The organism is Vibrio sp. CB1-5, from assembly GCF_059412285.1.
The window spans coordinates 1-57,223 of sequence record NZ_JBJHPB010000004.1; the positions used below are offsets into that span (position 1 = coordinate 1).

Below are 57,223 nucleotides of genomic sequence, written 5' to 3' on the forward strand. Positions count from 1 at the left end.
CGGTCGCTTATGAAAAAAGAACCCCGCTAAAAAGCGGGGTTCGTCAGCAATCTGAGCCCGCTTAATGCGGGCTTATTTAATGACGTGTCATAAACTATAGGCGTATCCCCTGTAAAGTGTCTTTATTTAATCCAAAAAATTGAGAAACTAAAAAACGGTGGCGTTCTATCCGGTTAGCCTGTTAGGAAGTTGCGCTACTGTTTTTGCCGAAGGTGAATTAGAAAAGGGTAAGCCATGGTTAAAGTGAGCGTCGCTATCATTGCAACAACAGCAAGTCCTGTCACAACACCTCCATAGACACTCGCCATGCTAGTGTGATTCTCATACGTTGCAATTTGAGCGGCCAAACTGATGATAACCGCTATCGAACCTGGCCCGTATAGTGAAGGAATGGTCAAGAAGTACGAGGGCGCCAATAGGGATCTCTTTTGCTACCACATACAGAAGGTCTTTGGTTGAGATTTGTCCCAAAGATAACTCGCGAATAGATACGGTTACGGATTGATTCCCCGCGGCTCCGGAAAGGTTGGCGACAAGTGGTAACACCGCCGCTAAGACAGCGATTTGCTCTATGATGGGTTCGTATATAGCAATGATTGAAATCGCAGCATAACTTAACGCAACTGAAGGCATTAAAAAGGTGAGTCGACGTAGGTTACGTTTAAGCACTAGCATGGTGCGGGATTCATCTCCCCCGAATACACCAGATTGTTCAAGCATCTGCTGCTTAGAACGTAAATATAGAGCTTCATTAAGATGTTTCTAGCCGACAATGCCAATTTGAAAACCTTGTTCGTCAACGACAGGTATGATGGGGTGCAGCGTTTTATCTAGTGTGCTTTTAATCGTATTTTAAGTCCGCCTAAATAACTGCCTTCTGTGTCGTGTAAGTATACATAGCGCCACTCTAGTCGATCCAAACCGTGTTCTTCATTACTTAATCTAGCGCTCAAGCTGTCGACGGTGGCATCTGAAGGTAGTTTAAGAGTTTCACTCCTGCAAATTCCTCCTGCGTTGTCTTGTCGGTATTTTAAGGCCGCCCGTTCTTCATCTTCCCATATTGTTGGCAGCGCCTGTTTGAGCTGTTTTGTTAGTTCAGTGGGTAGTTCGTTTAGTAGTAATCGACGGTCAGCGGAATGCAGATATTGAAACAACTTAAGGCTCGTGGTGTCAGGTAACTGGCTGAACAGCCATAAAAGCTCAGGATCTGACAAGTGCTCGAGTAAGCTAGCTGCAAGGTTTGGGTTTACTTCGTTTAGTAGAGTCCATGTAGCGATACGTTGTGGGTAAGAGAGGTTTCTTAATACTGAAGGCAGTTCGGAACTCTCCGCCCCGAGTATTGCTTTGTTAAGCTGTTTCGCCTTTCTAGGAGTAAGGCATGCTAGTATTTCCAAATACAACTTTTCCCCACTTTCTGACGAAAAAGCTAAGTTAATTGATGTCATATATGAAACCTTTGACAATGAGTGCGAATATGGTTGCAGCGTTGTCTAATAGGGTATTTTTAGTTGTCGTTTTTTGGTTGCAAGTCGCATGAAAATTGCGATAAATGCAATGATCATCAAAACCAAACTGCCCATCAAAAACCATTTTGTAATGAATTCTTGGTATTGAGAGACGAATGGGTGTCGCATGACCCACTTTCCTAGCAGCAACAAACTGAAGACCCACATAATCGAACTGGTGAAGCTGACGACAAGCGTCCTTATAAAACTGAGTTGTGCAACGCCCATCAGCATTGGGGTCAATACGCGAACGAAGGGAACAAAACGAGAAATGAACAGGGATAAAAATCCAAATTGGTTTAACAGATTTTTGGCTTTGGGTAGCGATTCCGCTGGAAGTGTTTGTTCAGCTTTACGCATGAATTGAGTATTGTGCAGCCAACGCCCTTGAAGGTACGCAACAATACTGCCTAAAAATGCAGCGCTGGTCAGCAGCAGTAGGGCGCTTGAAAAATCAATCGCACCCAAACCCACCATACCCCCAATAAACAACACTAAACCGTCTCCTGGCAGCGGTAAAAAAACAAAACTCGACTCGAGAAAAAGCACGACGCCCAGTAAAAGCAATAAAACGTGCAGTGAGTTCAATTCAAGCAAAGCATCAAAATCTTGCATCCAAATCGCCGATATAATCTCTTGCATGGGAACTCCAAGTTAACATGGGTTCTTGCTGACAATACAAGTACCCTGAAAGTGTTTTAATCAAACACCAGAATGATGTAGGCGGACTGAGATAAGCCCCAGTGAGTAAGTTATCGCCGAACAATTTGAAAAATAGAACGGCAACAATGCCAAGTGGCAGTTCGTTTCAAATTAGATGTTTAAGCTTTTACCTATCAGGCGATAGGCGCAAAGCTATGCGTTTAATCATGTTGCTAACTTAAAGTGAATAGGTGATTTAGCCCATGAATTAGAGAAATTCTTTGTTGCTATCAGACGACTAACAGTCGCCTAATAGCGTTCTAAGTAAGTAAAAGCTAAGGTATGTGTTGAAGGGGTTCAGTTTCTTCCTGTTTATAGTGGATTGGTTTTAAACCCACACGAGTTGGCAATAGCGTACCGATGGAGATAGAGGACCATGTTCCACTGAAAATACCGACGCACAATGCAATGGCAAACCCTTCTAGCGCACTCCCTCCTAATAACCACAATGAAGAGACTGTGACTAAGGTGGTGCCTGATGTGACTAGTGTTCGTGATAAGGTTGACACTATGGACTGGTCGAGAAGGGCATCGGTTTCACCGTCTGGCTTCGCACGAAATACCTCACGGATTCTGTCTGAAATGATGATCGAGTCATTTAGGGAGTAGCCCATGACTGCCAATAACGCAGCTAAAACGGTCAGGTTGAATTCGATGTGAGTCATCGCAAATAGTCCTAGCACAATGACAATGTCATAAACCAACGCCGCAACAGAACCTAGCGCTAATCGCCACTCAAATCGGTAGCTCAAATACAGTAAGGTCAGAACGAAACAAGCCAAAATTGCCAAGCCGCCTTGTTCGACCATTTCCAATCCAACCTGAGGGCCAATCACGCTACTGTTGGCAATATGAAAACTGCTGTCTAGGGGTAATAGTGCTTGGTTTAATGATTCGTGCAAATCTATGTCTGTATCATTGAAACGTAGCTGCCAATACCCCTCGCTGCCTGCAGCAGTTAGTTGTACGTCTTGGCTCAATGCAGAGTCGAGATGAGATTTGAGCACAACTTGAGATACGCTCGGGTTTGTTTGAATATCGGCGACTACACCTCCCGTAAAATCGAGACCCCAATTGAATCCCCTTGCGACGATAGTAGTAATGGAAAGTGTCAATAGAATCAGAGATATTATCGTCATCAATTGACGTATTTTGGTGACGTTAATTGATTTGGTCATTACAGCTTCACCTCGTGTGAGGTGTCTCTTCCCCACAAATAGTTGATAAGAATTCGAGACGCAAATACGCCGGTAAACAAGCTAGTTAATAGTCCTAACCCCAGTGTGATAGCAAAGCCTTGAATCGGACCGTTACCGATTGCATATAAAGCAATGGCGACGATCATGGTGGTGAGGTTGGCATCAAAAATCGAAGAGAATGCACTATCGAAACCTCTGTCTATGGCTTGAGCAAAGTTTCTGCCTTCTCGCATTTTGTCTTTGATGCGCTCAAAGATAAGTACGTTGGTGTCGACTGCCATCCCCACGGTGAGTACTAACCCTGCGATGCCGGGAAGCGTGAGCACTGCTCCTGGAATGAGCGCTAACAGACCAAACAGGCACACTAAGTTGATCGTCAGTGCCGTGTTCGCAACCCAACCAAGGCGTCGATACCAACAGGCGATGAACAGCAAAGTAAAACCCAGCCCCAAGGCGAGTGCCGCAAACCCATTTTTGACGTTTTCAGCGCCTAGCGTTGGCCCTATTGTTCTTTCTTCAACGATTGTGACTGGAGCTGTCAGCGAGCCAGCTCTCAATAGAAGAGCAAGTTCTTGCGCATCTTGCATCGAGCCTACGCCAGTGATTCGAAAGCGATTACCCAGCGTAGACTGAATTGTTGCAACACTGATGACTTCGCTTTGTTCAATGGAATGCCCTGTCTCTGACTGGCTGTATTCGCTGTACAGAGTCGCCATTGGATTGCCGATATTACTGCGTGAGTGATTAGTCATCAGTCGTCCACCCGTGCTATTAAGCGTAATATTAACTTCAGGTGTGCCCATTTCTCCTAGGCTGGCACGAGCATCAATAATATGTTCGCCTCCTAAGATGCTGTTTCTATGAAGAAGGACAGGCCGACCATCTTGGTCATTGACGACTTTCGTTCGTGCGCTGGCATTCGGTTCCACATGATAGAACGCTAATGATGCCGTGGCGCCGATAATGTTTTTTGCTGAAGTTGGATCTTGGACGCCCGGTAGTTCGATACGAATTCGATTTTCACCTTGGCGCTGAACGACGGCTTCCGTGATCCCTAACTCTTCGATACGGCCTCGCATGGTTTGAAGGTTTTGTGTCACGGTGAGAGTTCGAATTGAACGCCTTTCCTCCTCATTCATTGAGATTACTAAGCGCTCCCCCGATTGACTCAGAGTCCAATTAGGATGCTGTGTTCTTAAGTGAGCTCGAATATCCCCCAATTGTGCTTCGTTATATTGAGTAATACTCACTTCACCGCTTTCTACACTAGCGCGTACACGAAATTCCTGGCGAAGATCGTCGATCACCGATTGTGCGTGAGCATTTAAAACGGGGGTGAGGTCGACGTCTAAGAGAAACTGAACGCCACCACGAAGATCTAACCCTAATTTGATCGGCTGAAAACCAAGCGAGGTTAGCCAAGAAGGCGCGGCAGGTTCGAGTGTGAGGGCAACGGTCTCCGATGGTTGAATAAACTCAGACATTAATGTTTGTGCTGGAGCTTGCTGCCCACTTGAAGAAAAGGTCACGACAAACATATCGTTTGCTTCATGAACGCTGTGAACATCGATATCGTTATCCACTAAATAGCGATAGATGTTATCTGGACGTGCCGAGTGCGTATGGTTTGAAATGTGTAAAGCTTCACGTTCGCCAAATGCAGAAGGTAGGGCGCTGAGCAGCATCAGTGCGACAGACAGTGCAAGAACGATGACTTTCCATTTAGCTGAATAATTTATGGGTGCGGTTGAACGCTTTAACTTCATGTTGGTTACATCTTATTGATTAGTAAATAAATAGCGCCGAGTCTATTTGTTAAATAAACACCGTAATTCTTTACGTAAGAGTTGAACCTAAGGGTTTCGAAAGGATATCGATGGCGCTTTAGATTCTATCGATAAACCTAACTGTTGGTTGTCGAGCCATATTAGTTTCTTTATTGCTTTTCACTATGGTTTTGAGAAATTCATATTTGGTTTGTCACAAAATTTGTATATGAATTTCTATAATTCCTATCGACGAACTGAGTTGATCCAAAAGGTTAAATAGTAACTTGAAGTTTGAACAGTGAGTTCGCTCTGAACGCGGCATCAAATTTACGCCAATTAACGAGTGTCAACCAGTTGTATGCTGAGGGTGTGATCCGTCACTCATACAATAGAAATACCTGATTTCAGACAGTAAGTGCGACAATCATAAAAGTTCCACTCAAAAATTAAAAATCTTTATTTTTTAATGACTAAAGCTTGAATCCACCCTTTTTACTTCCATAAGACTCACACCTTTCACTAGAGTTACATCAACTCGTCATACGAGTAGCAAGGAAGAAGAAGAATACGAGATAGCTACTAAACGTTAATATAAGGGCTAGATACTTCATTGAATAATCTCTGTGATAAAAGATAGGTTTGTTATATCAGACCTCACGTTGAAGTTGGACGAATTTGAGAAATTCTCTTTTGGATTGAGCTCAAAGGCAAAACTGAATTTCTCTAATTCGTCGCCAGAACACCAATTAATGTGAAAAATAACACTCAACAAATCAAACAAATCAAACAAACTATATTGAGTGGAACATGATGAAAAGATACGTCACAAAAACCGTTACTACCCTATCTCTTGCTGGACTAATGACCGCATCTGCTGTTGCAAGTGTCACTATGGAAAAGCGCCAAGTTCCAACACCAGCTGGCGTCTCCAGTAGTTTTGCCGCCATTGTGGATCAGAAAGTGTATTCAATGGGCATTCCGACGCCCTCTACAACAGAAGAATGGCTTACTGCCCGTGAAATGTTTGATGCGCCACAAGCTAAAGTCGCTATTGAAGCGGCAGAAAGACTTGGTGTTAACTACGAAAGAAAATCTTTTGCTGGCGTTGATACCTACTTTGTAACCCCTAAAAATATTGACTCTCAATATCAAGATCGCTGGCTAGTGCACATTCATGGTGGTGCATTTGTATTCGGTGGCGACGATGCAGCTTTACGCGAAGCCATTTGGATGGCTGACGGACTAAATGCTAAGGTCATTTCTGTCAATTACCGTCAACCACCAGAGCACCCTTTCCCTGCAGCTATCGATGATGCGGTTGCGGTATGGAAGGAACTCATGAAAACTCAACCTGCAGAAAAGACCGCTATCTTTGGTACTAGTGCTGGAGGAAACCTCACACTAGCAACAACACTCAAACTCAAAGAGCTCGAGCTACCACTGCCAGGCGCTCTGTTTGCTGGCACACCGGCCACTGACCTAAAAGAGACGTCGGATTCATGGATTACGTTACAAGGCCTAGATCCATTAGGCTCTCGTGATGGACTTATTGAGGCGGCCTTTGATGTCTACGCCGGTGAAACGCCCCTAGATAACCCACTGCTATCGCCAGTCTATGGTGATGTCCATGACTTTCCACCTACTATCTTAATTTCAGGTACACGAGATCTACTGCTCAGTGACACAGTCCGAATGCACCGTACTTTGCGAGCTAACAATGTCGATGCAGAACTCCACATCTATGACGGTCAATCACATGGTGACTACATTCAGGGATTAATCCATGACTTCCCTGAGTCAGATGATGCGATGGCAGAGCTCTCGCGCTTTTTCGAAAATCACCTAAAGTAACTTAATAGCCTTGCGCTAACTGGAGCAGACCTTCCTGCTCCAGTTTTTGGGTTTTGAACGTCACTAGCAGGAACACGTTATGTCCCTTTCAACACGACTAGTTTGGATCTTGATATTACTGTTGCTTATTGGGAGTAATCAGGCTTTTGCACACAAGCCCCCTGAACTTGCCAACACAGCTTCGCCAAAAGCCACTGTTGAAAGCTTTCTCTCCGCGTCCAACGAATTAATTAACTACTGGCAACAGGAAAAGTTAAGAACCAACGAGGCTGATCGTGCTCTGGCTCAAGTCATACGTACAATGGACTTGTCTATGGTGCCTAATCGAACACGACAAGTTGTTGTCATGGAGCGGATCTTATTACTAAGAGAGGTGCTAGACAGATTTAACGAAGATGTTTTCGATCAACTTCCTGACGATACTAGTAATGAATACTGGCGCTTCGAAAATACCGATATCTCATTGATTAAAATCGATTCTGGAGAGCGTGCGGGCCAATATGTATTTTCACCTATCACGATACAACAGTTACCACGTTGGTATCGAATCATGGAGCCTATCGCCTACGCTTTGCCTGATAGGCCAAACTATTATCAAAGCTTCATACACTCACCAGGCCCTTTGCTTTCAAAGGCATTCATAGAGCGTTTACCTTACTCTGCTCATCAACTTTACGGCCCGATCCCCTTGTGGCAATGGGTCGCTGTGTTCTCTGTACTCATTATTTGTTTCACCGCACTGAAGTTAAGTATCTATCTCGGTAGGAAGTGGAACCAACATTGGGAGCAAAAGAACATTAAGTGGAAGGTGGGAAAACTGATTTCACTCGTCAGCTGTGGCTTCATTCTATTTATTACCCGCCAAGTTATTGATCAAGGTATATGGTTAACAGGTGGGTTCTATCAGTTTCTAACAACGTGTTTCTTTTTAGCCCAGTTCTACTTCACCTCATGGCTAATCATGGCACTGTTTAAATACTTTGCCGCCCTCTATGCATACAACAAACATAATGGGAAGAATGTTGATTCATCCCTAATTACCGTCTTATCGCGTATATTTGGTGGACTCACCATTGTCATATTGGGTATTTACGTCATCGAGTATATGGGATTTTCTATCTCACCACTTTTAGCGGGTATTGGTGTGGGTGGTTTGGCTGTCGCTTTAGCTATTCGACCTGTACTTGAAAATGTCATTAACGGTCTAACGCTCTACGCTGATGGTGGAATAAAGATTGGTGAGTTATGTCGCTACGGTGACAAATTAGGAACCATAGAAAGCATCGGCCTACGCTCGACTCGCATACGCACATTAGAGCGCTCCCTAATTACCATCCCCAACTCAGAATTTGCCAACATGGAGATTGATAACTTAGAACGACGCGATAAACGGCGTATGGAGCATACATTACGAGTGCGCCCCGAGCTCAGTCAGTCACAGCTTAAAGTTCTTATTGTTAGTATTCGACGACTGCTTCTTCAGCATCCAGAAACAGAAGAAGAACCAATACGTGTGAGATTCTGTGGCGTAGGTGAATTTGCCCTACTTATCAACCTAGTGTGCTACATCCGCTGCAGAGACAACGAAGAGTTCTTATCGATACAAGAAGATATTCTCTTCCTAGTTACGCAGCAAATTGACGCGGTTGGGGCTCAGCTCGCTTTCTCCAACCAATATCAGCTTGCTGGTAAACTCGCGGCAACAGATAGTGAACTCAAGGAGAAAGCGGAACAGACAATCAGTCAGTGGCATGACGCCAACAATTACCCCTTCCCTGACTTCAGTTACGAGTATAAATACGAAATAAAGAATAGTACTGTGTTTCCTGCCAAAACTGCAGCAACCAGAAAAGATGGAGCATAAATTTGATGCATCGATGAATTTTGATCCGCACCAGCAGTTTTGGACACCGAGTTAAGTGAGTACAATCACTAACGAGGTGAATCATGACAAGCAAGAAAAAACGTATTATCCACTCCCCTGAATTTAAAGCAGAGGCTCTGAAGCTAGCAGAGAAAGTCGGGGTAGCTGCGACAGCGAAGCAACTATCGTTACACGAATCCCAGATCTATGGTTGGCGTAAGGCAGCTAAGAGCGACACCAGTACCAGTCAGCGAGAAAAAGAGCTAGCCGCAGAAGTAGCCAAACTCAAAAGGCAATTGGCTGAACAGGCTGAGGAGCTAGATATTGTAAAAAAGGCCGCCACCTACTTCGCGAAAAACCTAAAGTAGAATGTTACGAATTCATGCTCGAACACCTGTTGAGTTTCAGCGTGGCCCGTATGGCTAAGGTGTTCGGCGTTTCACGAAGTGGGTTTTATTACTGGATTAAGCATCGCCACAAGGCCATCCAGCGAGAGGTAACTCGCCAAGAACTTGATACGAAGGTCAAAGAGGCTTTTGATAATAGCAAAGGCCGTGATGGCTCAAGGCGCATCCAGAAAGAGCTGTCTGAAAACGGTGACAACCGCAATGTTAAAACCATAGCCGCCAGTATGAAACGACAAGATTTAACACCGAAAGCGGCACGTAAGTTTAAGTGCACGACGGACAGCAAACATACTATGCCAGTTGCTCCGAACCTGCTAGCTCAAGATTTTAACGCGGAGGCTCCGAATCAAAAGTGGGCGGGAGATATCACCTATGTGGCTACAAGCGAAGGCTGGCTGTATTTGGCGGTAATTAATGACCTTTATTCAAGGCAAGTTGTCGGTTGGTCTATGAATACACGAATGACGGCGACTCTGGTCTGTGATGCATTATCAATGGCCTTGTTCCGTCGTAATTTTCCTGAGCAAGTTATCGTTCATAGTGACCGAGGTAGCCAGTACTGCTCAAAAGATTATAGAGACATGATAACTGCTTACAATCTAAAGCAAAGTATGAGTAGGAAAGGAAATTGCTGGGACAATGCTTGTGTTGAAAGCTTTTTCCATTCAATGAAAGTTGAAGCGATCCAGTATGAACCGATCATGACGCGAGACGAGATGCGCCAAACAATCTTTGAATACATAGAGGTTGATTATAATCGTACAAGAAGGCACAGTGCTCTTGGGTATCTAAGCCCAGTTAACTTTGAACAGCAAAATGTCGCTTAATGCAGTGTCCAGTCTTGCTGAAGCAGATCAAACACAAGGATGTAAAGACAGATGACAATGATAGAGTAAATAACTTCTTCTTGTTGTTTGATCAGGTTGCACCAAGCAAAACCCAGCTAATTCCTGCCTCTGAGGTAAACTAACTCAGCTCAGGGCTTTTTCATAGCGAATCATGGTTTTCCAATTATAGCGAGACACTCGCACCCACAAGCTACTCTGGTTGCCTCACACTATCAAAATAGGTTTGCATGGTTTGATGGAGTAACTGATTTAACGGATAACCTCGTTTAGTTTGTAAATAGCCGCCGCATATATTGGCATGCTGCATCTCTTTAGGAATTGCTGGAAGAGGGTAAGAAGCAAGTCCATCTTGCAGCTCCAGCATATAGCTACTGCCAAACAATATTGCATCGGAATTGGCAATTTTATTTAGCAGAACTTTAACACTATGAGTTGTCATTGAAATGTTGGCCTGATACCCCTTAGCCCGATATAGATCTTCGATCGGGGCACGCTTGGTATTAATACCATCAAACACAATTCGCACCACAGGCAGCTCATGAATCGCCTCCCAATCACTGGTAGTCGACAAAGTCGGGTGATTTTCTCTAGCGATGAGACTCAGTTTAATACGGTGCAGGTGATGTAGGTAAATTTCCTGGGGTAATGGGTAAGCATCAAACTGGATCAAATAATCAATGTTGCCCTTGAGTACTTCGCCAAGTGAATCATCTTGCCAATAGATAAAGTGAAAACGCGCTTTTGGCAATGCTTCACGTAACGCTTCAAAAATGCCAACACCATACGTTTCAATGAAATAGATTTGCATAGCGATCGTTACATCGCCCTCAAATTCAAGAGAGTCAAAGTTCTGAAAAGACTCGACCACTTTTTCAATAGGTGAGTACATAGAATCGGCCGCTTCGGCGAGCTTTTCTGCCAATTCAGATGGTTCTACACCATGAGCTTTACGGATAAAGAGTTGGTCACCAAACACTTCTCTTAACTTGGCAAGACCACGGCTTACGCTGGTTTGTGATATTCCTAACTGGCTGGCAGCTGTGTGAGTGTTTTTTGTCTCAACCACAGCTTTCAATAACTTCAATAAATTGAGGTCTAAATTCTTGATATCTTTCATCCGTTCTGCAATCCCTTACCAACCTACTCCATTCACTATGATTGAAATAAATGAAGGGATCAATTAAATATCAACAGAATGTTAATAACTCGATGAGTTAGCTGATTAAGACGCCTCAATGGCAAGAGGGGCACGTTGGCTGAACAACGTCTTTAAAGTAGCCCTGTATTGTTTGGTGCAACAATTGATTAAGAGGAAAGCCACGTTTTGAATGCAAGTAGCCGCCATTCACTCTGACCGTTTTGAACTCTTCAGGTGTAGAGGGTAATGAGTAGCATATCAAACTTGGATCATCATCGATCATAAAGCTACTCCCAAAGCACACTGCATCTGACTTTCGAAGCTTATCAAGCAGCACAGGTATACTATGCGTCGCTAAGGTCACGTTAGCTTCATAACCCTTCGACCGATAGAGGTCTTCTACAGGAGCTCGCATAGAATTCAAGCCATCGATGATAATGCGAGTCACAGGAAGGTGATTGATTTCAGCCCAATCATTCGTGTAGCTCAACACAGGGTGATCTTTACGAGCAATGAGACTGAGTTTGATATCTTTTAATGTATGTAAATAGACTTCTTGTGGCAGAGGCATCTCTTCAAAATGAAGTACATAGTCAACATTACCACTAAGTAGATCCAAGAGAGTGTTCTCTTGCCAATAGAGCATTTTGAATTTCGCCTTTGGTAGCACAAGTTTCAGTGCGTCAAACATACCCGCACCAAACTGGTCTAACAAAAAAACGCTCATCGCCACCTTAACTTCACCAGTAAACTCGGAAGGCTCAAAGTCGTGATAGGACTCAAGCACTTTAACAATAGGTGTCAACATATCGCTTGATGCTTCCGCTAGCTTTTCAGCCAACTCTGACGGTTCTACACCGTGAGGTTTACGTACAAAGAGTTGCTCACCAAATGTCTCTTTTAGCTTTGTCACCCCTCGACTAACGGTAGTCTGAGAAATCCCTAACTGACTTGCCGCATAATGTGTATTTTGCGTTTCAACGACAGCTTTCAATATTTTAAGAAGATTGAGATCTATTTTATCAAGCTCTACCATTTAGGACCTTTTGCTGATTTTGTTGCATTACCGTTGGATTCTTACATTAATGCAACAACCATACTACCGAACGAGAAATATACGCAGCGATTATAATTCAACCAACCTTTATTACAACTAATTTGGTATTAAAGATTGATAGGTAACGACAAGACCTTATAGTAAGCATGGTTAAATAGCGAAATCTGGCTCACTTATGTAAATTGGCAACACTCAATAAGCCAGATTTAAGCTACTGACATTTAATATCATTGTATCAAAATATAACAATTACTATAAAACTGAACATCTCGTAGACGTTCTAGGAGGCAACTGAGTATTTCCTTTAGTACTCAATGCATAAAAATTATAAACAACCACTTTTTCGTCTCCATGGTGGGTTAGGAGCCAAGTTCTCTTTGAATTATTCTCAGATCTATTTACCAGATACAACCCTGTATCTAGTTCATGGTTACTTCGTGTCACTGCCACCATTTGTTGCTCGTTAGCTCTCGATTTAACAATCATAGAGTTATCACTGATTATAAACTGCTGTTTTCTACCATTATTATTACACTCAACAACCCCTGAAAATTCAGAATCAAATGCGAGCGCGGACGATGATATAAGAGACAGCATTACTATTAATCTCTTCATTCAACCTCTACTAGCAATATGCTTCAATTATCACTTCTCAGCCAAATTGCAAACCTGACGAACAAACCAACGAATATCCTCAATTTCGCACTCTGTATAGTCAATGAAGATAATGTCTCTTGATTTGTTTTCCATCACCGGTTTACCTAAAGTAATATGCTCAACACACATCACACCTCGACTTGGAATGACATACAACTCACATGCTGTATCTTCACTGTCTTCCTGACCCTCAACACTGTAACCATCTCGTAAAGACAAATTTATTAACGTTAAACGTTTTTTATCTTTAAATTCAACTGATCTGAGTTCCTGTTTAGAAGGTGGCAAAATAAAGTCAAAATCAACATTAGAATTGTATAGTTCAAAGGTCATTAAAGCCATAACCTTATTAAAAGCAAACATATCTCTCTCCAAAATGCGTAGTTAATAGAGAATTCATTCCACAAAAAAATTAATAATTCACTAGCCGTAAAACCTATCAAAAACCTGACGATTTAATATATATCCATCTTGTTCGTAATGATAAGATAACAACATAAACTTGCCATCCTTTATACAACGTTTTCGGTCGTTAGAAATCTTGTAGGACCTGCTGCAAAATCGCTCAACATATTCAAATTGTTCAGGTAATCCTAGACCATCAAACTCTTCTTTTTTCGAGTATAAGTTATCTAGCCACATAGTTTGCTCTAACTTTGTCACTTCCCTAACAATGCGCTCTTGCTTTTTGGTTGGTGAAAAATACGTATAAGAAGCTATTCCAAACACCAACGCTATTGAGCCAATAAAGAATATACCTTTCACTATTCTAATTACTCCTATATAAAACTTATTTTTGATAGGGCAACACCTTCGACTGCCCTAATTATTCAATGTGTCATTTCACTGCCAAGCGAGAAGTTCATTAATTTCTAAAACGATTTCCTGAACACCAAGCGTAAAAAACTGAACTCCCATACAAATTAGTAAAAATCCCATAATCCGAGTAAAGGCATCAATCCCATTTTGTCCTAAAGCTCTAAGCAGTGGATATGCCATTGTTAAAGTAAACGTTGCTATCAGCGTTACAACACCCAGCCCGGCTACTACACCTGTATAAACGCTGACTATGCTATCGTGGTCTTCGTAACTAGCGATTTGCGCTGCCAAACTGATAACCATCGCCATCGAACCTGGCCCACAAAGTGACGGTATCGTTAAAGGGACCAATGCGATTGAGTCTTGCCCTGGACTATTCCCATCACTCTTTGCGCTTGGAAACAACATATTGAAACCAATAACCAAGATAATGATGCCACCGCCGAGTCGGAGACTTGGGATAGAAATACTAAATAACTCGAGAACTGATGCTCCAATAAAAAAAGTAATGCATAAGGCAATGAATAAGTAAACGCCGGCAGTCTTCGCCTGCGTTACCATATAATTTCGGTCTCGTCCCTTGCTTAGCCCCAAAAGAATGGTTGCCGCTGACGGTGGATTCATAATTGGCAAAAGACCCAAGACCGTTAACGTCATGTATGTAATAAAAGTTTCAATTTGCATATAAGCACCAGTTATTTCGTTGTCTATAATAAAAACATCTGAGCAAGATAAAGTACGCTGAAGAATGATATAGCATCCGTTAGCGTAGTTAGTATTGGGCTAGATAACATAGCTGGATCTAGGTTGAACCGCTTCAATATAAGGGGTAGGGAGCCACCAATCATGACAGCAAAAGTAGAGGAAAAGGAATACGCTAAACCAATAAAAAGTGGTAATCCAATAACTTCCCCACTTTGAGTTAGATAAGTGAGTAACGCAAGAACGCTGCCGATCAATATGCCATTTACAACACCTATTGGTATTTCTTTAGCAACAACATATAAAACATCCTTGGCAGAAATCTGACCTGTTGACAGCTCTCTAATGGATACGGCTACCGCTTGATTGCCAGCTGCCCCAGACAAATTGGCGACAAGTGGTAATATTGCAGCTAAAACCGCGATTTTTTCAATGATTGGCTCATAAGCTGCGATAATCGACACGGCAGCATAACTCAGCACTACTGATGGCAATAGAAAGGCCAGCCTACGTAAATTCCGCTTGATGGTAGGCATCGTTCGAAATTCATCTCCCCCTAATACACCAGACTGCTCAAGTAACTGTTGTTTTGACCGTTCATACAGTGCTTCATTAAGGTGTTTAAAGCCCACAACCCCTATTTGAAAACCAAAGTCATCGATAACAGGAATAACCGCATGCAAAGTAGTATCTAGAGTACTTTTGATCGCCGTTAAATCTGACTCAGGAGAAATCACTGGGATAGAAGGGTCAAGACTGTTTTTGAGCACGGAACCACCTGGAAGGGAAATAACATCGCGGATCTTTAAACCTCCTACATAGTTCCCTTCCTGGTCGTGCAAATAGACATAACGCCATTCCAATCGCTCTAAGTTCTGCTCTTCCGCGTTTAAAATCTCTCCTAAGGTTTCGATCGTGGCACTATCGGGCATCTTTAGGATTTCACTCTTACAAATTCCACCCGCCGAGTCCGAAGCATAATTTAAGGCCGCTCGTTCTTCATTCTTCCACGCTTGAGGTAACGAACGTTTTAGCTGTTGTTGGAGATCGTACGGCAATTCATTGATCAAAATACGGCGATCACCAGAGCGTAGGTGATGAAACATACTAAGCGTCGTCTCTACCGGTAACTGGCTAATTAGGCTTACCAACTCATTATCAGAAAAATGGTCAAGGAGATTTGCGGCCAGTGAGGCGTCGATGCCCGCTAATAGTGTCCAAACCGCAACTCGCTCACCATTGGTAAGTTTATTCACTACAGAAGAAAGCTGTATAGATTCTGCTTTGTTTAGATAACCGCATAGTTTCTTACTATTCTTAGTCGAAATACAATCAAGCACTGAATAGTACAGCTTTTCTGCTTCCTCGGTAGGAAAAGGTAAGCTTATTAATGTCATTATTATAATCCAATATACTCATGTAACAGCCCATTAGATCACATTTCTAATAATTCAGTAAAAATATAACTAAAGGCAAGCGTTCAATAATGGCAGAATTAAAATTTATCGTTAATGGCCAAGTTATCTACCCATACTATTTCAATAGATAGTAAATGAGGAGTTACTCAGCCTTATTAACGATACTTATCTAGTCAAACATCAAAATAATATAGGCGAAAAACAGTATTAAGTGTGTTGCACCATTAAGTGAGTTAGTTCGACCACTACTAAAGCTGACGCTGGTCATCAGTAACGTCGCACCAAGTAACACTGTTTCAGCAGGAGCTAAGCCTAACCTAATAGGCTCATTCATCACGCCAGAGATGAGTAATACAGCAGGTACAGTCAGTGCGATTGTCGCTAGCACTGATCCAAAGAACAAGTTCATCGCTCTCTGCAGTTGATTGGTCACCGCTGCCTTAACGGCTCCGACAGCTTCAGGAGCAAGGATAATCAAGGCTACAATCAAGCCCCCCAATGCCGCGGGAGCACCCATCACAGTAATACCATCGTTAATTGGCATCGCGAGACTTTTTGCCAGCAAGATAACAACAAGAAGATAGCTCACTAACATGATGGTATGAAAAACATTGCTATGTAACGGACCGTGATGCTCGTGCTCATCTTCATGATCAGCATCAATAAAATAATTGGAATGACTGCGTGTTTGAACGAATAGGAATACCGCATATAAAGCAATGGAGGCAAGTACCAAAGTCCAAGTCAAGCTTATCGACATATTTCCTAAGGCGTCCATACTGGTATAGTTAGGTAGCACTAAACAAAGTAATGAAAGTGGAATAATAGCAACCAAGTACGCTTTAATGCCATCAAGGTTGTAAGTTTGAGTATGGTATTTCATACCGCCTATCAGTAGCGTAATACCCACAAAACCGTTGAGAACTGCCATGACTACAGCAAACATGGTATCTCTTGCGAGATAAGGATTTGATTCGCCTGTGAGCATTACTGAGGAGACCATTATCACTTCAAGCAAGACAACCGACAACGTTAGAATCAACGTTCCATAAGGGTCACCAAGTTTTATAGCTAATGCATCCGAATGACGTACCACTGAAAAGATGGCAACCATCACTACATAAAACAGTATACCCGTTGTAATTACGTAGCTTAAAGGTGCTAATCCGCCGGACAGTAATCCATCACCAACCAGCTTAAAAAATAGAACTGCGAGAATACCTATTAAAAGTTTATATTCTTGTTTTATTAAGTTAAGCATTAAGTAAAGCCCAATTTACTTTGACAAAAACTCGTTATTATCCATTAACGAAAATAAGTCATTTAGCTCTACACTCCTTCGCAGAAAATCAGATTAAATATTATGGGATACATGACACAAAAGCGATGAATTAGAGAAATTCACATTTGCAGTTCAACAATGAACTTCGGTAATTCATTGTCACCGCTTCATTTAGTATTAAGGGCGATGCTCTACCTCTACATCATGACAGCTAAGCCTAACTCGACAGCCTTGATGTTTCCTTATGCCACTCATGCCCCTCTGAAGAGGAGCATGGTTATACTAGGTCTTAGTTGGGAGATTCGCAGCGGAAGCTATTAGCACTTCTCGGGTCACCTTTACCATCCCACATCGCTACCTCCGGGTATGCACACACCTTACGGTTCCCATCAATCCCTTTTTCAGGATCAACCCAATGTGCAACCACTTCTCTCGGTGCTACATTAGTATCAGCCCATTGATTACCTTCACCCATCCAATCAACCAACCAAGGACCGACGCCTCCGGCACAATGATCTACCCCTGGTAACAGAAACAGAGCAACATCATTGGCAGCTGTCGGATCGTGCTTGATGACATCTTTGTAATAACTTACGGTGCTTGCTGGAGATATCGCAACGTCCTGTAAGCCGTTCCACATGATGAGTTTTCCGCCATTATCTCTAAACGCTCTTAGGTCAGGGTTAATCGCATCCAAATATTTTCCTAAGTGATTTCCGTCTTGACGCAGGTTGTCGAAATCATAACTCGCACTGTTGTACTCACCATCGAAAATGAAGTTCTTCATGATCCCGTGACCAAAAGCGTAACCGAAGTTTGGTGTCACCGGTGCCTTCAAGTCAGGATCAATACGTACACCAGACTGGAACTCATCCATGTCGTTAACTTTAAGCCCTCCTGCAAGCCACTTATGAATCATGTCGGCATTCGCACCAAAGTAAAAACCCTCTGCTAATGGATTGCCTTTACTGTCATAAAATCCGTTGTATACCAGTTCAAACACTTCTATCTGGTCTGAAGATAAACATTCCCCACCTTCTTCGTCACATTGCAGTGCTTGAAAGTCAACCTCACACTTCCATGGCTCAATCAGACCACTGTTGTCTAGCCCATCTGCATTTTTGCACTGCTCTGCGACCAAGCTGTTCACCAGTTCAATTTCTTTCGTTCCAATAATAGCTTTATCAAGCTGACCTGAATTTGGGAACATTTTTTGAGCAATGGCGGAGTGGTGCCCTCCTAAACGCACTGACCAGTCATAGGCTGGCGAACCAGCAACGATAACATCATAGTCCGTCGGGTAGCGCTGAGCGGCAATAAGCCCTTGCCCACCACCACGAGAACACCCGAAAAATAGGTTTCTCTCACTTTCCTGCTCATAGTATCTTTCAATGACGACTTTTGCCGTTTGTGTTGTCAGGTGTACGGCACGCCCACCAAAGTTTTCTAGTCTTTCTTCTCTGTATGGGTTTTGTGCCGCCCAACTAGACTCAAGGGCATGTGCTCTATGTCCTGTATCCGTTCCCGCAGTCGCATAACCGGGTCCCAGTGCCACCTCATCAATATAATCCACAACAGAACCGACGAAACCTCCACCTCCACTTTGGGCAAACATTCCATTCCAGTCATGAGGAAGTCTTACTTGGAAGTTAATCTCTTTTTCAATGACACCACTAACGACACAGTGCGTCTCATTACGTTCTGCACTGGTATAGCGTACATTGCTTTGTGCTGGCATTGCATTAATACTGCACTCCCCTAATACGTAATCGCTCGTTGTGCTTTGAATAGTTTCTTTATTTTCAATACCTGCTATTACTGAAGCGGAAATTAGACTCATAATGAGTGGCGAAATTTGGGTTAGTCTTCTGGACATAAAAACACTCTCCTTAAGGAGTAATCAGGATCTTTTCTAGTAATTTTCTAGGCTACTAACCTGGAATACGACTAATTATTTACTAACCCTATTGAGCGCAACAGGAATTAGAGAAATTCAATTCTGATTTAAAAGCGCCTTCCTAGTGAGAGGGTGAATTGATTCCAATTCAAAAACCCATACTCCATCATAAAACTCCACTCTTCTGCGTAACCAAAGTCATATACCATAGTCAAAGCCATATTGATCGTTTCTGCACTTTGAAGATTGACATTGTAATTTACAGACTCCATTAGACGTTCCAAATCTGTACCCTTGAAGCTATAAGAGCCCTTCATATTCTGGTCAACTCTTTGATAAGTTATTCCTACTAACCCTGCAAGTTGTCCACCTGGTACACTATATCGCTGACCAATTTTAAACGCTCCAATCGTTGTGTAGATATTGTTATCCGTCGCCGTAGTTCTCGCCACTGTATAAGCACCAACAGCAGTCATGATAAATGGATGCCAATCAAATGGATCTATTTGTCCAGCCAACACGGCACCTAGACCTACATTGGTCGCTTCATATTCTATAGGAATAGTAATGGAACCTGCTGCCTGAAGCATTCCCTCTAATAATGGCCTGCCTGGTATCTCTACATTTTCTGTATTAGCGACAATATCTTTATGACCCTTGGTATACCCCAAAAGGCCATATACATTTAGAAATGGGAATAGCCATGCATCTGCCCTTAATTGCAGGCTCTGGTCTCTTCCATCTATTCTTACATCGCCCTTGGGAATGTATATATTTGAACCTCCAAGTAAGCCTCCATTGGCCCCCAGAGAAAAGTCCGAGGTTGCCTCATATGGCATTGTTTGATCGTTGAAATATAATCCGATTCCAATAGGAGCAGGCAGCTTATACCCGAGTGCTTCTACTCGATCACCCCATATAGGTAAATGGCTCCAATGTCCCGCTGTTGTACTCGTTTCAACCACTCGTTCAATCGAGTCCTGCGCATTCACTGTGAAAATGGTAGCGAAGAAGAATGCTACTGCAATAGTCTTTACTTGTTTCATGATTATCGGTTACTTGTTATTTACTTCTGTTCTACTAACTCAAACGGGGATATTCTCGTCAGTGTTGAGGTGAATGTGACAGAGAGCCCTGAATCCAATATTAGGTATTGTTTGTAGCCCTTAGATGCAAGAATTCCACTGCCGTCGGTACTGCCATTACCACCTACATCTCCAACTTTCGCAGTTGCTTCTGCCCCTAGATTTAAAGTCCATTTTCCGCGCCTAAACTCTTCAAACTTACTCGCATCAGAAAAGAAAATGACTGTTCTCGAGCTTCTTATCCCCCAGCCAGCACCAATGTCTACACGACGTGTTTTGAGATAAGTCTTTTCACCTGTCACATTGTCAACGGCGACGCCATAACCACTACCTGCGCCAAAAACCGGTACTTTTGTGACGGTACCCGTCAATACAATGTAACCAATGGCATTATCTGCTTGCTTTTCGATGTCGATATTCTTGGCATAGAGTTCTACCAGTGTGTGTTCTATAAGTTTTTCAAATTCATCAATTTGGCTTTGTTCAGTGCTTCCAGGCACCGTAGAACAACCTGTGGTTATCAATAGGCTGCTTAATATCATTGTCAGTGGTAACTGTATTCTTCTCATTTCTAGCTTCTACTGAATTCGGGGCAAGGATTGCTATAATTTCCTACTTGTAGTCAAGTGCATGTCATTTAGCTCAGTAACTTCAAACGTTCTGGAATCCCACTTTTAAATTTTTCATAGATATTATTTGTCGCTCTCTCGATCTCTATTGAGAATTGATCCAACCAGTATATATCCGCTAATAAGTGAATATCCTCGACGAGAACGTCAAGCTCTGACAAAGTCATCAATTCAACCGGCACATCCCAAGTCTCTGAAGTATCGACCAAAATAACTCTTGAAGAGGCAGAGTATTGTCGCTTATATCTTTCGTATAAATCTGAGTATCTATCAGAGTAAAATACAACAATAGAACACTCTCCTTCACCGATATCACATATCCTATATGGTCGGTCATTCAAACATATGGTTCGCTTCATTATTAACACACACCTTCATTACAATATTTAATGGAATCAGTAGTCAGCATTGTCTACTCACCTAGTTACATAAACTCGTCAGCTTTCAATAATGCATCAGTCGCTGAACAGTCACTATGTTTTAGAGAAATTCGTTTTTGACATTTCTTGTGGACTATAAGACACAAGAAATGAATTTCTCTCATTCGTCGTCATAGAGCTTGAGGAACGATAAGTTGAAGCCATCAAAATCAGATGTACAGTAAGTGCTTAGCCACTATTAATTGTCCATCATTAATAAGAGAGTAATCATGAGAAAAGTAGCCGTCATTTCGCCGCCAATTTAGAAATAAACCGCTTGATATAGCGAACCAAGAAGTTTGAGTAGCCGCGATTGATGCTCCTGAACGCCTGTAATGAAGCTCTGACCATTGAAGTCGAGTGTGTTGATACCTTTGAGCTTTAAGAATACCTAGCGTGCTGTCAGTTTTGCTCTTGTCTTGTTTTTTACCACGTTCAGAAAGAACTCTTCGGTATTGGCGAGTTGCTCATGGATCTTGTGTTCCAAGCTAGCGCAGACGAGAAACCTAAGCGTTATAACCATTGGCAGTGCCTCTACTCGTGGAGGCTTTTTCAAGAAGATTATTTGTTAAGAACTCTGGACTTTTTAGGTCATTATAAGGTGTAGCAGCGATAAAGTAGTGATATCCCGTTGGCTTCCTCTTCTACTCCTTTCTATGAATGTCGCACTTATTATCTGAAATAGGGGGTATAATCACACATCGCTTACCATCTGAGCTACTGACGATGCTTCAAACCATCAAGCTACTACTAAAATCATTAACCCAAGTTAACCCGCACCTCAAACAAGATGTCGACACGGTTATTAAGGCCATTGGAGGACTTAACAACCTAGTCGAAACCGGTGCATGCGCGACTAGACTCCGACTGACTTTGAAAGACACATCCATCGTCGACCACAAGGCACTTAAGCATCACGGAGCGTATGGTGTTGTTGTACTTGATGATCACTACATACAGATTATTTACGGAGTAAAAGCCAATACCTACTCCCAAGAGATGGAAGAAAGGCGCGTTAAACATGCCTCCGAAAGCCAATGAGGATTGTTCGTTCGGGTGAATATGGTTCACTATCTCGAAGTACAAATATCGATGCTTTATTACATGCTTGATAGCAATAAAAAGACGCCTTTCGTATCAAACAACGTTGTCATCTGATACGAAAGGCGTAATTTTAACTTATCTGCTAGTCCGCTAACCCATTTCGCGTCTCTTTAATCGCCTCCATCAATTTCTCAGAAATCAACCCTTTCTTATTGGTATTAAAGTCAAACATCACGATGGTTGCGGTGCCAGTCGTCGTAACCTTACCAAGCTTGTGACTGACAATGCTGTACTCCATCGTGAATCTGTCTTCTTTGACATCGGTAATACGAGAACCCACGAGTAGAGTGTCGGGGTAGGTGACGGGGAGTTTATAGCGACAGTAAGTATCACCAAGTACGGGACCAACATTGGTGACGGCCATGTCTTCCATCAAACTGATGTGGCGAAAATAGTCGAGGCGAGCGGTTTCAAAATAACGAAAGTACACCGCGTTATTGACATGATTTAAGGCGTCCATTTCCCCCCAGGCGACGGGAATTTCTGTAATGACCGGAAAACCTTCAAGCAATGATTCCATTTGTTATTATCCTTTTTGTGTTTGGCTTTTACTCTATTTGCTTTTTAACAAGCTTGCAACAACCAAGGAGGGGTACATCAAGGATATTGACGGATATGGCTATTTCAACGGCAACTTACTCAAGCACTTACGACACAAACAGGTGGCTGATTTTTGCAAACTTGAGGTGTCACGTTTCTCTATCTCGAAACACCAGCAAGATGACTTTCCAGCTGAGATATCACAATAGGCGGGTTCACCACACTGCTGGCACTGGTGCGTGGATTGCTCCCCGGAGAGTTGCTCAACCTTGTCTTGGCGCTGCTCGTTATCCATAAAACGCCACTGCGAAAGTTCATCTATGGTTCGATGGCATCCGCTGCAGATCCCACCTTCATTTTTACAGGCAGCGCGGCATGGAGTGACGATAACAACTTCTTGGGACATGAACAGTAATCTCGGTTGGGCTTAAAAAAATAAGGCTCCCATTATTCATTAGGGAGCCTTACATATCCAGTGTTAGTGGGCGTTTTTTAACGCTTATTTAACTTTCCAGTTTACTGTTTCACCGCCACGAATCGGCACAACGATGTCGCTACCAAATGGCATAGTTTCTGGTACGTTCCACTCTGCTTTTTCAAGCGTGACAGTGTCTGTGTTACGAGGTAGACCGTAGAAGTCTGGGCCATTGTGGCTTGCAAAACCTTCTAGGTTCTCTAGCTTGCCTTCTTGTTCAAAGACTTCTGCATAAAGCTCAACCGCAGCGTGCGCTGTGTATGAACCTGCACAACCACAAGCGGCTTCTTTCTTGCCTTTTGCGTGTGGCGCTGAGTCCGTACCAAGGAAGAACTTCTTGCTGCCACTCGTTGCTGCCTCGATAAGCGCTTGCTGGTGGGTACCACGCTTAAGAATTGGTAGGCAGTAGAAGTGTGGCTTGATGCCACCAACCAGCATGTGGTTACGGTTGTAAAGAAGGTGGTGAGCCGTGATGGTTGCTGCAACGTTGTCGTTCGCGTTTTTCACAAAGTTTGCAGCATCTGCTGTCGTGATGTGCTCTAGAACAATCCTTAGGTTCGGGAAGTCATTCACGATAGGAGCAAGAACTGTGTCTAGGAACTCTTTCTCACGGTCGAAGATATCGACGTCGTGAGTGGTCACTTCACCGTGAACAAGCAGTAACATACCAACTTCTTCCATCGCTTCTAGAACGTGGTAGATGTTCTTTGCAGATGTTACGCCAGAATCGGAGTTTGTGGTTGCACCCGCTGGGTACAGTTTTGCTGCCACAACGGCACCAGATGCTTTCGCTTTGCGGATTTCGTCTGGTGTGGTGTTGTCAGTTAGGTATAGCGCCATTAGAGGCTCAAACTGCTCGGAAGGTTGCTCAGCCATAATGCGCGCTTTGTATGCCAGCGCCATTTCTGTGTCTGTGACAGGTGGGATAGTGTTTGGCATGATCAGTGCGCGACCGTTGTAGCGGCTGATATCGCGAACAGTATCTTTAAGAACGTCGCCGTCACGAAGGTGTACGTGCCAGTCGTCTGGACGAGTAATAGTCAATGTAGTCATTTGGGCTCCCACCAAGTTAGATTCTTCTTGAAACGGAGCCTAAACGGTGGCGAAAAATGTGAATGCAATCGCTTACGTTTAGGCGACAGGATGATAGAGGAAAACGAGTAAGATTTCACTATGTTTCTGGGACTAAGGGAAAAAAGACGTTACCATTGAGCACAAAATAAGGAAGACAACAATAAAAGGGCTCAGTCGTGTCAAAATCTCCTCTGCTTTCCCAAATCAATATCTATCCTGTTAAATCCGTTGGCGGAATTTCTCTCTCTTCGTCTTGGGTTGAGAAACAAGGTCTTTGTTTTGACCGTCGATTTATGGTCGCTCTGTCAGATGGTGCTATGGTGACCGCTCGTAAATATCCCAACATGGTCAAAGTCTCCTCGAGTTTGCTGCCAACCGGGATCATTTTTACCTATCCGGGTATGGTGCCGCTCAAACTTGAATACAGCAGTTTCAAGTTACAAGAAACGCCTGCAACGGTTTGGAAAGATAACTTCGCCGCCTACACCACAACCGATGAGGCGGATGATTGGTTTAGTCAGGTGCTGGATCAACGTGTGGAACTTCTGTTTACCGGTGAGCAGTCGAATCGTGTACGCGAAAAGTTGGGCCACAATGTGAGTTTTGCCGACGGTTACCCGCTACTGATCATTAGCCAAGGCTCATTGGATGAACTCAATCGCCGAAGTAGCGAAACGCACTCTATGGAGCAATTTCGAACCAACTTAGTGGTGGGTTCTGATGAGCCATTTATCGAGGACTCGTGGAAGCGTATTAAAATTGGTGAAGTCGAGTTTGAAGCAGTCAAACCTTGCGAGCGCTGCATTTTGACTACGGTTGATGTGGAGAAAGGTGCATTCCGTGAAAGCAAAGAGCCGCTGAATACGTTCTCGCGTTTTCGCGCGAATGAAAGAGGTGGCGTTTTCTTTGGCCAGAACTTGGTCGCCAAAAATGAAGGTATGATCCGCACTGGTGATGAGATTGAAGTTCTTGAATACAAAGATAAAGAAGTATACGACGATCTTGACGCTCAAAAACAAGAGTTTGTTTGTGTTGAACGCGAACGCGTTGCTCGCAACTTTGAAACGTTTTGGCTAGAGCCTCAAAAAGGCGCAATGCCTGATTACAAAGCAGGGCAGCACCTTCCAATTGAAATTAACCTTGATGGTCAAGTTGTAAAGCGTTTATACACTCTATCATCGAGCCCATCTCGCCCAGGGCGTTTGGCAGTCTCAGTCAAACGTATCGATGGTGGCTGCGTGTCTAATTGGCTATTTGAACACTTCCAAGTGGGGGATACCCTCATTGCAGACAAACCAAATGGCAGCTTCCATATGGCGAATGCAGACCACGAGCCATTGTTACTCCTCTCAGCGGGTAGTGGTGTGACACCTATGATGTCGATGCTTCGTGATTTGTCAGACCGAGATGCCGTTAACAATGTGGTGTTCTTCCATCAATGCTCTACTGTTGATGATATTCCGTTTGCAGAGGAGCTTAAATCACTCGAGGCTAAGCACGAGAATCTCACCGTGATGCTGTCTTTGACTCAATCTAGTGATGATTGGCAAGGCTTAAAAGGGCGCTTTAGTTTATCCCACCTCAAACAAATTCCAGATCTTACCGCAAGGCAGGTGTTTGTGTGCGGCCCTGATGGTTTCATGCAAAAGGCTAAGAACCTGATGCTCAAAAAGGGGCTAGCGGAAGACCATTATCATCAAGAAGCCTTTGGTGTTGCGACAGCGACAGAAGACAGCGTTAAGGCGCTTCAAATCAGTATCGATGGTAACGTATTTGAAGGGGATAACCAGAAAACACTGCTGGAGCAGGCTGAAGATGCGGGAATGTCGATTGCGCATACTTGTCGTGCTGGTTTTTGTGGCGCATGCAAGGTGACGGTGGAGTCTGGCTTGGTTCATCAACCCGATGTACCTGCGATTCAAGAATCGGAAATTGCGGAAGGTAAGGTGTTAGCGTGTTGCTCAGTGCCAAGAACGGACGTGGAAATCGTGAGTTAATCGTGATTATAGGTGCCAGTGTCCAACTGGCACCGGCTTTGATTTACATGCTTATTTTGAAGCACTCACTATACGTTGATGCAACGAGTCTTTTAAAACGGCTCTATCATGTTTTAGCTGATGCATCTCGGTATCTTCGATAGGTGAACCGTTGAGTTCCAACACACGAATTTCTTTATCCAGAGCATTGTAGTTTTTAGTATCTGCAGCAAAGCCTTGATCGCTTTGTGTCAGTGCTAAAATGGTATCTTGATGTTCTGGAAATTCCTTAAGAAGAGAGTGATCTTCGCCTAACATAGCAACCCCTTTTTATTCGATGAACAATGGTTTCGATGAACAACAGTTTTAGCTTGGGCATGTGCACAAGTGGATTGATGCGCGCGAAGGCGTGTTATCACCTGTGCTCTTATAACAATGGCACAAGTTAGGGGTGATTAAAAGTTGACCGGTGGGAAGATTTGATTTCAGCGAAGTAAATCACAAGCTAGAAAAAAGCCAGCAATTTTTTTGCTGGCTTTTGGCATTTATAAGATGCGGATTAGTCGTAGATTGTCGGGATCGCTTCACGTTTGTGTTGTGTTGCTTTGTAAATAGCAACCAACTTGTCTGAAACGTCTTGAGAAACGGGTTTGCCCTCTAAGAAGTCATCAATTTGATCGTAGGTTAGGTTTAGCGCATCTTCGTCGGCTTTTTGTGGGTCGAGCTCTTCAAGATCTGCTGTTGGTGTTTTCTTAACAAGTAACGCTGGCGCACCTAGCGTTGCTGCTACTTCACGAACTTGGCGTTTGCTCAAACCAAATAGCGGTGCTAAGTCACAAGCGCCGTCACCAAACTTGGTGTAGAAACCTGTGATGTTTTCTGCTGAGTGGTCAGTGCCAAGCACTAAACCACCAACGTAACCAGCGATTTCGTACTGAGCTACCATACGTGCACGCGCTTTTACGTTACCTTTAACAAAATCGACTTTCGCCGCATCTGTTGGTAATAGGCCAGTGCCTTCTAGTGCAACGTGCGATGCAGCATGAAGACCATCTACACCCGCTTTAATATTAACTGAGACAGAATGAGTCGGCTCAATGAAAGAGAGCGCTAGCTGTGCTTCGTCTTCGTCTTTCTGTTCACCGTAAGGCAGGCGTACTGCGATAAATTGGTAGTCGTTACTGTCGCTCGCTTGGTTAAGCTCGTTTACCGCCAATTGTGCCAAACGGCCACAAGTTGTTGAGTCCACACCCCCACTGATACCAAGAACGATGGATTTGCATCCAGACTGCTGCAATTTACTCTTAATAAATGCAACACGGCGTTCAATTTCAAATTGTGGGTCGATAGACGGAAGCACGCGCATCTCGTCTCGAATAAGTTGTTCCATGTGGGATCCCTTTTCCTGCAAGCAAAAATGATTTCTTGTATGATACCTACGAACATCGCTGAAAAAAAGTTACAGTGGTGGCCAATCTATGCATAGATACGATTTATTGAGATACATATGACAAAAATAGCGATATTTGGCAGCGCCTTTAACCCACCGAGCCTTGGCCACAAGAGCGTGATTCAATCATTGAATCATTTTGACAAGGTGCTGCTAGTACCGAGTATCTCTCACGCTTGGGGAAAAAGTATGTTGGATTACAGCATTCGCTGCCAACTGGTCGATATGTTTATAGACGATCTAGCCCAAAGCAATGTCGAGCGCTCCGATATCGAAGAACACTTGTATCAGCCAAATAGTTCAGTGACCACATTTGCAGTGCTAGAAGCCTTAGAACAACGTTACCCTGATGCCGAGCTGACCTTTGTGCTGGGGCCTGACAACCTATTTAGCTTCGAAAAGTTTTATAACGCTCAGCAAATCGTTGAGCGTTGGTCATTACTTGCCTGTCCCGAGAAAGTGAAAGTCCGCTCTACCACTATTCGCTACAGTTTGTCCCAAGGTTTGAATGTAGATCACCTAACAACAGTAAGTGTTGCTAAACATTTGGTCGCCCATAAGCTATATTGACCATATAACTAAAATGGATAATTTATAAAAAATGAAAGCAACATGGATTTGTATTGCTTTAGCAGTGGCCGTCAGTAGCCCTCTTGCGTATGCATTTTGTGAGAGTAATTCGAGTAAGTCTGTCGTTATTAAAGCGACGGAAGAAGAGTCTTTTTGCTCGCTTATTACCAAGCCCTTCAGTTATATCGGAAACCAAGTTGTGACGCTTGGCGGTCTAATTGAGCCTGAAACCCCAACCAACTCTTTGCAAGACTCCTATTGGGATCAATGGCTGTTGAACCAAGAGTCTGAACCGGTGTTGACCGGAAATATCGACAATAGCTTTGTTGGGATTGGCTTTTGGGCGCCTGAAGAAATTGCTCGTCGTAAAGATGAAATGTCGATGCAAGAGTGGTTGATGGCGCAGGGACTTCACTTCGGTGTCGGATTTGGCGAGAAAGGCAAAGAGCCGAGACTGCGTCTTGATTATCGTTGGCACCAAGACTACCAAGGTGACATGATGATGCAGGTAGAAGTCCCGTTTTAGACTCTATTGGCTACCTGACATTATTGAATAAAAACAAAGCGAGCCTTGGCTCGCTTTGTTGTATTTAGGGCAGTAATCTACAGCTCGTTTCCGAGCAAACTTAGTGTTAGCTGTTGGAATTGTTCCATGTTTCCAGCAAACAGCTGTTCACAAATGGTCTCTGGTTTTTTTCCAGACAATTTAAGCTTTCGAGCTTCACGAACAAGAAGAACCAATGCCAGTTCACCTGTGACCTTATCTGAGCCCGGTGTCCAACGAGAGATGTTTTCGCTGGTGCTGTCGAGACTCAGTGTCGGTGACAGTGCCCCTGCTTCATGGCGCATGACTTGCAGCAGGTCGTTTTTCATCTCGTCACTTGGTGAAGCGATGATTTTTTCTAGAATCGCGCTGATAAGTGGTGTGGCTTCTACACGGCCCGCTTGGCTCGGAAATTTGTCACGCAATCGAATTGAAAACTTTAGAGTACTTAGTTTGGTTTGCGGTAATATGGTCAAGCTGGTTAGGCAGTCAAAAGGCAACCAGAAAAGCTCGCCGGCCTGGTATAGGTATTCGTTCTTACCCAACCTGACCATCACTTGGCCTTCTTCGACACGAAACAACTGGTTATGCAGTGTTTTTTTACGTGCGGTGATAGTGACAAAGTCGTAACTGGTAGATTGAAAGTCGATTGCGTGATTCATGTCGGTCTTTAGCTGTGGATCTGCGCGTAGGTTACCCCTTGATGAGGGGAATGCCAACTAAAGATCACACTTTTATATTGCTGTTAATGAACAAGATGCTAAAACTGTGGTCTGACCTTAACAAAAATAGACGTAATAGGGCTGCGGTCTTTAGTCACAGGGCGTAGAATATGGCAGCTTTTAATTTGATGTAACAAACATGACAACACAGACAGATCCTTATATTGATATTCGTCCTTACAATGATGACGAGATCCCAGCCGCGATTGATCGACTGATCAACGACGCTGAATTTATTGATGCTATTTTACAGCACCGTTTTTCTAATCATGCGCCTTGGTTTAAAGCGCTGATGAGCCCATTGGTCAAAGTGTACCTAAAATTTAAGTGGGCGAAGCTTGATAGCGTAGAAGCTATTCAGCTAGAAGTGAAAAAGTACCTAGAGCAGACGCTAAACGCAACAACACAAGGTGTGACTTATCAAGGTCTTGATAAGTTGGACAAAAACACCTCTTACTTATTTGTGTCGAATCACCGTGATATCGCGATGGATCCGGCGCTTGTTAACTATGGCTTGCACCAAAACAATCACAGAACCGTTCGTATTGCTATTGGTGACAACTTACTTAAAAAGCCTTGTGCGACAGAACTGATGCGCCTTAACAAGAGCTTTATTGTTAAGCGCTCGCTAAAAGGCCCGCGTGAGATGATGAGAGCCTTAGGGACGTTGTCTTCGTACATCAAGCACTCACTAGATACTGGTAACTCAATCTGGATTGCTCAGAAAGAAGGGCGCGCAAAAGATGGCAACGACTTCACTGACCCAGCAATTCTAAAGATGTTCCATGTTGAAGGTCGCAAGCAAAAAGTGGTGTTTGCGGAGTACATTCGCTCTTTGAAAATTGTACCTGTATCGGTTTCTTACGAGAATGACCCGTGTGATATTGCTAAGGCAAAAGAGCTGTACGAAAAAGCGACGCATGGCAACTATCAAAAAGGTGAGTTCGAAGATATTGAAAGCATCGTGCAAGGTATTATTGGTCGTAAAGACCGCGTAAACGTGGTGTTTGGTGATGTGATTGACCAAGACTTTGAAACACCAGAGGCATTGGCGCAAGAGATCGACCGCCAAATCCATGCAAACTACACCTTGTTCCCAATCAACAAGTTGGCTGCTGGTTTGGAAGATGACACCATTACTGAAGCGACACACACAACGCTACAAGAGAAGCTTGATGTGTTGCCAGAGGGCGCACACCAATACTTGCTAGATAGCTATGCCAACCCGGTTAAGAACATTTTGCTAGACAAGGCAGTGATGCCAGAAGTTGCAGAAGCGTAAAGACGTTTCGAACCTTACTGGAACAGTGAAAACACCACCTTTGGATGAATCCAATGGTGGTGTTTTTTTATGCTCAATATCATGGAGGTAGAATGAGCCAGCTTGTTCTTCGCTGTACTAGTAAGTTAGTTTTCAATAAGAGCACAGATAGCCAAAGTCATACGATAATGGCTACAACAGCGCAGGCGGTCTAGACTCAAGCATGATGTATATAGAAACCATCAAAATCAGTAACCTTCATGTACAGGAGCAGACATGATCTACCCAGAATCACTGCCTCACGGCGAACTGCATCACATCATCGACGACATCTATATGGTGACAGGTTCGGTGGAGATGAAAGCGCCTCATCCAAAATTTGGTCCGTTTAAAATGACGTTTAGTCGCAATATGATGGTGATTAAACAAGGTAGTGAGCTGATTTTAGTGAACTCTGTGCGATTGAACGAAAAAGGTATCGCACAACTTGATGAACTCGGTGATGTCACTCATGTAGTGCGTCTAGCCGCATTTCATGGCTTTGATGACCCGTTTTACAAAGAGACGTTTCAAGCCACGCTTTGGTCTGTAGAGGCTCCGTATGTACGCGGTTTCGCTAAGTCTGCTAAAGAGGAGTATTACCGAGCAGATCGGATATTAAAGCCAGGAAGTGAACTTCCCATTAAAGGTGCTTCCTATCATGAGTTTGCGACCAGTCATCCTAAAGAAGGCTTGATATTGCTCGAGCGAGGAGGCGGCATATTGCTGGCGGGAGACAGCATGCAGAATTGGCCAAAGCCTGATAAGTACTTTAACTGGTTTGCCAAAATTATGATGAAGCGAATGGGTTTCATTGCGCCGAGCAATTTTGGCCCAGGCTGGCTAGAGCTTGCGAAACCCGCAAAAGACGAGTTGATGGAGAAAGCAAGGCTTGATTACAGCGTGCTATTACCTGCACACGGTAACCCTATTATGACGAATGCGCAGCAAGGGTTCATCAAAGCCGCTGAGCAAGCCTATTCTTAGGCAGTGCATTTGGATAGATAAAACTAATCCAAAACCAAAATAAAATCTCGTAACTAACTTACTGAAAATGTTTGACCTTGCTCACAAAATGAGTAGAATTCGTGCTGTCTTTTGAAATGTTATTACACAAGGGTGAGAACAATGAACTCAGCACTTCTATCAACATTGGACACTGAAAAATCAAATAAAGTAGAGAGCGCATCTAAGTCGTCAACCTCTACTGCGGCTGAAATTGCAACTATCGTTGCAATGTACCTTGCTACTTCAGCTGTGATTTTGTTACTAAGCCTAACTTGGGTTTTGTAACCAGCTTTTCAAGGATTTGGATGGAGCGATACTCGCTATAGCAGCACATGTGAGTATCGCCTAAACTGCTTTAAACTCTCCTAGGGCTCTACCACCACATACTTGCCATTTCCTATGGACAAGAACCAATTCCCCCTCGAAACAAAGTACTGTTGGCCACGTTTATTGACTGCAGTTGCACCTTCGGGAAGCTGTCTGATGACTTTACCCGGTCGATAGCGACGCTTTGGCGGCTTTTCGACAAACACATACTTCTCTTTTCTCTGCTCGTAATAATGCCCATCGATGAGTGCATACGTTACACCTGCAATGGCCAATAAAATGGCATCTTTAGGTAGGCGATGCTTTGGATAGTGGTGAACGACATGCACTTCTTTCTTTTTATGTTTGTGTTTATGCTCTTTCCAAGGCTTGTCGATAAATTTGTGCCAAGGGTCTGCAAAAGCGGGGCTATTGCCAAGAACGGTGCAGATAACGAGTGCAGAAAACAAAGATTTGTAAGTCATAAATGGCTCAATTGGAAACTTTGAGCCATTGTTTCGTGTCGCGGATGTTTGTGGGTTAGCACTTTGTCATGAACGAGTCGTGATTTGATGGGGGCTAAATGAAGTTTGTGGATTGATTACTTTGGCAAAGGTATTGCCAATGATAACTATGAGTGACTCACAAAAACTAGCATGAGAACGGTGCAAGCCCAAATCTAATCTTGTTTATCGGTTTTTAGGCCACTAGTTTACTAGCAAATGGTGTTGAAGAATATGTAGGAAAAGGGAAGTTTATGGAAGGATTTCGTATTAGAACCATGACGTTAGATGAAGTTTTCACCGCGGTTGAGTGGGCAGCACAAGAAGGATGGAACCCAGGACTAAACGACGCACAGCACTATCACATGGCGGATCCTAATGGTTTTTTGGTTGGTGAACTCGATGGGGAACCCATTGGTTGTATCTCGGTAGTAAAGTACGACGCAAACTTTGGTTTTTTGGGTTTCTACATCGTTAAACCTGAGTACCGTGGAAGAGGCTATGGCATCCAAATATGGAATCAAGGAATGGCGTATTTGGATGGCTGTAATGTCGCTTTGGATGGCGTTGTAGATCAACAAGAAAACTACAAACGATCCGGATTTGTGTTGTCTCATCGAAATGTTCGTTATGAGGGTCGAAGTGCCCAGCTTGCCTTTGATAGCAAAGCGATAGTGAAGGCAACCAGTGTCGACTTTTATCAGGTTGAAGATTATCTAAATGGTTTCTTCCCAGTGGCTAGAAGGGAATTTAACCATGCTTGGTTTAGTCAATTGCAGTGTACGTCCCTGGTCTATGTGAAAGAGGGCAAGGTGCTTGGTGCAGGAGTGATCAGAGATTGCCATACGGGCTATAAAATCGCACCACTGTTTGCAGATAGTGAGCATATTGCCAATGAGTTGTATGCAGCGTTAGTCTCTAGTGTAGACGCTGGGAAACCTGTTTTTTTAGATGTACCAGAAGTAAACGAGCCTGCCGTTACCTTGGCAAGCTCGCATGATATGGCGCCTTGTTTCGAAACCGCCCGAATGTACACCAAACAACCACCGGCACTTTCCTTAGATAGAACCTACGGCGTGACGTCATTTGAAATTGGCTAGCCACTTGGGCTTAACATTGCGCTCGGCTAGGCTGCCGAGCGCCCTGTGTTTTCTGTTAAATTGTTCACCCACTTATCACTGTAGACTCGCCACACTGCTGGTAACACCTTGATAATTTCTTCTGATGTCATCAAGAGCAGTACAGTAGTAAAAGGCAATTCAAACACGATAGCACCCATAGCGGTCACAGGCACTGCCCACATCCACTGGCAAACAAAGTCCATGTTCATGCAGAACTTACTGTCGCCACCACTTCTCAATACTCCAACGATTAAGGTGATATTGATGGTGCGCAACATGATACTGAGTGCCATAACAGGGAAACTCATGATCATGAGCTGTGTGACGTCATCAGACAGCGCTCCATAGAGCGATAAAATGGCGCTTTGCGCTATCAATAGAACCCCGCCAAGTAGAGCACCGACGACAACCGCTGATTGCAGTGCCCATCGAGAATATTGCGCGCTTTGCTTAAACTGATTTGCGCCTAAACTGTTGCCTATAATGATTCCGGTGGCATTGGATAGACCTAGACCAAAGGCAAGGCCAACGGATTCGAGTGGCGTGATTACTGCTAATGTCGCGAGTTCAGTTTGCCCCATTCGGCCAAGGATAATATTGAATGTGAAGATCCCAGCACACCAAATCACTGTACCCACCATGACTGGATATGTGATGGTGACAAATTTACTCACCATGTTGCGCTCACAGGCCTCGACCACATTTTGCCAACGCAATGCCAACACTGGAAAATAACGATAGATGATTACCAACACCACGATTAACCGTACTGAGCGAGCAATAACGCTACCGACCCCTGCACCAATGAGTCCCATCGCAGGTAAACCGAAGTGACCAAAGATAAGGAGATAATTTAAGGTCACATTGAGAGCCACTTCCAATATGGATACGTAGAGGTTTATGCGGGTCTGACCGATAGAGCGCAACGCTGTATCGGCGGCGATACCAAATCCAGAAAGGAACATGGCAATACCAAGTAATTGCACGTAGTCACTGGCGAGTGCCAGTACGTTTTCGCTGGGGTTAAATAAGCTTGGCAATAAAGTCGGCATGAAGAAGCATAACGCGAAACAGAAAAAGGCAAGTCCTTGAGTTACCCCTGCCCCCAGCGCGAGATATCGTTTTAGGCCTTGTTCGTCGTTTGCCCCCCAATATTGGGCTAACAAGATCCCCATACCCGAGCCTAATCCCCATACTAAGACGATTGAAACCCAAAATATGCGAGCACCAATGCCCGCCGCTGCGACTTCTTCTGTGCCTAACTGACTGATCATCAAGCTGTCGACAAAGCCTAAACTACTCATCAACAAGCTTTGCAGTGAGATCGGAATCCCCAGTAATAGGACGTTCTTAATGAAGTGGCGATACGACGGTGGTTCCATAGCATTCTCCCTAGTTGCCTATTTTTCAAGCTACTGATTTTGATCACGATATGCAACGAATTACGCTTTTGGTAGTGAGAGTTACCTCGCAAAATGCTCTGCATCTTGTGCTCGTGAGAATGCCAAGTTATTAACTTGATTGCATTAAATTGGTGCTTATGCGAGTGATTTCTCTAATCTGGTGAAATTTGAACTGTAATTGCACCAAGATGCAGCGCACCAAATTGAACTAACAGCATCCAAGTTGTGCACCAAAAATAAAATTTCATTATTTTCAGTGTGTTATGTCGTTATTAACAATATTGTCCAAATTGGCACTCTTCTTGAAGTAATAGTTTTGAATAACTATTCATTACAAGGAGATATCCAACATGAACATGACGTTCAAATTAAAGCTTGCAGCGATGGGCGCGTCACTGGCTTTTGCATCTGGCATGGCGATGGCTGAAGAGGAAACGATCAAAGTCGGCGTTCTACACTCGCTGTCAGGTACGATGGCAATCAGTGAAACGACACTGAAAGACACCATTTTGATGTTGGTGGAAGAGCAAAATAAGAAAGGCGGCCTATTGGGCAAAAAGCTTGAAGCCGTTGTGGTAGACCCGGCATCAAACTGGCCTCTATTTGCCGAGAAAGCACGTGAGCTGATTGAGAAAGAGAAGGTTGACGTGGTATTCGGTGGTTGGACGTCGGTATCTCGAAAATCGATGCTTCCTGTGTTTGAAGAGTTAAACAGTATTCTTTTCTACCCAGTGCAGTATGAGGGTGAAGAGTCATCTAAAAACGTGTTCTACACTGGCGCTGCGCCAAACCAACAAGCCGTTCCTGCGGTTGACTACCTAATGGATGAATTGGAAGTAGAGCGTTGGGTGTTGGCTGGTACGGATTACGTTTATCCACGCACGACTAACAAGATCCTAGAATCTTACCTGAAGTCAAAAGGGGTGAGTGAATCAGACATCATGATTAGCTATACGCCGTTTGGTCATTCTGACTGGCAGTCGATTGTTTCTGACATCAAGAAATTTGGCTCAGAAGGTAAGAAAACCGCCGTTGTTTCAACCATCAACGGTGACGCAAACGTACCATTTTACAAAGAATTGGGCGCGCAAGGCGTCTCATCTGAAGACATCCCGGTTGTGGCATTCTCAGTTGGTGAAGAAGAGCTCTCAGGGATGGATACGTCTGCATTGGTGGGTCACTTAGCTGCATGGAACTACTTCATGAGTGTGGATACCGATGCGAATGAAGAATTCGTTGAAACCTGGCAGAAGTTTATTGCTAGCGAAAAACGTGTCACTAACGATCCGATGGAAGCACACTACATTGGCTTCAATATGTGGACACAAGCGGTGACGAACGCAGGCTCGACAGACGCTGAAAAAGTACAAGACGCATTGATCGGTGTGTCGGTACCAAACCTATCAGGTGGCTACTCAACCATGCTACCTAACCACCACATTACTAAACCTGTACTTATCGGTGAAATCCAAGATGACGGTCAGTTTGACGTTGTTTGGGAGACCACAGGTCTAGTCGCGGGTGATGCTTGGTCTAACTACCTACCTGAATCAGCCAAGCTTTACTCAAGCTGGGCGAAGCCATTCTCATGTGGCGCGTTTAACGTAGAGACAGGCAAGTGTTCAGGTAGCGCACAATAAATCCTCGTCATTCGGTGCCTCTCCCGTTCCTTCCTCAAAGGGCTGAGGCGCCTTTTTATTTCTGCTGGAGTTCACGTCAGGCTCTGGCAGCCAAAAGGACGCATTTCATGAAAACCATAATTCAGATATTGAAAGTCGTGGTGTTCTTTGTTTTGAGTACGCACTTCGCGTTGGCTAGCGTAAGTGACAGGGAGACGTTTGCCCAAGCACTCATAGGAAAAAACAACCCTCTAAAAGAGTCAGCGATGACTTGGATTGTTGAGAATGAATCTTCAACAGTCGCAAAATCGGTATTAACCGCTTGGCTTGAAGGTGATCTCTATTATGTCAAAGACAAAAAGAGTGAGCAGTTTCAGGCTTTGTACATTTCAGACAACATCAAAAAGTCTCCCACTGCAAAAAGCGCTTGGGATGACACGACGTTTGTCATCGAATCTTCTCGTCAGTTTAAGAAAGTTCGGGTAAACAACAAATTACGCGGCATGATTCGCCTAGAGATCGCATCGCTTGGTTTGTCGAACACCGAGCCTTCTATTCGTTTAAGCGCGGTCACTGCCTTTTTAGGCAAAACGGATGATGCCGTCATGGCAAAACTGCAGCAAAGAAAAGAGATTGAGCAAGATGCCGATGTGCTCAACATTCTTAACTTGGCGTTGGCGGTTGACCAATCACTAACAGGGGACACGAGCGCAGACAAAATCACCGCGATAGAGACCCTATCTGGTTACAAGCAATCTGCCGTGTTACAGACCTTAAACCAAGTTATCGGCAAAGAAAAAGATGAGCGAGTCGTTGCTGCTGCCGAGCGAGCGCTTGACAACTATCAGCAGAGCCAGAAGTTTTACTCGGGCGTCGAAACCGTCTTTTTTGGTTTGAGTCTAGGTTCAGTCCTCGTTCTAGCAGGCATCGGTCTTGCCATTACCTTTGGCGTGATGGGCGTTATCAACATGGCTCACGGCGAGCTGATTATGATTGGCGCGTACACCACTTATGTGATGCAGCAGCTTATGCCAAACAATATCGGTATGGCGCTTATCTTATCCATTCCGATGGCGTTTATGGTCTCTGGCTTGGTTGGCATTGCGATAGAGCGAAGTGTCATCCGTCATCTCTATGGTCGTCCTCTAGAAACCTTATTAGCAACATTTGGTATCAGCTTGATCTTGCAGCAAGCGGTTCGCTCTATTTTCTCTCCTCTTAACCGTTCTGTGAGCACGCCGGATTGGATGTCAGGTGCTTTGAATATCAACCCAATGCTGTCACTGACCTATAACCGCTTATACATCATTCTATTCTGCATCATGGTGTTTGTTGGCTTGGTCATGGTGTTAAAGAAAACACCCCTCGGTCTTCAGGTTCGCGCGGTGTCTCAAAACAGAGCGATGGCACGAGCGATGGGCATTCGTTCTGAGCGTGTCGATGCGATGACGTTTGGACTGGGCTCGGGTGTTGCGGGTGTCGCCGGTGTGGCGTTATCTCAGCTTACTAACGTAGGGCCTAATATGGGACAAGCCTACATCATCGACTCATTTATGGTGGTGGTGTTTGGTGGTGTTGGAAATCTATGGGGAACCTTAGTTGCGGGACTAAGCCTAGGTCTATTTAACAAGATCCTTGAGCCATGGGCAGGTGCCGTTCTTGCCAAGATTTTGGTGCTAGTGTTCATCATTTTGTTTATTCAAAAACGCCCTCGTGGACTCTTCCCACAGCGTGGTCGTGCAGCAGAAGGTTAAGGAAAACGTATGCAATCAACAATTCGATCTTCTGAACATCCGGCAGGTGCTGCATCTAAGTCGTTTGTCCTTGCGGCAATGCGTGGTGACAAAGGTGGACAGTTTACAGTCCTAGCGATCTTAGCCGCTGTTATTTTGATTCCGTTAGCGAACACCCTATTGCCATCGGGTCATCCGCTTCACGTTGAGACATTTACTATTTCACTGATGGGCAAGTATCTAAGTTATGCCATGCTTGCTTTGGCCGTCGATCTAGTTTGGGGTTATCTCGGGATCCTCAGTTTAGGGCATGGCGCGTTTTTTGCGCTTGGCGGTTATGCCATGGGTATGTATTTGATGCGTCAAATTGGGGATAGGGGTGTGTATGGCAACCCGATTCTGCCTGATTTTATGGTGTTCCTAAATTGGCAGGAACTTCCTTGGTTTTGGCACGGCTTTGACCAGTTTTGGTTTGCTTGCCTAATGGTAGTGCTTGTACCTGGCGCATTGGCATACGTGTTCGGTTATCTGGCGTTCCGCTCTCGTGTTTCTGGTGTTTATCTCTCCATCATGACTCAGGCTCTGACCTATGCTTTGATGCTGGCGTTTTTCCGCAATGAAATGGGTTTCGGCGGCAATAATGGCCTGACCGATTTCAAAGACATCCTTGGCTATAGCTTGCAGCAAGATTCCACCAAAATTGCTCTATTTGTGGTGACGGGGATTACACTCGTTGTTAGTTATATTGTTTGTCGAACCGTTATCAGTAGTCGTCTTGGTCGAGTATCTATGGCAATCCGTGATACGGAATCAAGAACGCGCTTCATGGGTTATGACGTCGATGGCATCAAGCTATGGATATTCGTCTTGTCAGCGGTCATCGCTGGTATCGCAGGTGCGCTTTATGTTCCCCAAGTTGGCATCATTAACCCCGGAGAATTTGCTCCACTCAACTCAATTGAAATCGTCGTGTGGGTGGCGCTTGGCGGTCGAGCCACTTTGTTTGGGGCGATTGTCGGTGCGCTGGTTATCAACTACGCCAAGAGCTGGTTTACGGTTGAGTTTCCTGAAGTGTGGCTATTTGCCCTCGGTGGGCTGTTTGTTTTGTCGACCATGTACTTCCCGAAAGGCTTGATTGGTTTTATTTCAGACAAATTAGCTTTAATGAAGAAGCGATCTTCGCCCGTTCAGGAGTCTGACAAGGAGGTAACAGTATGACGACGTTACACAGAGCTAAGCAGCTAAAGAGCTCGGTACAAGAGATCACCAAACGCGATGAGGTGTTCTCATTTCTAAAGCCTGACCAACATCCTCTTGTCGATACTCGCCACAATATTCTTTTGTATGTTGAAGGCGTGAATAAAAGCTTTGATGGCTTTAAAGCCATCAATGATTTGAACCTCTATATCAAGGAAGGGGAGCTGCGCTGCATCATCGGGCCTAATGGCGCAGGCAAAACCACCATGATGGATATCATTACTGGCAAAACCAAACCCGACACAGGCGAGGTTTGGCTTGGCTCAAACATTAACTTGCTCAAGATGAATGAGTCTGAAATTGCCAACGCAGGGGTGGGGCGTAAGTTTCAAAAGCCGACGGTGATTGAATGTCTAACCGTTTGGCAGAACTTAGAGCTTGCCATGTCGGGCGTTCGTGGTGTGTGGGGAACTTACACCGCGTCTTTGTCTGGCGAGCAGCAAGACAAGTTGGAATCGGTACTTGAGCTTATCCACTTAAAAGACAATGCCGCTCTAAATGCAGGGAATCTTTCTCATGGACAAAAGCAGTGGCTAGAGATCGGCATGCTACTGATGCAAAACCCTAAGCTGCTACTGGTCGATGAGCCAGTGGCAGGGATGACGCACCAAGAAATGGACAGAACCTCAGAGCTGTTGAACTCGCTTGCCGGTAAGCATTCCGTGGTGGTGGTTGAGCACGACATGGACTTTGTACGTTCCATTGCAAGCCATGTGACCGTGTTACACCAAGGTCATGTATTGGCCGAGGGAACCATGGATCAAGTTCAGTCACATCCAGAAGTTAAACAGGTTTATCTAGGGGAATAGCATGTTACAGATTCAATCACTCAATCAGTTTTATGGTGAAAGCCACACCTTGTGGGACCTTGATATGTCGATCCCTGAAGGAAAATGTACCGTGCTCATGGGACGTAATGGTGTCGGTAAAACCACGCTACTTCAGTGCATTATGGGTTTGGTCAAAGTTAAGAGCGGCGACATTCAGCTCCATGGCGAGTCATTGTTGAACCACGATGCTGAGTCTCGTCCAAGAATGGGCATCGGCTATGTGCCTCAAGGTAGGCAGATTTTTCCAATGCTAACGGTACAAGAGAATCTAGAAGTGGGACTTCCGATTCGAGCTAAGGGCGATCGTAAGATCCCAGAGTTCATTTTCGACTTGTTCCCAGTGCTAAAAGAGATGCTTCATCGCCGTGGTGGTGATTTATCTGGAGGTCAGCAGCAGCAACTGGCGATTGGTCGGGCGCTGGTGGTCAATCCTAAACTGTTGATCCTAGATGAGCCAACAGAAGGCATTCAGCCAAACATTGTTCAGGAAATCGGTGACATCATCCGAATGCTCAATGAGAAGTTGGGTCTGACGGTGTTGTTGGTGGAGCAGAAGCTACCATTTGCAAGAAAAGTGGGTGATCAATTCTGCATTCTCGACCGAGGTCGCCAAGTCGCTGAAGGGGAAATGTCGGCACTGAATGATGGACTCATTAAGGAGTATTTGACGGTATGACGGCAGCTGCACAAACATATGTTGAGCCACATCTAGGCCTTGGACAGGTCATTGATGCACAAACGGAATTTGGCTGGAAAGCGACACTCGATCTTGGCTTTATTAACCGAGGTGATAAAACGGTGCTTAAGCACCGTTCACAAAAAGGGCCGCTCGCCATTCAGCGGCCGCTCTATCCCGAGGGGAATCCATGTCATACCTATCTACTCCATCCTCCGGGTGGCGTCGTTGGCGGTGATACATTACAGATCAAGGCGATAGCAGAGCGCGAAGCGCAGGTACTCATAACGACGCCTGGTGCCACCAAGTTTTATCGCTCAGAGACTAAATACGCCAAACAGCGTCAGATCCTTAAGGTTGAAAAGGGCTCTCGGCTTGAGTGGCTACCTCAAGAGAACATCTTTTTCCCAGATGCTCATGTGCGTATGGATACGGAGGTGCATTTAGAAACCGGTGCACAATTTTTGGGCTGGGAGATGCACTGTTTTGGTCGTCCTGCACTAAATGAGGGATTTAGCTCTGGGCATTTGGTAGGGAAAACAGAGATTTACCTTGATGGAAAGCGACTGTTGACAGAAGGCTTGAATGTTAGAGGTGAAGATAACCTCCTGAAAAATAAAGGTCTTCTTGGCTATCAAATGATGGGGACATTGTATATTTCAATTGATGACGAAGATTTTAGCCAGTTGGTACAGAGCTTGCTCATTAACATGCAGCAAGACAACAAAAAAGGTGCAGTGGTTATCGCTGCGAGCCAGTTAGAAAATTTGCTTGTAATTCGTGCGTTAGGTAACTGGAGCGAAGTGATCTTAGATTGCTTCCAACAGGTTTGGCAGGCGGCGAGAGAGCATTGGACGGGCGAATGTCCTTACCCACCTAGGATTTGGGCAACCTGAACCAACAAATAGAATCGATAATAAGGCTTATCAATGGAATTGACCCCAAGAGAGAAGGACAAACTTCTGATCTTTTGCGCTGGCATGCTCGCTAAGCAGCGCAAAGACAAAGGCTTAAAACTTAATTACCCAGAATCCGTTGCTTTGATCTCTAGTGCCATTTTAGAGGGCGCTAGAGAAGGCAAGACCGTTTCGGAACTCATGGATTTTGGCCGCACATTACTTACCACCGAAGATGTCATGGAGGGCGTACCCTCAATGATCCCCGACGTTCAAGTTGAAGCCACCTTTCCAGACGGCACCAAATTGGTGACTGTCCATGAACCTATTGTTTAAGACTTTTCCTTAGAACTAGTGTTTAACAAACTCGTTTAGCTGAATTAGGAGGTGACATGGCAGGTTCATCAAAACAATACACAGGCTTTGTGCCAGGACAGGTAGAAACCGCCAAAGGCGACATTGAACTCAATGTTGGCAGAGAAACGGTGTCTGTGAGGGTAGAAAATCTCGGTGATCGCCCAGTGCAAATTGGCTCTCATTACCACTTCTTCGAGGTGAATAACGCCTTAAGCTTTGACCGAGAACTCACTCGCGGTTTTCGTCTCAACATTCCTGCAGGTACTGCAACACGTTTTGAACCAGGGCAGTCTCGCACGGTTGAGTTGGTGGCATTTGCAGGTAAACGCGAAGTCTACGGTTTTCAAGGCAAAGTTATGGGAACGCTTTAACGTCTGATACTGACGTTAGGCAAGCATTGCGCTAGTTAATGTCGCTTTGCAAACAAAACGCCAATCTAAAAACAACAAGGAAGAATAATGGCGAAGATATCCAGACAGGCATACGCCGAGATGTTTGGTCCCACAGTAGGGGATCGAGTCCGCTTAGCTGACACAGAACTTTGGTTAGAAGTTGAGAAAGATCTCACCGTCTATGGTGACGAAGTTAAATTTGGTGGTGGTAAGGTCATTCGTGATGGGATGGGACAAAGTCAGCGCCCAAGCGCGGAAACACCAGACCTTGTTATTACCAACGCATTGATTCTTGATTACTGGGGCATTATCAAAGCCGACGTTGCAGTAAAAAATGGCCGTATTCAAGCGCTAGGCAAAGCGGGAAACCCGGACATTCAACCTGGTGTTGATATCATCGTAGGTCCCGGTACCGAAGTCCTCGCGGGTGAAGGTTCAATTTTGACCGCTGGCGGCATTGACTCCCATATTCACTTTATTTGCCCTCAACAAATTGAAGAAGCGTTGGCATCTGGCGTCACCACGATGATTGGTGGTGGTACGGGGCCAAATACGGGCACCAATGCGACAACCTGTACGCCGGGTCCATGGAACATGCACCGCATGCTTGAGTCTTTGGATCAATTTCCAATGAATTTTGGTTTGCTTGGTAAAGGTAATGCTAGCCAACCCGAGGCTTTGCGTGAACAGGTAACGGCTGGGGCAGTAGGTCTCAAACTCCATGAAGACTGGGGCACAACGCCGGCTTCCATTGATACCTGTTTAACCGTTGCCGATGAAATGGATGTGCAGGTTGCCATTCATACCGATACGCTTAACGAATCTGGTTTTGTGGAATCGACACTGGGCGCTATAGGCGACCGAGTCATTCACACCTACCACACGGAAGGTGCGGGTGGGGGCCACGCTCCAGATATTATCAAAGCTGCTGGTGAATCCAATGTGCTGCCATCCTCAACTAACCCAACGCGGCCATACACGGTCAACACAGTTGATGAACATCTCGACATGTTGATGGTGTGTCACCACTTATCACCATCGATTGCAGAAGATGTGGCGTTTGCAGAATCCCGTATTCGCCGCGAAACCATCGCCGCAGAAGACATCCTTCATGACCTAGGCGCGTTTTCCATGATTGCGTCTGACTCGCAAGCGATGGGACGTGTTGGTGAGGTCATTACTCGTACTTGGCAAACTGCTCACAAGATGAAAGTACAGCGCGGTAGTCTCAAGCAGGATTCAAGCTACAGCGATAACTTCCGCCTCAAGCGCTATGTCGCCAAGTACACCATTAACCCTGCGATTACTCACGGCATGGCACATGAGATTGGCTCGATTGAAGTTGGGAAGCTCGCTGATTTAGTTCTATGGAAACCGGCCTTCTTTGGCGTAAAACCAAGCGTAGTGCTGAAAGGTGGCATGATCGCGATGGCGCCTATGGGCGATCCCAATGCATCGATCCCAACACCACAGCCAGTCCATTATCGTTCCATGTTTGGCAGCTATGGTAAGGCATCGCAAAACACATCAATGCTGTTCGTATCCCAAGCTGCCGCGGACGCTGGTATCGCTTCTCAGCTTGGTTTGGGCAGTTTGATTGGTGTCGCCAAGCAGTGTCGAACCATTAGTAAGGCGGATATGAAGCTCAATGATTGGCAACCCAACATTGAGGTGGACTCTCAAACTTATCAAGTCCGCGCGGACGGTGAGTTGCTGGTGTGTGAGCCAGCAGAAGTACTGCCAATGGCTCAGCGCTACTTCTTGTTTTAGTAAAGGTATAGACAGTTTTAGAGGACAACAATAGTGATTGAATTAATAGAAATAACCCAAGAGTTAGCGCCACAGCCTCACGCATTTTTAAGTCTGCCGATCGACAGTCGTATTAAGAGCCGCCTCAAGGTCATGCTTGATGATGGCCGCGATGCCGGGCTGTTTCTTCCTAGAGGCCACATTTTACGAGGCGGAGAGCAGCTCAAAAGTAAATGTGGATTGGTCATTGAGGTGAAAGCTGCGCCGGAGCAAGTGTCATCCGTTTATTGCAGTGATCTGCACCTTTTAACGCGCGTCGCCTATCACCTAGGTAACCGTCATGTCCCCCTTCAAGTCGAGTTCGGCTGGGTTCGCTATCAGCACGATCATGTATTGGATGAGATGGTTGAAGGACTCGGTGCAACAGTCACTTCAGAAATGGCGCCTTTTGAGCCTGAAGGCGGTGCTTATGGTGGCAAGAGTGGCGGTCATCACCATCACCATTAATTCGCTGCAGCAAATATAAGACGACATCAAACCGTCTAATTATTAAAAAAACAAAATGAAAAGGAAATTTCAATGAAAACAACATTCCTCAAACTCGCAACACTTAGCTCTCTTGTATTGGCGCCTATGACAGCTATGGCGCATCCAGGCCATGAATCTACGGCGTTCACCAGTGGTCTACTTCATCCCGTGACCGGTGTTGACCATCTCATTATGTTGCTTGCTTTTGGCCTACTTGTTGGTTGTCTGAGCGCGACTAAAGCTCAGAAGGCCGGTTTGGTCGCTGGTGCACTTGGAACATTAATGTTGGGGCTACTGGTCGGCAGCACGTTTGGCCTTGTAAGTGGTGTTGAAACCGCGATCGTCGCGTCTCTATTTGTCGTCAGTGCTGCTATTTGGCATGTATTTAGCGCGTCACAGAAAATGGTAAAACTCGCGGTTGGACTTTGCATCGGAATGATGTTCTTCCATGGTTACGCACACGGCGTTGAAGCTGAAGGCTTGTTAGGTCAATTCTCGATGGGTATGGCTGTTGGCGCTTCGGCATTAATGGTTCTGGGCACACAAATTGGTAGCAGAGTAGCATCTCGCTGGATGTCAGTTGGTGTTGCCGCAGCAAGCTCACTGTTTTTACTGGCAGCTTAGCCTATGGCATCACGAGTCAATACCGCTCTTGATAGCGCTCTAGAGCCCAGTATCAACGATGATGTGTCTAGCTATCGGCTGTTTCAACTGATTAGCCCTTCTCTCCCTATTGGTGGTTTTACATACTCTCAAGGGCTTGAATGGGCGGTTGAGGCAGGGTGGGTGAAAAACCGCGCTTCGATGGAAGAGTGGCTAGCGAACATGCTGTTTAGCAGTGTCGCCACGTTGGAGCTGCCGATTATTGACCGATTGTATCGAGCGATTCAAGCGTGTGACACAGCGACAATACACGATCTTTGTGAGCGGCTTTTTAGTAGCCGAGAAACGAAAGAGCTGCGCGCAGAAGAGAAACAGCGTGGTCTTGCGCTGAACACTCTATTAGGACGTTTGGATATTCGAGTTGATGGTATCGAACTTGATGACTATTTACCCAACCAGCTACTTGGTTTATGTGTGGCAGCGGTGCATTGGCACATTGATGTCAACGAGCTAAAGAAGGGGTACCTGTGGAGCTGGGCAGAGAACTTGGTGATGGCTGGTGTAAAGCTGGTACCGCTTGGGCAAACCGATGGGCAGCTGGCATTGATCCATCTCTCGGATCAGTTTTCAAAAGCACTAAAGATAGAGCAACAAACGGAAGATTGGATGATTGGCAGTTTCACCCCTTCAGTGTCCATAGCCAGTAGCCTTCACGAAACACAGTACACAAGATTATTTCGCTCTTAGCTTAATGAGAGGCAGCGAATGATGAGTTGTCTGTTCAAAAGTTAACAAGCTAAGAGTGATAAAACAAAGGAAGAAATAGAATCATGACAAATGCAACGGACAGTTATAAACAACCACTGCGAATTGGAATTGGTGGTCCAGTAGGATCAGGCAAAACAGCATTGCTTGAGGTGTTGTGTAAAGCGATTCGAGACAAGCTCCATATCGCGGTTGTGACGAACGATATTTATACTCAGGAGGATGCAAAGATCCTTACTAGAGCAGAAGCGCTTGAACCGGATCGCATCATAGGCGTTGAGACGGGTGGCTGCCCACATACGGCGATTCGTGAAGATGCATCCATGAACTTGGCGGCGGTTGAAGAGTTAGCGAAACGCCATAAAAACCTTGATGTGGTGTTTGTTGAAAGCGGCGGTGATAACCTGAGTGCGACTTTCAGTCCAGAGCTTGCCGATCTGACTATCTACGTGATTGATGTTGCAGAAGGTGAGAAGATCCCGCGCAAAGGTGGTCCGGGTATCACACGTTCTGATTTGCTCGTTATCAACAAAATAGATCTGGCACCCTATGTTGGAGCGTCATTGGAGGTTATGGAACAAGATACGCAGCGTATGCGACCAACCAAACCATTTGTATTTACCAATCTCAAAGAGAGCAAAGGTCTAGATACGATCATCGATTTCATCCTAACTGAAGGTATGTTGGAGTTTCATAGTTAAGAATTTGAGGTTTCGCTTCTAATTCCGTGGTCAAAGTTAGTCACAAGTGACGGTTCTGACTTACACTTTTGCTATGACACGCGATACGCAGGACCTTTATGTTTCAAGCAAAATTGATGGTTTGGATAACGGCACTGGTGTTTTTGGGCTATGGCGTGCTGTTTTCTCTTTCTCCGAGTACCTTGTTTGAAAGGGTGACAGACAGTGCGCTGTTTTCCTATTCAGCGGCTATTGACGTGAGAGCAACCTATGGCGGTATGATGGCGGCTATAGGCATCATTCTGGCGCTTTTGGTACTAAAGGAAGAGACTCTAAAACTCTCAGTTATTTCGGCTACTTTGCTAGCGGGTTTGATGGCAGTGACGCGTACTATGGGCATTATCGCTGAAACACAGCCCAACGATACCATGCAGATCTACTTGATTACCGAGGTGTTTTTCACCCTTTGGGGACTGTTTATCTTATGGAAGTTTCCCAAACGGCGAATGTACTTTAAGTAGCGAGATACGATGCCGACCTCTAGTTGTAGAGGTCGGCATTTTTCTATCCATCAAACTTGTTCGATATTAAGGTCACAGAAAGAGTTAAGCGAGTCTAAAATAGGTCAGTTGTTGTTTCAGCTCTTCAGCCGCAACTGCCATTTCTTGTGTTTGTGAAGCAAGCTGATTACTGGCTTGATTGATTTCGCGTGCCGATAAGTGAATGGTCGTGACATTTTCACTCATTTCGTTAGAGACCATGCTTTGCTGCTCCGCGGCTGCGGCAATCTGAGCGACCATGTCATTCGCACCATTGAGGTCATCTACCATCGACTCTAGGGTCGTCTTGGTATCGCTTGCTGCTGACACGCTAGCACTAATACTGGCGTTGTTTTGCTCCATCACACCTACTACTTCACTGGTTTTCTCTAGAAGCTCATTGATGGTGCTTTGAACTTGATTGGTAGATTGCTGGGTTCGACTCGCCAAGCTGCGCACTTCGTCCGCAACGACGGCAAACCCGCGACCTTGCTCGCCTGCTCGTGCGGCTTCAATAGCCGCGTTGAGTGCCAGTAGGTTGGTTTGCTCGGAGACTTCTTGAATGACCTCCACCACATCACCTATGTTGTCCACACCCAGCTTTAATGCGGTCATCAAATGTGTGCTTTCTTCAATAGCGATGGATATAGCAGATACTTCTTCAAGGGTAGAATCCATGCTCGCGCTGCTGGTGGTTGCGTGCTGGGCTGCGCCACTCGTTTTCTCTGCACTCTGCTCTGCATTATTGGCGACATCATTGATGGTGGCCGACATTTCATTCATAGCGGTAGATAGCTGTTCGAGCTGAGCATTTTGTGAGTCTAAGCTTTGCGCCGTCTCTTCACTCGTTGATGCGATACTTTCTGAGAGTCGGCTCGCCGTGTTGGCGGTGAGTGTAGCCGCTGAGAGGGTGTCACGTATGGTACTTTGCATGTCACTAAGACCATGACTTAATAGCCCAATTTCGTCTGTGCGCCTTTGAGACAGATTTGTCGTTAGGTCGCCATTTGCCATGCGTTTAAGGTCGCTTAACAGTCGCTGTATTGGATTAACGATGTTGTTGCCGATAACATAGCTCGCAATCATCAGTATTGAGACACAGCCCAAAGTAAAGGCGACTTGCTTGATCACCTGCGTGATGAAGTCCTCTTTAATATCTGAGACAAATAGTCCGGAGCCTACTATCCAGTCCCATTCAGGAATATGCACAACATAAGAGATTTTGTCTTTAAGTTCGCCTTGTGGAGACAACCAAGTGTAGTCGAGGAACCCCGCACTTTGGGTATTGGCAATCGAGGACATTTCACGCCAATGCTGTTTGCCAGCACCGTCGACGACATTGCTCATATCATTGCCGATAGATTCGGTTCTAAGGGGGTGTAATAGCAGTTTGTTTTGGCTATTAGTAACCCAAAAATAGTTGCTGCTATCGTAACGCATTGCATTGATTGCTTGAGTGGCGGCAGTCTCTGCTTGTTCTCGACCGAGAATAGGCTGATTGCGGTAGTAATTAACAAGGGACACGGCTGCATCTACCTGAGCTTTAAGTTTATTTTCGCGCTCAGTAAGCTGTTGGCTTTGCTGAAGGTAAACATTAAAAATGCCCAATGAAAGCATTAGCAATGCGGAGAGTATGACAAGAAATAGGAGTTTGGTTTTTATGCTTATATTGTTGAGCTTCATAGCTAGCCTCTATGATATAACGTTCATAATGTTTAATGTTATAGCATCATAGCGGACTGTTTTAGCGATCGATGCCAAAAAGGTTAGCCAAACCAACGTTGGCACTAAAAAATGTAGGCGCGATCGAGTTATGAAAAGAAAAATGCGAGAAAGTTAAAACTAATGAGTGTAAAAAGTGAGGTATATCAATCAGCTAGTTTGATATACCTCGCAAAGTACTATTTGAAAATGCAGTGCTTCGCGTAGTCGCTAGCTTCGTTTGCAGTCCAGTCGCCTTTCGGCTTTTCCTGCATATCTTGGCACCATGCTTCGCTACCAACTTCCGTACATGCAGCCAATGCCATCACGCCGAGCGCAACGAGCGCCCAACGACTGAGTAATGTAATCATAATCTGATCCTTTGCGGTATCGTCCCTTTACCTTGCGACTATGCCAATCATGGTGGCTAAAAGCAACCCTTCTGCTGAATGGGTAAATATTATCCCATACATGAGTGTGATGAACTTGGTGTTAATAACTTACTTTTTATAACAATTGGCACTTGAAAATTAAAAGTTGATTAAATATTACACTGGCGATCGTACGGTAATTAAACTTGGTAGGGATTCTGTCGCAAATAAAAAAGACTATATAAGAAGGCTCATATATAGAATGATCTGTTTATTAGTAGTAAGCATATCAATCCATACGGTAAAAGCACTTGTTCTATAAAATGCTTGATTTATATATATGTCCACTTAATATTGAAATTATTAATATAATTCATAAGCCAATTTTTTATGCTGTCTTTTAGGGAATGGAATGTTGTTCAAGTTTAGGAAAAAAAACAGAGACACTGGTCAGTCGACGAATGAAGACGTGGTAAAGGTCATTAATCTTGATGTGGCTTCGCTGTCGACGTTTGAGTCATCGGAGCTGCTGTTTAACACAAGCAAGCCAGCGTTGGGAATTGGGTTTGTCCCCCATGGCCACGATCTCAATCATATTCATCGCATACTTAGCAAGGTAGTCGATGGGCCATTGATCTTGACCTCTACAGCAGGTGAGCTTTCTTCCAGTCATGACAATCTCTATCTTGCGACGGGTCAAACGCAAACCATGGTGTTGCAGGTTTTCTCTCGAGAACTCATCAGTGATGTTGATACTCACACTGTGCCGCTTCCTTGTGATGACATTCAAAGTGGAGTGAGCCAAGTTCAGCCCTCAAGTCGCGTTTGCGAGATTGAAAAGCAGTTGGAAAACATAAGGCTAGCTTTTCCGCTAGATCCAACAGAGTGTTTCTCTATGACACTCGTCAATGGCTTAACAAACAGTGAAAACTGGTTGATGGAAGCGGTCTATCAATCGGGTAAGTTTCCAATCCCGTTTGTTGGCGGTACCTCAGCGGGAAGTTTGAACTTTGATAGTGCGCCGTTTCATGATGGCACGTCAGTACGTCATCAACATGCGCTGTTGTGTTTTATCAAGCTCAATCCAGCTTATCAATTTCAGCTATTTAAAACGCAAAATTTTGAGCCTGCAGGGCGATCTTGGCTTATTGGCGATGCTAATCCGTCCCTTCGTTATGTCAAAGGTGTGTTGTCACCATCAACGATGGAAATTAAAAGCTTTCTCGATGAACTAGCGAGCCATTTCCGTTGTAGCGTAGAACAAGTAGAGCAACGATTAACGGATTTTACCTTTGCGGTGAAAGTGAAAGGTGAATATTTTGTACGCTCGGTTGCAAGTATTAATATTCCCGAAGGGAAAGTGCATTTCTATTGTGACACGCCTTTAGGGACTGAACTGCATTTAATGCGCAAGACGCCATTTGTAGAGCAGACAGATAGAGATTTTGTTCGTCAGTTGGTCAATGAAGATAAATTGGTTGGCGGTATTTTGTTTGATTGTATCTTAAGGCGATTAAATAATAGCCAAGATCTTAATAAACTCAGTAATTTTTCCGAACTACCAGTAGCGGGTTTCTCTACCTTTGGGGAGCTCTTTGGCGTCAATATTAATGAGACATTGAGCGCGATCTTCTTTAGTCGACGTGGAGAAGGTTTAGAGCAAGCTCATGGTCAATTCGTGGCTGACTATGCCTCGTATACTAATTACTTCTCACAACTTAAGTTGCGTTCAAATGAGCTGATGATGCGTATTCAAGACCGCTCATTGACTGACTCTATTGAAGCTATGAGCGTCGCGCATAAATCCAGTGAACTTACTCAAAACTCAATCAGCTACATTGATCATATTGGTAATAATTCATCGGCGTTGTCTGCCGATACCAATCAGTTTAGTGGCACGGTTCGCTCATTGGAGAGTGAGGTCTTTGCTTTGCAGCAAAATATTAGCTCCGTGGAAAAAGAAGCTGAGAGTCTACGCAGTGTGTTGTCGATCATCGATAAGATTGCAGAACAAACCAACTTGCTCGCTCTAAATGCCAGCATCGAAGCCGCGAGGGCAGGAGAGTACGGTCGCGGTTTCGCAGTGGTGGCTGATGAAGTACGCAATCTGGCGAAAAGCACCCAGCAGTCGCTCGATAACTCTCGCACCAGCGTTAATGCCTTGTTTGAACAGATGGACACCATCGCTGATGTAGTTAAAACCGTTGGCAAGCACATGCACGATGCGACCGCAAGAACTGAGTCGATAGCGACGGCAATCCAAGACATTGACAACTTGGCACGCGATACCAATCGACTGTTGGAAAATAGTCACAATATCGCTACCGAACTTCAAAGTATGGAGGCAAAGGCGCAGCAGCATCAGCATGATGTAGAAACCATTCGCAGTCAGGTGAGCTAAGTGCCATTTCAAATTAAGCTAGCGGAAGATGCTATCCGCTAGCTGGTTAATTAATGATAAAAACAGAGATTGAGAGAGACTAGACGACTGGTCTAATTGTATGTCATGATGCTTGCCATGAATGCAAAGACCAATGAAACCCGCCAACACATTTTGGATGTCGGGTACGAACTGATTTTATCAAAAGGCTTTACGGCGGTTGGATTGTCTGAACTTCTCAAGACAGCGGATGTGCCGAAAGGCTCGTTTTACCACTACTTCAAATCCAAGGAGCACTTTGGTGAAGTATTGATAGTCAATTATTTTGAAGGCTACTTAGAGCGATTGAACGACTTTTTGTCTGATACCCAGCTAAGTGGCTATGAGCGTTTAATGAGCTATTTTGCACGCTGGCTGGATGTAGAAAATGGTCGCTGCAATGCTCATAAGTGCTTGGTAGTGAAGCTTAGTGCTGAGGTTTCAGACTTGTCAGAGCCAATGCGCTCAGCTCTGCACCGAGGTGCGCAGCAGATTGTGAGCAGCATTGCTGACTGCATTGAGCAAGGTATTGCTGATGGCTCTATTGCTAAACAAGAAAGCCTTAGCACTGCGAGTATTGTTTATCAGCAATGGCTCGGAGCGAGCTTAGTAAGTAAGCTCAGTCAAAATACGCAACAACTCGAATTTGCTCTGGCAGCGACACAGTCACTGCTTAAGCGATAAACAAAAACACCTGCTTAAATTCTGTCTATGCTAAAGCAACAGGAAGCAGGTTTTTTTAGAAATGACGACTAGACGACTGGTCTAATATCAAAAAGGGAATCCCTATGTCACAGAACAACAGAAGAATTGTTTTAGCCTCTCGCCCTGTCGGCGCACCGACACAAGAAAACTTTCGTCTAGAGCAAGTTGATATACCACTGCCTCAGGAAGGCGAAATGTTACTCAAGGCCATTTACCTTTCATTAGATCCCTACATGCGCGGCCGAATGAGCGATAGCGAGTCATACGCAGAACCGGTAGCGATTGATGAAGTCATGGTGGGTGCGACAGTATGTCGTGTAGAGCAATCTAACCATGCTCAGTTTGAAGAAGGCGAATGGGTACTTGCTTACACGGGTTGGCAGGACTACGGGATCTCAAATGGTGAAGGCCTAGTTAAACTAGGTAAAACTCCGATGAACGCTTCATACGCATTGGGCATCATGGGTATGCCTGGCTTTACCGCTTACATGGGTCTGTTAGATATTGGCTCACCAAAAGCGGGTGATACCGTTGTAGTGGCCGCAGCAACAGGACCTGTGGGCGCAACCGTAGGTCAAATCGCGAAGCTGAAAGGCTGTAACGTCGTAGGCGTTGCAGGTGGTGAAGAAAAATGTCGTCACGCAGTAGAGGTATTGGGTTTTGATGTTTGTCTTGACCACAAAGCAGATGACTTTGCCGCTCAACTAGCCAATGCGTGTGACGAAGGTATCGATGTTTATTTTGAAAACGTCGGCGGCAAGGTATTTGATGCCGTAATGCCACTTCTCAACACTGGCGCACGTATCCCAGTATGTGGACTTATCTCCCAGTACAACGCAACCAGTTTGCCAGAAGGGCCAGATCGCATGTCGGCGTTGGTGGCAACTTTGCTAATCAAACGTATTAAGATGCAAGGCTTTATTATTTTTGATGACTACGCTCACCGCTATGATGAGTTCGCCGCGCAAATGAGCCAGTGGCTAATGGAAGGCAAGATGCAATACAAAGAACATCTAGTGAAAGGGATGGATCAGACAGTGGATTCGTTTATTGGTCTGCTAGAAGGCAAAAACTTCGGCAAGCTGGTGATTCAGCTTAATGATGTGGAATAGGCTTTTGTTGATATGATTTTGGAGCGCTCAACTTGGTTGAGCGCTTTTTCTATAGAGGTGGTAATATCCTACGTAATCTTCAAAAAAGTAAAAGCCTCTTAAAGCGAGACTCACCAAACGTCATCAATTAAGTTTCGTCGATGCATAATCTTCCCTGCGCTCACTACAAATTAACCTAAGGATATATTGACGCTGATGAAGCTTACTTCGCTCGCTTCTTAACTCTGTTTTGGACAAAAATAATCTACGTCCGCTCGTTTTTAACATGTCCCACGTAGCCGTCATCCTCACGAAAGTGAGGATCTCCTACCGCATGTAGGTAACTGAAAATCTTCGACTAAGTCACGTAAATCAGCTTCGAAACGCGCTGAGTGAGATCCCCTTTTTCAAGGGGATGACAGTAATTTTTTAGGATGGTGTGAAACACAAAATGGGGCAAAGACGTGTTAGATGATAAAATCGGCACGGTGTGATAAAATCGGCACGGTCGGGGAAAATCGACCATATAGATAAAAACCAATGAAATAGAATGCGTTATCTTAAACGTCAAATAGAACTAACGGTCTATGATACGCGGTAACCTTTTGGCGCTCTTTGCTTCGGTTGTTATAGAGTATCTTTTCGACCCTCTTGGATGTTTCTACTTCATCAGCAAGGATGCCCAAAAGCGTTTGTTTTTCCTCTTTCGTGGAAACTAAGTCTTTCCAAGCAATCATAAAATCAAACGCTTCACCGTGACGAAGGAGCCTTGCTGGTACACCACCGTTGCCAATACCACCAATAAACATTCCGTAACGCAAGAATGGGTGTACTACTCTATGATTCTGAGCTTTCTTACTGTACGTAATAGCATCATGGGTTGTAACACTATCAACTTTCGTTTCCACTACCACTCTCGGTGTCCACGTAGCATCATCAATCCATTCGTAGATTAAAATATCCGTCTCGAATTTGGTTTCAATGCAATCTGCTATGTCATTTCTGTACTGGCGTACCTCATTGGCATAACATAGTTTTTGAGCAACATCTGCAGCGTATTTTGGTGAAATACTTTGTAGGTGGTTATGGATTTCTGCTGCAACCTTTTTAGCCCACTTGGTTTCTTTTGTTTCTCTCATATCACTAGCCTTTCTTCTTGCTTGCTACGTTTATATAGTTTTGTAGGCATCTTACTGGCATGAGGAAAAGTATGTCGATTGTTGCTCAATAAAAGTGAGATGGCTGACGGTTGAAACTCAAAAAGGGGCATTTTCGTGTTTCATGCCCCGCCAGCACGCCTCTGGACAAAAATAGTCTACGTCCGTTCGTATTTAACATGCCCCAAGTAGCCGTCATCCTCACGAAAGTGAGGATCTCCTACCGCATGTAGGTAACTGAAAAAGTTCGACTAAGTCACGCAAATCCGCTTCGCGACGCGCTGAATGAGATCCCCTTTTTCAAGGGGATGAAGGTAATTTGGCGGTGCTTTGAAACACGAAACGGGGCAAATCCGTGTTGGCTTCCGAAAAACTAACTCCAGCAAAGTGCTTTAGAAGATCCTCATGTTCAAGGAAATGAGGAGTGATCCTAGGTGGAACGTGAGAAGGGGAGATTACCTCCCCCAATACCCACTACCAAAACTCAGGCTTATCAAAGGCCGCCACACAACTTGAGCTACCATTGATCGGCTCCAACGTCTCTGCCGTTAGTGATTGTGCTAGCCAGCCATGAGGATGGCTAAGATTATGAGGAGCAGCAAACTGCTCAATAGTAATCGGCTCAAACCCGACTCGGCCATAGTAGTTTGGATCGCCGTAGGTAAACGCAAGGGATACGCCTTGTGCTGTCATTGTATCTAGACCAAACTTGATCAGCTCTTGACCCACACCCTGACCTTGGTAGTCGGTATGTACTGCAACCGGTGCCAACAAAAATGCAGTTTTATCTGACTCAAAGTTAAGGCGAGTAAAGTAAATCGCGCCTGCCAAGGTGTCGTTATCCATTGCTGCAAACACGACGATATCTTCACTGTTGGTTGTTTCGATTAGGTCTCTTGCAAGCTGACCAATGGCTTTACCTTCTTCCAATCCTTCTGAGTCACCAAATGTTTTTGCGAACAATGCTTCCAACATCTTTGCTTTAGGTTGTTGTAACTGTATGTAGTTCATTTCTATTGCTCGGTTATTCAATGATGTAAGGAGCTTAAACTGTAAAGCAGTAGACAGGTCAAGTACGAAGTCCATAAAGAATCGAAGTTGAATTTCTGTGTAAGACTTTACTAATTATGTCTGTCGAACTCTCTTTCTGGCCTTGAGCTATCCACCGCGTTACCAGTAAACTTCAACTTAAGTTTTGCCAGGAAAAAGATAATGCACATTGTTGCCAATAACAGCGTTCGATATCGTTCGTTACTGCTTAAAGCACTCTTGAAACGACCACAACGAGGAGCGCTGCCGCAATCATCAGTAAATGCGCTGCTGTCCAATTCATCCTTTACGATTGATGAAAATGTGCTTCGCTGTTACTGCAAGCACTTTGGTTTTGATGAATCGCGCGTACCCGCCACCTATTTGTTTGTGGCAACACAGAGTGAGTTACTACAACTTTTCGTTCACCCAGAAACGCCAATTCGTCCATTGGGGTTAGTGCATACGTTTGTTGAGTTTGAACTGATTGAGAAGCTAGAAGTAGGGAAGAGTTATCAATTTACAGTAACGCTTGAAATGAAAGAGAAAACGGAGAGAGGTCAACGATTTGAGACACTTGGGGAGTTCTCTTTGGATGGGAAAACGCTAGCGCGTTATCGTAGTGGATATTTGATGCCAATTAAAAATTCGAAACCAAAACGGGGTGGCACAGTTTTGGTGGATGATATATCCGCCTATCAGCATCAAACCAACCTACAGACATCAAAAGCGAGCACTAGAGCCTATGCGAGCGTGTCGGGTGACTATAATCCGATTCATCT

At 44.6% G+C, this 57,223-nt stretch carries 57 protein-coding genes and 1 pseudogene (1 of these 58 cut by a window edge); 29 read left to right on the forward strand and 29 right to left on the reverse strand.

What is annotated here, in order from left to right; translation table 11 throughout:
• Positions 1–321: 321 nt before the first annotated feature.
• From ACJB0T_RS03850 to secD, 5 genes are all read right to left on the reverse strand, one after another.
• The gene (locus ACJB0T_RS03850) at positions 322–720 is read right to left on the reverse strand and encodes a magnesium transporter (protein ID WP_479293976.1); all 399 of its coding nucleotides are present in this window, start codon (positions 718–720) and stop codon (positions 322–324) included.
• A gap of 110 nt (positions 721–830) precedes the next feature.
• Positions 831–1,445: a magnesium transporter MgtE N-terminal domain-containing protein gene (locus ACJB0T_RS03855; RefSeq protein ID WP_479293973.1), complete on the reverse strand. Its 615-nt coding sequence runs from the start codon at positions 1,443–1,445 to the stop codon at positions 831–833.
• Positions 1,446–1,490: 45 nt separating this feature from the next.
• Positions 1,491–2,147 (reverse strand): DedA family protein, encoded by a 657-nt coding sequence (locus tag ACJB0T_RS03860; protein ID WP_479293971.1) that lies wholly within the window; start codon positions 2,145–2,147, stop codon positions 1,491–1,493.
• 335 nt (positions 2,148–2,482) lie between these two features.
• Positions 2,483–3,385 (reverse strand): protein translocase subunit SecF, encoded by a 903-nt coding sequence (secF, locus tag ACJB0T_RS03865; RefSeq protein WP_479293969.1) that lies wholly within the window; start codon positions 3,383–3,385, stop codon positions 2,483–2,485.
• Complete coding sequence (gene secD, locus ACJB0T_RS03870; protein WP_479293967.1) at positions 3,385–5,172, reverse strand: protein translocase subunit SecD; 1,788 nt, start codon at positions 5,170–5,172, stop codon at positions 3,385–3,387. Before secD ends, secF begins: the two co-directional genes overlap by 1 nt.
• An 810-nt stretch (positions 5,173–5,982) precedes the next feature.
• Between secD and ACJB0T_RS03875 the strand changes: the two genes are divergently transcribed.
• From ACJB0T_RS03875 to ACJB0T_RS03885, 3 genes are all read left to right on the forward strand, one after another.
• The gene (locus ACJB0T_RS03875; protein WP_479293965.1) at positions 5,983–7,026 is read left to right on the forward strand and encodes an alpha/beta hydrolase; all 1,044 of its coding nucleotides are present in this window, start codon (positions 5,983–5,985) and stop codon (positions 7,024–7,026) included.
• Between the two features lie 79 nt (positions 7,027–7,105).
• Positions 7,106–8,890: a mechanosensitive ion channel family protein gene (locus ACJB0T_RS03880; RefSeq protein WP_479293964.1), complete on the forward strand. Its 1,785-nt coding sequence runs from the start codon at positions 7,106–7,108 to the stop codon at positions 8,888–8,890.
• 83 nt (positions 8,891–8,973) lie between these two features.
• A protein-coding gene (locus tag ACJB0T_RS03885) for an IS3 family transposase (RefSeq protein ID WP_479293962.1) occupies positions 8,974–10,124 on the forward strand; the annotation gives its coding sequence in 2 pieces (ribosomal slippage) (positions 8,974–9,217 and positions 9,217–10,124; 1,152 coding nt in all).
• 211 nt (positions 10,125–10,335) lie between these two features.
• Here the strand turns inward: ACJB0T_RS03885 and ACJB0T_RS03890 are convergent.
• The 12 genes and pseudogenes from ACJB0T_RS03890 to ACJB0T_RS03945 form a co-directional block, all read right to left on the reverse strand.
• Positions 10,336–11,262 (reverse strand): LysR family transcriptional regulator, encoded by a 927-nt coding sequence (locus ACJB0T_RS03890; protein ID WP_479293960.1) that lies wholly within the window; start codon positions 11,260–11,262, stop codon positions 10,336–10,338.
• 115 nt (positions 11,263–11,377) lie between these two features.
• The gene (locus tag ACJB0T_RS03895) at positions 11,378–12,319 is read right to left on the reverse strand and encodes a LysR family transcriptional regulator (protein ID WP_479293958.1); all 942 of its coding nucleotides are present in this window, start codon (positions 12,317–12,319) and stop codon (positions 11,378–11,380) included.
• Positions 12,320–12,985: 666 nt separating this feature from the next.
• Entirely contained in the window at positions 12,986–13,360 is a 375-nt protein-coding gene (locus ACJB0T_RS03900) for a hypothetical protein (RefSeq protein ID WP_479293957.1), read from the reverse strand.
• Between the two features lie 60 nt (positions 13,361–13,420).
• Entirely contained in the window at positions 13,421–13,762 is a 342-nt protein-coding gene (locus tag ACJB0T_RS03905; RefSeq protein ID WP_353499639.1) for a hypothetical protein, read from the reverse strand.
• Positions 13,763–13,840: 78 nt separating this feature from the next.
• Entirely contained in the window at positions 13,841–14,500 is a 660-nt protein-coding gene (locus ACJB0T_RS03910) for a MarC family NAAT transporter (RefSeq protein ID WP_353499638.1), read from the reverse strand.
• Positions 14,501–14,523: 23 nt separating this feature from the next.
• On the reverse strand, positions 14,524–15,915 hold the full coding sequence (locus tag ACJB0T_RS03915) for a magnesium transporter (RefSeq protein ID WP_353499636.1): 1,392 nt from the start codon (positions 15,913–15,915) through the stop codon (positions 14,524–14,526).
• A 190-nt stretch (positions 15,916–16,105) separates the two neighbouring features.
• Positions 16,106–17,197: a calcium:cation antiporter gene (locus tag ACJB0T_RS03920; RefSeq protein ID WP_353499635.1), complete on the reverse strand. Its 1,092-nt coding sequence runs from the start codon at positions 17,195–17,197 to the stop codon at positions 16,106–16,108.
• 310 nt (positions 17,198–17,507) lie between these two features.
• Complete coding sequence (locus ACJB0T_RS03925; protein ID WP_479293954.1) at positions 17,508–19,094, reverse strand: tannase/feruloyl esterase family alpha/beta hydrolase; 1,587 nt, start codon at positions 19,092–19,094, stop codon at positions 17,508–17,510.
• A gap of 128 nt (positions 19,095–19,222) precedes the next feature.
• Positions 19,223–20,161 carry a hypothetical protein gene (locus ACJB0T_RS03930; protein WP_479293952.1) on the reverse strand — a complete coding sequence of 313 codons (939 nt, stop codon included), beginning with the start codon at positions 20,159–20,161 and terminating at the stop codon, positions 19,223–19,225.
• A 20-nt stretch (positions 20,162–20,181) separates the two neighbouring features.
• Complete coding sequence (locus tag ACJB0T_RS03935; protein ID WP_479293950.1) at positions 20,182–20,769, reverse strand: lipid-binding SYLF domain-containing protein; 588 nt, start codon at positions 20,767–20,769, stop codon at positions 20,182–20,184.
• Between the two features lie 68 nt (positions 20,770–20,837).
• The gene (locus tag ACJB0T_RS03940; RefSeq protein WP_479293949.1) at positions 20,838–21,188 is read right to left on the reverse strand and encodes a hypothetical protein; all 351 of its coding nucleotides are present in this window, start codon (positions 21,186–21,188) and stop codon (positions 20,838–20,840) included.
• A 322-nt stretch (positions 21,189–21,510) separates the two neighbouring features.
• Positions 21,511–21,883 (reverse strand): annotated as a pseudogene (locus tag ACJB0T_RS03945) (IS1634 family transposase); the annotation flags it as partial.
• Positions 21,884–21,974: 91 nt separating this feature from the next.
• On the opposite strand from ACJB0T_RS03945, the gene ACJB0T_RS03950 reads away from it, so the two are divergent.
• Positions 21,975–22,289: a PTS sugar transporter subunit IIB gene (locus tag ACJB0T_RS03950; protein WP_479293947.1), complete on the forward strand. Its 315-nt coding sequence runs from the start codon at positions 21,975–21,977 to the stop codon at positions 22,287–22,289.
• Positions 22,290–22,434: 145 nt separating this feature from the next.
• On the opposite strand, the gene ACJB0T_RS03955 is transcribed toward ACJB0T_RS03950, so the two are convergent.
• The 3 genes from ACJB0T_RS03955 to pyrC all read right to left on the reverse strand — a co-directional run bounded on the left by ACJB0T_RS03955 (position 22,435) and on the right by pyrC (position 24,420).
• On the reverse strand, positions 22,435–22,872 hold the full coding sequence (locus tag ACJB0T_RS03955) for an acyl-CoA thioesterase (RefSeq protein WP_479293945.1): 438 nt from the start codon (positions 22,870–22,872) through the stop codon (positions 22,435–22,437).
• A gap of 99 nt (positions 22,873–22,971) precedes the next feature.
• Positions 22,972–23,280 (reverse strand): DUF1289 domain-containing protein, encoded by a 309-nt coding sequence (locus ACJB0T_RS03960; RefSeq protein WP_479294564.1) that lies wholly within the window; start codon positions 23,278–23,280, stop codon positions 22,972–22,974.
• A gap of 111 nt (positions 23,281–23,391) precedes the next feature.
• Positions 23,392–24,420 carry a dihydroorotase gene (pyrC, locus tag ACJB0T_RS03965; RefSeq protein WP_479293942.1) on the reverse strand — a complete coding sequence of 343 codons (1,029 nt, stop codon included), beginning with the start codon at positions 24,418–24,420 and terminating at the stop codon, positions 23,392–23,394.
• A gap of 197 nt (positions 24,421–24,617) precedes the next feature.
• Between pyrC and ACJB0T_RS03970 the strand changes: the two genes are divergently transcribed.
• Entirely contained in the window at positions 24,618–26,438 is a 1,821-nt protein-coding gene (locus tag ACJB0T_RS03970; protein WP_479293940.1) for an MOSC N-terminal beta barrel domain-containing protein, read from the forward strand.
• 51 nt (positions 26,439–26,489) lie between these two features.
• On the opposite strand, the gene ACJB0T_RS03975 is transcribed toward ACJB0T_RS03970, so the two are convergent.
• Together ACJB0T_RS03975 and nadE are read right to left on the reverse strand one after the other, a co-directional pair.
• Complete coding sequence (locus ACJB0T_RS03975; RefSeq protein ID WP_112462432.1) at positions 26,490–26,735, reverse strand: HP1242/YdcH family protein; 246 nt, start codon at positions 26,733–26,735, stop codon at positions 26,490–26,492.
• Positions 26,736–26,976: 241 nt separating this feature from the next.
• Entirely contained in the window at positions 26,977–27,807 is an 831-nt protein-coding gene (gene nadE / locus ACJB0T_RS03980) for an NAD(+) synthase (RefSeq protein WP_429760558.1), read from the reverse strand.
• A 117-nt stretch (positions 27,808–27,924) separates the two neighbouring features.
• Between nadE and ACJB0T_RS03985 the strand changes: the two genes are divergently transcribed.
• Both ACJB0T_RS03985 and ACJB0T_RS03990 read left to right on the forward strand, forming a co-directional pair.
• Positions 27,925–28,437: a nicotinate-nicotinamide nucleotide adenylyltransferase gene (locus tag ACJB0T_RS03985; protein ID WP_112462434.1), complete on the forward strand. Its 513-nt coding sequence runs from the start codon at positions 27,925–27,927 to the stop codon at positions 28,435–28,437.
• Between the two features lie 31 nt (positions 28,438–28,468).
• Positions 28,469–28,963: a hypothetical protein gene (locus ACJB0T_RS03990; protein ID WP_479293937.1), complete on the forward strand. Its 495-nt coding sequence runs from the start codon at positions 28,469–28,471 to the stop codon at positions 28,961–28,963.
• Between the two features lie 77 nt (positions 28,964–29,040).
• Here ACJB0T_RS03990 and ACJB0T_RS03995 read toward each other — a convergent pair whose 3' ends face one another.
• On the reverse strand, positions 29,041–29,643 hold the full coding sequence (locus ACJB0T_RS03995) for an AraC family transcriptional regulator (protein ID WP_479293935.1): 603 nt from the start codon (positions 29,641–29,643) through the stop codon (positions 29,041–29,043).
• A gap of 199 nt (positions 29,644–29,842) precedes the next feature.
• Between ACJB0T_RS03995 and ACJB0T_RS04000 the strand changes: the two genes are divergently transcribed.
• The 3 genes from ACJB0T_RS04000 to ACJB0T_RS04010 all read left to right on the forward strand — a co-directional run bounded on the left by ACJB0T_RS04000 (position 29,843) and on the right by ACJB0T_RS04010 (position 32,296).
• The gene (locus ACJB0T_RS04000; RefSeq protein ID WP_479293933.1) at positions 29,843–30,985 is read left to right on the forward strand and encodes a 1-acyl-sn-glycerol-3-phosphate acyltransferase; all 1,143 of its coding nucleotides are present in this window, start codon (positions 29,843–29,845) and stop codon (positions 30,983–30,985) included.
• Positions 30,986–31,240: 255 nt separating this feature from the next.
• A complete protein-coding gene (locus tag ACJB0T_RS04005; protein ID WP_479293931.1) occupies positions 31,241–31,990 on the forward strand; it encodes a hypothetical protein in 750 nt (249 codons plus the stop codon).
• A gap of 141 nt (positions 31,991–32,131) precedes the next feature.
• A complete protein-coding gene (locus tag ACJB0T_RS04010) occupies positions 32,132–32,296 on the forward strand; it encodes a hypothetical protein (RefSeq protein ID WP_156110033.1) in 165 nt (54 codons plus the stop codon).
• 80 nt (positions 32,297–32,376) lie between these two features.
• On the opposite strand, the gene ACJB0T_RS04015 is transcribed toward ACJB0T_RS04010, so the two are convergent.
• Complete coding sequence (locus ACJB0T_RS04015; protein ID WP_112479275.1) at positions 32,377–32,802, reverse strand: DUF6515 family protein; 426 nt, start codon at positions 32,800–32,802, stop codon at positions 32,377–32,379.
• A 272-nt stretch (positions 32,803–33,074) separates the two neighbouring features.
• On the opposite strand from ACJB0T_RS04015, the gene ACJB0T_RS04020 reads away from it, so the two are divergent.
• Positions 33,075–33,920 (forward strand): GNAT family N-acetyltransferase, encoded by an 846-nt coding sequence (locus tag ACJB0T_RS04020; RefSeq protein WP_479293929.1) that lies wholly within the window; start codon positions 33,075–33,077, stop codon positions 33,918–33,920.
• A gap of 26 nt (positions 33,921–33,946) precedes the next feature.
• Here the strand turns inward: ACJB0T_RS04020 and ACJB0T_RS04025 are convergent, their stop codons facing one another.
• Positions 33,947–35,323: an MATE family efflux transporter gene (locus tag ACJB0T_RS04025; protein WP_479293927.1), complete on the reverse strand. Its 1,377-nt coding sequence runs from the start codon at positions 35,321–35,323 to the stop codon at positions 33,947–33,949.
• A gap of 371 nt (positions 35,324–35,694) precedes the next feature.
• Here ACJB0T_RS04025 and urtA point away from each other — a divergent pair, with 371 nt between their 5' ends.
• The 14 genes from urtA to ACJB0T_RS04095 all read left to right on the forward strand — a co-directional run bounded on the left by urtA (position 35,695) and on the right by ACJB0T_RS04095 (position 47,950).
• Positions 35,695–36,984 carry an urea ABC transporter substrate-binding protein gene (gene urtA, locus ACJB0T_RS04030; protein ID WP_479293925.1) on the forward strand — a complete coding sequence of 430 codons (1,290 nt, stop codon included), beginning with the start codon at positions 35,695–35,697 and terminating at the stop codon, positions 36,982–36,984.
• Between the two features lie 107 nt (positions 36,985–37,091).
• Complete coding sequence (urtB, locus tag ACJB0T_RS04035; RefSeq protein ID WP_479293924.1) at positions 37,092–38,717, forward strand: urea ABC transporter permease subunit UrtB; 1,626 nt, start codon at positions 37,092–37,094, stop codon at positions 38,715–38,717.
• A gap of 9 nt (positions 38,718–38,726) precedes the next feature.
• Entirely contained in the window at positions 38,727–39,914 is a 1,188-nt protein-coding gene (gene urtC / locus ACJB0T_RS04040; protein WP_479293922.1) for an urea ABC transporter permease subunit UrtC, read from the forward strand.
• Positions 39,911–40,762 (forward strand): urea ABC transporter ATP-binding protein UrtD, encoded by an 852-nt coding sequence (urtD, locus tag ACJB0T_RS04045; protein WP_479293921.1) that lies wholly within the window; start codon positions 39,911–39,913, stop codon positions 40,760–40,762. Before urtC ends, urtD begins: the two co-directional genes overlap by 4 nt.
• A 1-nt stretch (position 40,763) precedes the next feature.
• Entirely contained in the window at positions 40,764–41,459 is a 696-nt protein-coding gene (urtE, locus tag ACJB0T_RS04050) for an urea ABC transporter ATP-binding subunit UrtE (RefSeq protein WP_479293918.1), read from the forward strand.
• The gene (locus ACJB0T_RS04055; RefSeq protein WP_479293916.1) at positions 41,456–42,355 is read left to right on the forward strand and encodes an urease accessory protein UreD; all 900 of its coding nucleotides are present in this window, start codon (positions 41,456–41,458) and stop codon (positions 42,353–42,355) included. Before urtE ends, ACJB0T_RS04055 begins: the two co-directional genes overlap by 4 nt.
• Positions 42,356–42,388: 33 nt before the next feature.
• Positions 42,389–42,691: an urease subunit gamma gene (gene ureA / locus ACJB0T_RS04060; protein ID WP_042495301.1), complete on the forward strand. Its 303-nt coding sequence runs from the start codon at positions 42,389–42,391 to the stop codon at positions 42,689–42,691.
• A 56-nt stretch (positions 42,692–42,747) separates the two neighbouring features.
• Positions 42,748–43,083, forward strand: a complete 336-nt coding sequence (locus tag ACJB0T_RS04065; protein ID WP_479293912.1) for an urease subunit beta — start codon at positions 42,748–42,750, stop codon at positions 43,081–43,083.
• A gap of 87 nt (positions 43,084–43,170) precedes the next feature.
• Positions 43,171–44,874, forward strand: a complete 1,704-nt coding sequence (gene ureC, locus ACJB0T_RS04070; RefSeq protein WP_479293911.1) for an urease subunit alpha — start codon at positions 43,171–43,173, stop codon at positions 44,872–44,874.
• A 33-nt stretch (positions 44,875–44,907) separates the two neighbouring features.
• On the forward strand, positions 44,908–45,360 hold the full coding sequence (ureE, locus tag ACJB0T_RS04075; RefSeq protein WP_479293909.1) for an urease accessory protein UreE: 453 nt from the start codon (positions 44,908–44,910) through the stop codon (positions 45,358–45,360).
• A 72-nt stretch (positions 45,361–45,432) separates the two neighbouring features.
• Positions 45,433–46,005: a HupE/UreJ family protein gene (locus ACJB0T_RS04080; protein WP_479293907.1), complete on the forward strand. Its 573-nt coding sequence runs from the start codon at positions 45,433–45,435 to the stop codon at positions 46,003–46,005.
• A gap of 3 nt (positions 46,006–46,008) precedes the next feature.
• Positions 46,009–46,731, forward strand: coding sequence for an urease accessory protein UreF (locus ACJB0T_RS04085; RefSeq protein ID WP_479293905.1), 723 nt, complete (start codon positions 46,009–46,011; stop codon positions 46,729–46,731).
• A gap of 83 nt (positions 46,732–46,814) precedes the next feature.
• Complete coding sequence (gene ureG, locus ACJB0T_RS04090; RefSeq protein ID WP_479293903.1) at positions 46,815–47,450, forward strand: urease accessory protein UreG; 636 nt, start codon at positions 46,815–46,817, stop codon at positions 47,448–47,450.
• Between the two features lie 98 nt (positions 47,451–47,548).
• Positions 47,549–47,950 carry a DUF4345 family protein gene (locus ACJB0T_RS04095; protein WP_479293901.1) on the forward strand — a complete coding sequence of 134 codons (402 nt, stop codon included), beginning with the start codon at positions 47,549–47,551 and terminating at the stop codon, positions 47,948–47,950.
• A gap of 84 nt (positions 47,951–48,034) precedes the next feature.
• On the opposite strand, the gene ACJB0T_RS04100 is transcribed toward ACJB0T_RS04095, so the two are convergent.
• Positions 48,035–49,651 carry a methyl-accepting chemotaxis protein gene (locus ACJB0T_RS04100; protein ID WP_479293899.1) on the reverse strand — a complete coding sequence of 539 codons (1,617 nt, stop codon included), beginning with the start codon at positions 49,649–49,651 and terminating at the stop codon, positions 48,035–48,037.
• 218 nt (positions 49,652–49,869) lie between these two features.
• Positions 49,870–49,995 (reverse strand): DUF3012 domain-containing protein, encoded by a 126-nt coding sequence (locus tag ACJB0T_RS04105; protein ID WP_081941396.1) that lies wholly within the window; start codon positions 49,993–49,995, stop codon positions 49,870–49,872.
• Positions 49,996–50,452: 457 nt separating this feature from the next.
• Between ACJB0T_RS04105 and ACJB0T_RS04110 the strand changes: the two genes are divergently transcribed.
• The 3 genes from ACJB0T_RS04110 (at position 50,453) to curA (ending at position 54,276) form a co-directional block, all read left to right on the forward strand.
• On the forward strand, positions 50,453–52,441 hold the full coding sequence (locus tag ACJB0T_RS04110) for a methyl-accepting chemotaxis protein (protein ID WP_479293897.1): 1,989 nt from the start codon (positions 50,453–50,455) through the stop codon (positions 52,439–52,441).
• Positions 52,442–52,558: 117 nt separating this feature from the next.
• The gene (locus tag ACJB0T_RS04115; RefSeq protein WP_479293895.1) at positions 52,559–53,143 is read left to right on the forward strand and encodes a TetR/AcrR family transcriptional regulator; all 585 of its coding nucleotides are present in this window, start codon (positions 52,559–52,561) and stop codon (positions 53,141–53,143) included.
• Between the two features lie 104 nt (positions 53,144–53,247).
• Positions 53,248–54,276, forward strand: coding sequence for an NADPH-dependent curcumin/dihydrocurcumin reductase (gene curA / locus ACJB0T_RS04120; protein WP_479293893.1), 1,029 nt, complete (start codon positions 53,248–53,250; stop codon positions 54,274–54,276).
• 539 nt (positions 54,277–54,815) lie between these two features.
• On the opposite strand, the gene ACJB0T_RS04125 is transcribed toward curA, so the two are convergent.
• Both ACJB0T_RS04125 and ACJB0T_RS04130 read right to left on the reverse strand, forming a co-directional pair.
• On the reverse strand, positions 54,816–55,394 hold the full coding sequence (locus ACJB0T_RS04125; RefSeq protein WP_252013847.1) for a hypothetical protein: 579 nt from the start codon (positions 55,392–55,394) through the stop codon (positions 54,816–54,818).
• A gap of 492 nt (positions 55,395–55,886) precedes the next feature.
• A complete protein-coding gene (locus ACJB0T_RS04130) occupies positions 55,887–56,423 on the reverse strand; it encodes a GNAT family N-acetyltransferase (RefSeq protein WP_479293891.1) in 537 nt (178 codons plus the stop codon).
• A gap of 201 nt (positions 56,424–56,624) precedes the next feature.
• On the opposite strand from ACJB0T_RS04130, the gene ACJB0T_RS04135 reads away from it, so the two are divergent.
• Positions 56,625–57,223, forward strand: partial view of a MaoC/PaaZ C-terminal domain-containing protein gene (locus ACJB0T_RS04135; protein ID WP_479293889.1) — the 5' portion only. The gene runs 256 nt beyond the window's last position; only the first 599 of its 855 coding nucleotides appear in the window; the start codon lies at positions 56,625–56,627; its stop codon lies beyond the right edge, outside the window.

Bases quoted from the DNA above. Each gene is read 5' to 3' on its own strand.
- urtD (WP_479293921.1), top strand. From the start codon at position 39,911: ATGACGACGTTACACAGAGCTAAGCAGCTAAAGAGCTCGGTACAAGAG.
- nadE (WP_429760558.1), bottom strand. From the start codon at position 27,807: ATGGAACAACTTATTCGAGACGAGATGCGCGTGCTTCCGTCTATCGAC.
- ACJB0T_RS03895 (WP_479293958.1), bottom strand. From the start codon at position 12,319: ATGGTAGAGCTTGATAAAATAGATCTCAATCTTCTTAAAATATTGAAA.
- ACJB0T_RS03860 (WP_479293971.1), bottom strand. From the start codon at position 2,147: ATGCAAGAGATTATATCGGCGATTTGGATGCAAGATTTTGATGCTTTG.
- ACJB0T_RS03900 (WP_479293957.1), bottom strand. From the start codon at position 13,360: ATGTTTGCTTTTAATAAGGTTATGGCTTTAATGACCTTTGAACTATAC.
- ACJB0T_RS04125 (WP_252013847.1), bottom strand. From the start codon at position 55,394: ATGAGAGAAACAAAAGAAACCAAGTGGGCTAAAAAGGTTGCAGCAGAA.
- urtC (WP_479293922.1), top strand. From the start codon at position 38,727: ATGCAATCAACAATTCGATCTTCTGAACATCCGGCAGGTGCTGCATCT.
- ACJB0T_RS03995 (WP_479293935.1), bottom strand. From the start codon at position 29,643: ATGAATCACGCAATCGACTTTCAATCTACCAGTTACGACTTTGTCACT.
- ACJB0T_RS03920 (WP_353499635.1), bottom strand. From the start codon at position 17,197: ATGCTTAACTTAATAAAACAAGAATATAAACTTTTAATAGGTATTCTC.
- ACJB0T_RS03910 (WP_353499638.1), bottom strand. From the start codon at position 14,500: ATGCAAATTGAAACTTTTATTACATACATGACGTTAACGGTCTTGGGT.
- ACJB0T_RS03925 (WP_479293954.1), bottom strand. From the start codon at position 19,094: ATGTCCAGAAGACTAACCCAAATTTCGCCACTCATTATGAGTCTAATT.
- ACJB0T_RS04055 (WP_479293916.1), top strand. From the start codon at position 41,456: ATGACGGCAGCTGCACAAACATATGTTGAGCCACATCTAGGCCTTGGA.
- ACJB0T_RS03930 (WP_479293952.1), bottom strand. From the start codon at position 20,161: ATGAAACAAGTAAAGACTATTGCAGTAGCATTCTTCTTCGCTACCATT.
- ACJB0T_RS04130 (WP_479293891.1), bottom strand. From the start codon at position 56,423: ATGAACTACATACAGTTACAACAACCTAAAGCAAAGATGTTGGAAGCA.
- urtE (WP_479293918.1), top strand. From the start codon at position 40,764: ATGTTACAGATTCAATCACTCAATCAGTTTTATGGTGAAAGCCACACC.
- ACJB0T_RS04085 (WP_479293905.1), top strand. From the start codon at position 46,009: ATGGCATCACGAGTCAATACCGCTCTTGATAGCGCTCTAGAGCCCAGT.
- ACJB0T_RS03850 (WP_479293976.1), bottom strand. From the start codon at position 720: ATGCTTGAACAATCTGGTGTATTCGGGGGAGATGAATCCCGCACCATG.
- ACJB0T_RS03935 (WP_479293950.1), bottom strand. From the start codon at position 20,769: ATGAGAAGAATACAGTTACCACTGACAATGATATTAAGCAGCCTATTG.
- ACJB0T_RS03940 (WP_479293949.1), bottom strand. From the start codon at position 21,188: ATGAAGCGAACCATATGTTTGAATGACCGACCATATAGGATATGTGAT.
- ACJB0T_RS03985 (WP_112462434.1), top strand. From the start codon at position 27,925: ATGACAAAAATAGCGATATTTGGCAGCGCCTTTAACCCACCGAGCCTT.
- urtB (WP_479293924.1), top strand. From the start codon at position 37,092: ATGAAAACCATAATTCAGATATTGAAAGTCGTGGTGTTCTTTGTTTTG.
- ACJB0T_RS03950 (WP_479293947.1), top strand. From the start codon at position 21,975: ATGCTTCAAACCATCAAGCTACTACTAAAATCATTAACCCAAGTTAAC.
- ACJB0T_RS03915 (WP_353499636.1), bottom strand. From the start codon at position 15,915: ATGACATTAATAAGCTTACCTTTTCCTACCGAGGAAGCAGAAAAGCTG.
- ACJB0T_RS03890 (WP_479293960.1), bottom strand. From the start codon at position 11,262: ATGAAAGATATCAAGAATTTAGACCTCAATTTATTGAAGTTATTGAAA.
- secD (WP_479293967.1), bottom strand. From the start codon at position 5,172: ATGAAGTTAAAGCGTTCAACCGCACCCATAAATTATTCAGCTAAATGG.
- ureG (WP_479293903.1), top strand. From the start codon at position 46,815: ATGACAAATGCAACGGACAGTTATAAACAACCACTGCGAATTGGAATT.
- ACJB0T_RS04105 (WP_081941396.1), bottom strand. From the start codon at position 49,995: ATGGCATTGGCTGCATGTACGGAAGTTGGTAGCGAAGCATGGTGCCAA.
- ACJB0T_RS04110 (WP_479293897.1), top strand. From the start codon at position 50,453: ATGTTGTTCAAGTTTAGGAAAAAAAACAGAGACACTGGTCAGTCGACG.
- ACJB0T_RS04020 (WP_479293929.1), top strand. From the start codon at position 33,075: ATGGAAGGATTTCGTATTAGAACCATGACGTTAGATGAAGTTTTCACC.
- secF (WP_479293969.1), bottom strand. From the start codon at position 3,385: ATGACCAAATCAATTAACGTCACCAAAATACGTCAATTGATGACGATA.
- ACJB0T_RS04080 (WP_479293907.1), top strand. From the start codon at position 45,433: ATGAAAACAACATTCCTCAAACTCGCAACACTTAGCTCTCTTGTATTG.
- ACJB0T_RS04025 (WP_479293927.1), bottom strand. From the start codon at position 35,323: ATGGAACCACCGTCGTATCGCCACTTCATTAAGAACGTCCTATTACTG.
- ACJB0T_RS04065 (WP_479293912.1), top strand. From the start codon at position 42,748: ATGGCAGGTTCATCAAAACAATACACAGGCTTTGTGCCAGGACAGGTA.
- pyrC (WP_479293942.1), bottom strand. From the start codon at position 24,420: ATGACTACATTGACTATTACTCGTCCAGACGACTGGCACGTACACCTT.
- ureC (WP_479293911.1), top strand. From the start codon at position 43,171: ATGGCGAAGATATCCAGACAGGCATACGCCGAGATGTTTGGTCCCACA.
- ACJB0T_RS03880 (WP_479293964.1), top strand. From the start codon at position 7,106: ATGTCCCTTTCAACACGACTAGTTTGGATCTTGATATTACTGTTGCTT.
- urtA (WP_479293925.1), top strand. From the start codon at position 35,695: ATGAACATGACGTTCAAATTAAAGCTTGCAGCGATGGGCGCGTCACTG.
- ACJB0T_RS03975 (WP_112462432.1), bottom strand. From the start codon at position 26,735: ATGTTAGGCGAAGATCACTCTCTTCTTAAGGAATTTCCAGAACATCAA.
- ACJB0T_RS03990 (WP_479293937.1), top strand. From the start codon at position 28,469: ATGAAAGCAACATGGATTTGTATTGCTTTAGCAGTGGCCGTCAGTAGC.
- ureA (WP_042495301.1), top strand. From the start codon at position 42,389: ATGGAATTGACCCCAAGAGAGAAGGACAAACTTCTGATCTTTTGCGCT.
- ACJB0T_RS03955 (WP_479293945.1), bottom strand. From the start codon at position 22,872: ATGGAATCATTGCTTGAAGGTTTTCCGGTCATTACAGAAATTCCCGTC.
- ACJB0T_RS04000 (WP_479293933.1), top strand. From the start codon at position 29,843: ATGACAACACAGACAGATCCTTATATTGATATTCGTCCTTACAATGAT.
- ACJB0T_RS04005 (WP_479293931.1), top strand. From the start codon at position 31,241: ATGATCTACCCAGAATCACTGCCTCACGGCGAACTGCATCACATCATC.
- ACJB0T_RS03875 (WP_479293965.1), top strand. From the start codon at position 5,983: ATGATGAAAAGATACGTCACAAAAACCGTTACTACCCTATCTCTTGCT.
- ACJB0T_RS04100 (WP_479293899.1), bottom strand. From the start codon at position 49,651: ATGAAGCTCAACAATATAAGCATAAAAACCAAACTCCTATTTCTTGTC.
- ACJB0T_RS03855 (WP_479293973.1), bottom strand. From the start codon at position 1,445: ATGACATCAATTAACTTAGCTTTTTCGTCAGAAAGTGGGGAAAAGTTG.
- ACJB0T_RS04095 (WP_479293901.1), top strand. From the start codon at position 47,549: ATGTTTCAAGCAAAATTGATGGTTTGGATAACGGCACTGGTGTTTTTG.
- curA (WP_479293893.1), top strand. From the start codon at position 53,248: ATGTCACAGAACAACAGAAGAATTGTTTTAGCCTCTCGCCCTGTCGGC.
- ACJB0T_RS04015 (WP_112479275.1), bottom strand. From the start codon at position 32,802: ATGACTTACAAATCTTTGTTTTCTGCACTCGTTATCTGCACCGTTCTT.
- ACJB0T_RS04115 (WP_479293895.1), top strand. From the start codon at position 52,559: ATGAATGCAAAGACCAATGAAACCCGCCAACACATTTTGGATGTCGGG.
- ACJB0T_RS04010 (WP_156110033.1), top strand. From the start codon at position 32,132: ATGAACTCAGCACTTCTATCAACATTGGACACTGAAAAATCAAATAAA.